This window comes from Mesorhizobium sp. WSM4833 (assembly GCF_055811095.1).
In genome coordinates, this window is record NZ_JBVVQG010000003.1 from 229313 (window position 1) to 280763 (window position 51451).

General features: G+C 63.9%; 50 protein-coding genes, 1 tRNA gene and 1 other RNA gene (1 of these 52 only partly in view). 17 read left to right on the forward strand and 35 right to left on the reverse strand.

What is annotated here, in order from left to right; translation table 11 throughout:
- A protein-coding gene (locus tag AC0L2D_RS07000; RefSeq protein ID WP_013527987.1) for an amino acid ABC transporter permease crosses the window boundary here: on the reverse strand, positions 1-20 show its 5' portion. The gene continues 655 nt to the left of window position 1, outside the view; 20 of the gene's 675 nt are visible here — the first part of the coding sequence; the start codon lies at positions 18-20; the stop codon falls past the left edge of the window.
- A gap of 153 nt (positions 21-173) precedes the next feature.
- Positions 174-971 (reverse strand): ABC transporter substrate-binding protein, encoded by a 798-nt coding sequence (locus tag AC0L2D_RS07005; RefSeq protein ID WP_024503391.1) that lies wholly within the window; start codon positions 969-971, stop codon positions 174-176.
- Between the two features lie 229 nt (positions 972-1200).
- On the opposite strand from AC0L2D_RS07005, the gene AC0L2D_RS07010 reads away from it, so the two are divergent.
- On the forward strand, positions 1201-1404 hold the full coding sequence (locus AC0L2D_RS07010) for a hypothetical protein (protein WP_337122932.1): 204 nt from the start codon (positions 1201-1203) through the stop codon (positions 1402-1404).
- A gap of 71 nt (positions 1405-1475) precedes the next feature.
- Positions 1476-2567 (forward strand): LLM class flavin-dependent oxidoreductase, encoded by a 1092-nt coding sequence (locus tag AC0L2D_RS07015; RefSeq protein ID WP_473540662.1) that lies wholly within the window; start codon positions 1476-1478, stop codon positions 2565-2567.
- Positions 2568-2591: 24 nt separating this feature from the next.
- On the opposite strand, the gene AC0L2D_RS07020 is transcribed toward AC0L2D_RS07015, so the two are convergent.
- From AC0L2D_RS07020 to AC0L2D_RS07080, 13 genes are all read right to left on the reverse strand, one after another.
- Positions 2592-2987: a RidA family protein gene (locus tag AC0L2D_RS07020; protein ID WP_063169943.1), complete on the reverse strand. Its 396-nt coding sequence runs from the start codon at positions 2985-2987 to the stop codon at positions 2592-2594.
- A gap of 77 nt (positions 2988-3064) precedes the next feature.
- Entirely contained in the window at positions 3065-4213 is a 1149-nt protein-coding gene (locus tag AC0L2D_RS07025; RefSeq protein WP_473540663.1) for an acyl-CoA dehydrogenase family protein, read from the reverse strand.
- A 75-nt stretch (positions 4214-4288) separates the two neighbouring features.
- Positions 4289-5101: an enoyl-CoA hydratase family protein gene (locus AC0L2D_RS07030; protein ID WP_473540664.1), complete on the reverse strand. Its 813-nt coding sequence runs from the start codon at positions 5099-5101 to the stop codon at positions 4289-4291.
- The gene (locus AC0L2D_RS07035; protein ID WP_013527979.1) at positions 5098-5568 is read right to left on the reverse strand and encodes a MarR family winged helix-turn-helix transcriptional regulator; all 471 of its coding nucleotides are present in this window, start codon (positions 5566-5568) and stop codon (positions 5098-5100) included. The genes AC0L2D_RS07030 and AC0L2D_RS07035 overlap by 4 nt, the downstream gene beginning before the upstream one ends.
- Positions 5562-6335, reverse strand: coding sequence for an SDR family NAD(P)-dependent oxidoreductase (locus tag AC0L2D_RS07040; RefSeq protein WP_473540665.1), 774 nt, complete (start codon positions 6333-6335; stop codon positions 5562-5564). The genes AC0L2D_RS07035 and AC0L2D_RS07040 overlap by 7 nt, the downstream gene beginning before the upstream one ends.
- Positions 6332-8626, reverse strand: a complete 2295-nt coding sequence (locus AC0L2D_RS07045) for a bifunctional salicylyl-CoA 5-hydroxylase/oxidoreductase (protein ID WP_473540667.1) — start codon at positions 8624-8626, stop codon at positions 6332-6334. Before AC0L2D_RS07045 ends, AC0L2D_RS07040 begins: the two co-directional genes overlap by 4 nt.
- Positions 8627-8765: 139 nt before the next feature.
- On the reverse strand, positions 8766-9365 hold the full coding sequence (locus AC0L2D_RS07050; protein WP_024503399.1) for a VOC family protein: 600 nt from the start codon (positions 9363-9365) through the stop codon (positions 8766-8768).
- A gap of 77 nt (positions 9366-9442) precedes the next feature.
- A complete protein-coding gene (locus AC0L2D_RS07055) occupies positions 9443-10279 on the reverse strand; it encodes an ATP-binding cassette domain-containing protein (protein ID WP_473540668.1) in 837 nt (278 codons plus the stop codon).
- Entirely contained in the window at positions 10272-11150 is an 879-nt protein-coding gene (locus AC0L2D_RS07060) for an ABC transporter ATP-binding protein (RefSeq protein ID WP_473540669.1), read from the reverse strand. The genes AC0L2D_RS07055 and AC0L2D_RS07060 overlap by 8 nt, the downstream gene beginning before the upstream one ends.
- Positions 11147-11995, reverse strand: a complete 849-nt coding sequence (locus AC0L2D_RS07065; RefSeq protein ID WP_013527973.1) for an ABC transporter permease — start codon at positions 11993-11995, stop codon at positions 11147-11149. Before AC0L2D_RS07065 ends, AC0L2D_RS07060 begins: the two co-directional genes overlap by 4 nt.
- On the reverse strand, positions 11988-12995 hold the full coding sequence (locus tag AC0L2D_RS07070; RefSeq protein WP_013527972.1) for an ABC transporter permease: 1008 nt from the start codon (positions 12993-12995) through the stop codon (positions 11988-11990). The genes AC0L2D_RS07065 and AC0L2D_RS07070 overlap by 8 nt, the downstream gene beginning before the upstream one ends.
- 222 nt (positions 12996-13217) lie before the next feature.
- Positions 13218-14747: an ABC transporter substrate-binding protein gene (locus AC0L2D_RS07075; protein ID WP_027161803.1), complete on the reverse strand. Its 1530-nt coding sequence runs from the start codon at positions 14745-14747 to the stop codon at positions 13218-13220.
- A 110-nt stretch (positions 14748-14857) separates the two neighbouring features.
- Complete coding sequence (locus tag AC0L2D_RS07080; RefSeq protein WP_473540670.1) at positions 14858-16432, reverse strand: phytoene desaturase family protein; 1575 nt, start codon at positions 16430-16432, stop codon at positions 14858-14860.
- A gap of 119 nt (positions 16433-16551) precedes the next feature.
- On the opposite strand from AC0L2D_RS07080, the gene AC0L2D_RS07085 reads away from it, so the two are divergent.
- The 5 genes from AC0L2D_RS07085 to AC0L2D_RS07105 all read left to right on the forward strand — a co-directional run bounded on the left by AC0L2D_RS07085 (position 16552) and on the right by AC0L2D_RS07105 (position 23482).
- Positions 16552-17343 (forward strand): cyclase family protein, encoded by a 792-nt coding sequence (locus tag AC0L2D_RS07085; protein ID WP_063169953.1) that lies wholly within the window; start codon positions 16552-16554, stop codon positions 17341-17343.
- Between the two features lie 314 nt (positions 17344-17657).
- Complete coding sequence (locus tag AC0L2D_RS07090) at positions 17658-19229, forward strand: phytoene desaturase family protein (RefSeq protein WP_473540671.1); 1572 nt, start codon at positions 17658-17660, stop codon at positions 19227-19229.
- Positions 19229-19711 carry a MarR family winged helix-turn-helix transcriptional regulator gene (locus AC0L2D_RS07095; RefSeq protein ID WP_013527967.1) on the forward strand — a complete coding sequence of 161 codons (483 nt, stop codon included), beginning with the start codon at positions 19229-19231 and terminating at the stop codon, positions 19709-19711. Before AC0L2D_RS07090 ends, AC0L2D_RS07095 begins: the two co-directional genes overlap by 1 nt.
- Positions 19712-19755: 44 nt before the next feature.
- The gene (locus AC0L2D_RS07100; RefSeq protein WP_013527966.1) at positions 19756-21909 is read left to right on the forward strand and encodes a thiamine pyrophosphate-dependent enzyme; all 2154 of its coding nucleotides are present in this window, start codon (positions 19756-19758) and stop codon (positions 21907-21909) included.
- The gene (locus AC0L2D_RS07105) at positions 21902-23482 is read left to right on the forward strand and encodes an indolepyruvate oxidoreductase subunit beta family protein (RefSeq protein ID WP_473540672.1); all 1581 of its coding nucleotides are present in this window, start codon (positions 21902-21904) and stop codon (positions 23480-23482) included. The genes AC0L2D_RS07100 and AC0L2D_RS07105 overlap by 8 nt, the downstream gene beginning before the upstream one ends.
- 1 nt (position 23483) lies before the next feature.
- On the opposite strand, the gene AC0L2D_RS07110 is transcribed toward AC0L2D_RS07105, so the two are convergent.
- The 8 genes from AC0L2D_RS07110 to AC0L2D_RS07145 form a co-directional block, all read right to left on the reverse strand.
- The gene (locus tag AC0L2D_RS07110; RefSeq protein WP_473540673.1) at positions 23484-25220 is read right to left on the reverse strand and encodes a sulfatase-like hydrolase/transferase; all 1737 of its coding nucleotides are present in this window, start codon (positions 25218-25220) and stop codon (positions 23484-23486) included.
- Positions 25221-25394: 174 nt separating this feature from the next.
- Entirely contained in the window at positions 25395-25673 is a 279-nt protein-coding gene (locus tag AC0L2D_RS07115; RefSeq protein WP_473540786.1) for a GCG_CRPN prefix-to-repeats domain-containing protein, read from the reverse strand.
- Between the two features lie 119 nt (positions 25674-25792).
- The gene (locus tag AC0L2D_RS07120) at positions 25793-26254 is read right to left on the reverse strand and encodes a periplasmic heavy metal sensor (protein WP_473540674.1); all 462 of its coding nucleotides are present in this window, start codon (positions 26252-26254) and stop codon (positions 25793-25795) included.
- On the reverse strand, positions 26251-26703 hold the full coding sequence (locus AC0L2D_RS07125) for a hypothetical protein (protein ID WP_024503411.1): 453 nt from the start codon (positions 26701-26703) through the stop codon (positions 26251-26253). Before AC0L2D_RS07125 ends, AC0L2D_RS07120 begins: the two co-directional genes overlap by 4 nt.
- Before the next feature lie 86 nt (positions 26704-26789).
- Complete coding sequence (locus AC0L2D_RS07130; RefSeq protein WP_337122914.1) at positions 26790-27332, reverse strand: RNA polymerase sigma factor; 543 nt, start codon at positions 27330-27332, stop codon at positions 26790-26792.
- A 45-nt stretch (positions 27333-27377) separates the two neighbouring features.
- A complete protein-coding gene (locus tag AC0L2D_RS07135; protein WP_027161794.1) occupies positions 27378-27809 on the reverse strand; it encodes an EF-hand domain-containing protein in 432 nt (143 codons plus the stop codon).
- A gap of 151 nt (positions 27810-27960) precedes the next feature.
- Positions 27961-28149 carry a YodC family protein gene (locus AC0L2D_RS07140; RefSeq protein WP_013527958.1) on the reverse strand — a complete coding sequence of 63 codons (189 nt, stop codon included), beginning with the start codon at positions 28147-28149 and terminating at the stop codon, positions 27961-27963.
- A gap of 131 nt (positions 28150-28280) precedes the next feature.
- A tRNA-Thr gene (locus AC0L2D_RS07145) sits at positions 28281-28356 on the reverse strand.
- Between the two features lie 331 nt (positions 28357-28687).
- Here AC0L2D_RS07145 and AC0L2D_RS07150 point away from each other — a divergent pair.
- Positions 28688-29827: a hypothetical protein gene (locus tag AC0L2D_RS07150; RefSeq protein WP_063169966.1), complete on the forward strand. Its 1140-nt coding sequence runs from the start codon at positions 28688-28690 to the stop codon at positions 29825-29827.
- A 20-nt stretch (positions 29828-29847) separates the two neighbouring features.
- Here AC0L2D_RS07150 and AC0L2D_RS07155 read toward each other — a convergent pair whose 3' ends face one another.
- Both AC0L2D_RS07155 and AC0L2D_RS07160 read right to left on the reverse strand, forming a co-directional pair.
- Entirely contained in the window at positions 29848-31449 is a 1602-nt protein-coding gene (locus AC0L2D_RS07155) for a cisplatin damage response ATP-dependent DNA ligase (protein WP_337122913.1), read from the reverse strand.
- Between the two features lie 4 nt (positions 31450-31453).
- Positions 31454-32464: a ligase-associated DNA damage response exonuclease gene (locus tag AC0L2D_RS07160; protein ID WP_337122912.1), complete on the reverse strand. Its 1011-nt coding sequence runs from the start codon at positions 32462-32464 to the stop codon at positions 31454-31456.
- A gap of 106 nt (positions 32465-32570) precedes the next feature.
- On the opposite strand from AC0L2D_RS07160, the gene AC0L2D_RS07165 reads away from it, so the two are divergent.
- Both AC0L2D_RS07165 and AC0L2D_RS07170 read left to right on the forward strand, forming a co-directional pair.
- Positions 32571-33500: a class I SAM-dependent DNA methyltransferase gene (locus AC0L2D_RS07165; RefSeq protein ID WP_337122911.1), complete on the forward strand. Its 930-nt coding sequence runs from the start codon at positions 32571-32573 to the stop codon at positions 33498-33500.
- A gap of 286 nt (positions 33501-33786) precedes the next feature.
- Positions 33787-34149 carry a hypothetical protein gene (locus AC0L2D_RS07170; RefSeq protein ID WP_337122910.1) on the forward strand — a complete coding sequence of 121 codons (363 nt, stop codon included), beginning with the start codon at positions 33787-33789 and terminating at the stop codon, positions 34147-34149.
- On the opposite strand, the gene AC0L2D_RS07175 is transcribed toward AC0L2D_RS07170, so the two are convergent.
- From AC0L2D_RS07175 to AC0L2D_RS07205, 7 genes are all read right to left on the reverse strand, one after another.
- A complete protein-coding gene (locus AC0L2D_RS07175; RefSeq protein ID WP_127366681.1) occupies positions 34150-35091 on the reverse strand; it encodes a 2-hydroxyacid dehydrogenase in 942 nt (313 codons plus the stop codon).
- A 29-nt stretch (positions 35092-35120) separates the two neighbouring features.
- Positions 35121-36752, reverse strand: coding sequence for an ABC transporter ATP-binding protein (locus AC0L2D_RS07180; RefSeq protein ID WP_127366680.1), 1632 nt, complete (start codon positions 36750-36752; stop codon positions 35121-35123).
- Entirely contained in the window at positions 36749-37894 is a 1146-nt protein-coding gene (locus tag AC0L2D_RS07185; RefSeq protein ID WP_013527942.1) for an ABC transporter permease, read from the reverse strand. The genes AC0L2D_RS07180 and AC0L2D_RS07185 overlap by 4 nt, the downstream gene beginning before the upstream one ends.
- On the reverse strand, positions 37894-38991 hold the full coding sequence (locus AC0L2D_RS07190; RefSeq protein ID WP_013527941.1) for a microcin C ABC transporter permease YejB: 1098 nt from the start codon (positions 38989-38991) through the stop codon (positions 37894-37896). The genes AC0L2D_RS07185 and AC0L2D_RS07190 overlap by 1 nt, the downstream gene beginning before the upstream one ends.
- Positions 38992-39021: 30 nt before the next feature.
- A complete protein-coding gene (locus tag AC0L2D_RS07195) occupies positions 39022-40890 on the reverse strand; it encodes an extracellular solute-binding protein (protein WP_473540676.1) in 1869 nt (622 codons plus the stop codon).
- Positions 40890-42767, reverse strand: coding sequence for an extracellular solute-binding protein (locus AC0L2D_RS07200; RefSeq protein WP_337122908.1), 1878 nt, complete (start codon positions 42765-42767; stop codon positions 40890-40892). Before AC0L2D_RS07200 ends, AC0L2D_RS07195 begins: the two co-directional genes overlap by 1 nt.
- Positions 42768-42924: 157 nt before the next feature.
- Complete coding sequence (locus AC0L2D_RS07205; protein WP_013527938.1) at positions 42925-43602, reverse strand: c-type cytochrome; 678 nt, start codon at positions 43600-43602, stop codon at positions 42925-42927.
- Positions 43603-43794: 192 nt separating this feature from the next.
- Between AC0L2D_RS07205 and AC0L2D_RS07210 the strand changes: the two genes are divergently transcribed.
- Both AC0L2D_RS07210 and AC0L2D_RS07215 read left to right on the forward strand, forming a co-directional pair.
- The gene (locus AC0L2D_RS07210; RefSeq protein ID WP_027161787.1) at positions 43795-44523 is read left to right on the forward strand and encodes a 3-deoxy-manno-octulosonate cytidylyltransferase; all 729 of its coding nucleotides are present in this window, start codon (positions 43795-43797) and stop codon (positions 44521-44523) included.
- A 9-nt stretch (positions 44524-44532) separates the two neighbouring features.
- Positions 44533-45396 carry a prephenate dehydratase gene (locus AC0L2D_RS07215; protein WP_013527936.1) on the forward strand — a complete coding sequence of 288 codons (864 nt, stop codon included), beginning with the start codon at positions 44533-44535 and terminating at the stop codon, positions 45394-45396.
- Here the strand turns inward: AC0L2D_RS07215 and AC0L2D_RS07220 are convergent.
- Genes AC0L2D_RS07220 through AC0L2D_RS07230 form a run of 3 tightly spaced genes read right to left on the reverse strand, consistent with a single transcriptional unit; the run spans position 45393 to position 47140 of the window.
- Positions 45393-45698 carry a Dabb family protein gene (locus tag AC0L2D_RS07220; RefSeq protein WP_027161785.1) on the reverse strand — a complete coding sequence of 102 codons (306 nt, stop codon included), beginning with the start codon at positions 45696-45698 and terminating at the stop codon, positions 45393-45395. The genes AC0L2D_RS07215 and AC0L2D_RS07220 overlap by 4 nt on opposite strands.
- A 37-nt stretch (positions 45699-45735) precedes the next feature.
- Positions 45736-46680, reverse strand: coding sequence for an NAD(+) diphosphatase (gene nudC / locus AC0L2D_RS07225; protein WP_013527934.1), 945 nt, complete (start codon positions 46678-46680; stop codon positions 45736-45738).
- A 40-nt stretch (positions 46681-46720) separates the two neighbouring features.
- Positions 46721-47140, reverse strand: coding sequence for an HIT domain-containing protein (locus AC0L2D_RS07230; protein ID WP_013527933.1), 420 nt, complete (start codon positions 47138-47140; stop codon positions 46721-46723).
- A 172-nt stretch (positions 47141-47312) separates the two neighbouring features.
- On the opposite strand from AC0L2D_RS07230, the gene ffs reads away from it, so the two are divergent.
- From ffs to AC0L2D_RS07255, 5 genes are all read left to right on the forward strand, one after another.
- Positions 47313-47409, forward strand: an RNA gene (ffs, locus tag AC0L2D_RS07235) — signal recognition particle sRNA small type.
- A 105-nt stretch (positions 47410-47514) separates the two neighbouring features.
- Positions 47515-49332 (forward strand): DNA polymerase III subunit gamma/tau, encoded by a 1818-nt coding sequence (locus AC0L2D_RS07240; protein ID WP_473540677.1) that lies wholly within the window; start codon positions 47515-47517, stop codon positions 49330-49332.
- Positions 49333-49362: 30 nt separating this feature from the next.
- Entirely contained in the window at positions 49363-49686 is a 324-nt protein-coding gene (locus tag AC0L2D_RS07245) for a YbaB/EbfC family nucleoid-associated protein (RefSeq protein ID WP_013527931.1), read from the forward strand.
- A 14-nt stretch (positions 49687-49700) separates the two neighbouring features.
- Entirely contained in the window at positions 49701-50108 is a 408-nt protein-coding gene (locus AC0L2D_RS07250) for a hypothetical protein (protein ID WP_027161783.1), read from the forward strand.
- Between the two features lie 229 nt (positions 50109-50337).
- Positions 50338-51264 carry a cell wall hydrolase gene (locus AC0L2D_RS07255; protein WP_013527929.1) on the forward strand — a complete coding sequence of 309 codons (927 nt, stop codon included), beginning with the start codon at positions 50338-50340 and terminating at the stop codon, positions 51262-51264.
- The last annotated feature ends 187 nt before the right edge of the window (positions 51265-51451 follow it).

Sequence of the window (51451 nt, forward strand, 5' to 3'; positions counted from 1 at the left end):
AAGGTGTCGATCAGCGACATGGGAGCGTTCCCGAACCCCAGAGCAAAGAATGCTCACGTTAAAATCGATTGGCCCCGCCGAGGGCGAGGAGATCTGCGGCAGAAGCCGGCGGCCAGGCGTGAAAGAATCGTGCCGGCCTGGAAAGCCGGCACGATGTTACCGCAGCTTTCAGCTCAGGCCTTCGGCAGCGGCATTTCCTTCATGGTCGAAGAGTCGGCGGGCGCGTCGCTGCCGAACCACTTCTTGTGGATCGCGGCCAGCGTGCCGTCCTTCTTCATCGCGCTCAGCGCATCGTTCAGCTTGCCGAGCAGCGGGTGGTCCTTGGTCATCATCAGGCCGTATTGCTCACCGGTCTTGATGCGCTCCTTGACCACCAGGTCCTTCATCTTGGTGAAGGAATATTCCATGCCCGGAATGTCGCTGACTGCCGCATCGACGCGGCCGGCGCTGAGGTCGAGCAGCAGGTTCTGCTGCGTGTCGTAGCCCTTCACGTCGCTGAAGCCGTCGGCTTCCTGATGCGCCTTGACCCAGGTTTCGCCGGTCGAGCCTGACAGCACGCCGATGATCTTGCCCTTGAGGTCGGCCTCGGCCTTGATCGGGCTGTCGGCCTTGGTAGCGATGCCCATATCGGAATCATAATAGGGCTGCGTGAACGACTGTGACTTCAGCCGCTCCGCCGTGATGGTGATCGACGAGATGGCGACGTCGATGCGCTTCGAGGTGGTGGCGGCAAACAGCGCCTGGAAGCCGAGATCGGCGATGTCGGTGGTCATGCCGATGCGCTTGGCGGCTTCGTTGACGATGTCGACCTCGAAGCCTTCGAAAGTGCCGCTCTCGTTCTTGAATTCGAAGGGCGGGTTGGTCGGGTAGGCGCCGACATTGAGCACATCCGCGGCATAAGCGGTGGCGGGGCCGGCGGCGATGCCGATGGCGGCGGCGAGAAGAAGCAATTTGCGACGCGTGAAGCTCATTTTTGTTCCCTCTGTTGTTGATCGGGCGGGTTGCTCCCGCACGGTTTTTTGCCGCCCCGCTTCACGCAGGGCGTCAATTCATGGCAGCGACCATGCGGTCACGGTTGGCGATGTTGTGTGTTGCAGACCGCGAATCCGCGCGCACGTCATCGAAGGCAGGGCGCGTGTTGGATGATGACTGGGGCAGTATGAACGACAAGAACTGAGACTCCCACCCGGAGCACCCACGATGGCTGGCCGGCACGATGGACTGGTCTGCTCGATGGACTGGCCGGCAAGCCCGTCCGGCACGGCAATCGCCATCGACTCCGGAATGCTTATCCAAAGTGCGGCGCTTTTCAAGGCGAAAGTTTTAAGCTTAAAAAGCTGCGATGTCCGTTGCGTGGTGGACACGGTGCGGCCCGCTGGAACCGATACCCGCGAGCGATGGTGACGCCAAGCTATTTCAGGCTTGAAATATTTCTGCGCGGGCCTAGCGTGCGATCTTCGCCGGGAGGCAGCGACGTGAACAAACCACACCCTTTGCACGGCCCGAACAGACTGAAGCTTGGCGTCTTTTCGACCAATGCCGATGGCGGGCTTGCCATCACCGATGTGCCGGAGCGCTGGGCGGCGAGCTGGCAGGACAATGTGACCGCAGCCCAGATCGCCGACCGCGCCGGGCTGGAGTTCATGCTGCCGATCGCGCGTTGGCGCGGCTTCGGCGGCCGCAACAAGGTGCGCGAATGGTCGTTCGAGACCTTCACCTGGGCGGCGGCACTCGCCATGGCCACCGAGCAGATCGGCCTGTTCATGACCGTGCATGTGCCGCTGGTGCATCCGCTCTATGCCGCCAAGGCGCTGGCGACGGTCGACCATATTAGCCAGGGCCGCGCGGGCTTGAACATCGTCTGCGGCTGGAACCCGAAGGAATTCGGCATGTTCGGCATGCCTTTGGTCGAGAAGGGCTACGATCAGGCGGCCGAATGGATCGAAATCCTGGAAAAGCTTTATGCGTCGGCCGAGCCGCTCGATTACGAAGGCACTTATTACCGCCTCAAGGAGGCTGTCAGCCGGCCGGCCAGTCTGCAGGTTCCGCGCCCCGTGACCATGAACGCCGCCTTCGGCGGGCCGGGCCGCGATTTCGCTGCCGCCCGGTGCGATTATCTGTTCACGACATTTTCGGAAATGAGCGATGCCGGCAAGCATGTCGCCGACATCAGCGAGCGGGCCGATAAGGCAGGCCGCGATGTCGGCGTCTACACCGTGGCGCATGTCGTCTGCCGCCCGACGATGGAAGAGGCGCAGGCCTACTACACGCGCTACGCCGTCGATATGGCCGACCATGACGCCGTCGATGCCCACATGGCCGGCAAGAAGGAATTCTCGCAATCGCACGACCCGCACGCCTATGACCGCTACCGGCAGCGTTTCGCCGGCGGCGCCGGCACCTACCCGCTGATCGGAACGCCGGAAACGATCGCCGCCGACATGGTCGCCATTGCCGGGCACGGCTATCAGGGCATCGCGCTGTCCTTCGTCAACTACACGCAAGAACTGCCCTATTTCTGCGATCACGTGCTGCCGATCTTGAGGCAGGCGGGGCTTCGCGAATAATTTATTCCTGAGGCAGCCAATAATTTATTCCGGAATGACGGCGGTGGCCTGGATTTCGATCTTGGCGCGATCCTCGACCAGCGCCACCACCTGCATGGCGGCCATCGCCGGAAAATGCCGGCCGATGACCTCGCGATAGGCCTCGCCGATACCCCTGAGATTGGCAAGGTATTCGGCCTTGTCGGTGAAGTACCAGGTCATCGAGGTGATGTGCTGCGGCCCCGCGCCGGCTTCCGCCAGCACCGCGACGATGTTCTGAAGCGTTTGCCGCACCTGGCCAACAAAATCGTCGGTTTCGAACTGGCATTGGCCGTTCCAGCCGACCTGTCCGCCAACGAAGACGAGCCGACCGCGCGCCGCGACGCCGTTGGCGTAGCCGACAGGTTTGGCCCAGCCTTCCGGCTGCAAAATCTGGTGCATTTCAGTCTCCCGATTCGTCAAAACTCGGTTCGCAATATCCATTGTCAAGACAGTTTGGTCCGTGGGCGCGACCTGCTTCAGGCCGCGCCCATCACTTGCCGCGCAATCACCACTTTCTGCACGTCGGAGGCGCCCTCATAGATGCGCAGCGCGCGGATCTCGCGATACAGGCTTTCGACGATGTGGCCTTTGCGGACGCCGTCGCCGCCGTGCAGTTGCACGGCCTTGTCGATCACCTCTTGCGCCTTGTCGGTGGCAAACAGCTTGGCCATCGCCGCCTCGCGGGTGACGCGGGCAGCGCCCATGTCCTTGGTCCAGGCGGCACGGTAGACCAGCAGCGCCGCCGCATCGACATCGAGCGCCATGTCGGCGATGTGCCCCTGCACCATTTGCAATTCGGCCATCGGCGCGCCGAACAGTTTGCGCTCGGCCACGCGTTTGATGCTTTCATCCAGTGCGCGGCGGGCAAAGCCGAGTGCCGCCGCACCGACGGTCGAGCGGAACACATCGAGCACCGACATGGCGATGCGGAAGCCGTCGCCTGGCTTGCCGATCTGTGCGGTGGCCGGCAGGCGGACCCGGTCGAAAGACAGCCGCGCCAGCGGATGCGGCGCGATCACTTCGAGCCGTTCGGCGATGCCAAGGCCCTTGGCGTCGCCAGGCACGAGGAAAGCGGAAAGTCCCTTGGCGCCCGGCGCCTCGCCGGTGCGGGCAAAGACGACATAGAGGTCGGCGATGCCGCCATTGGAGATCCAGGTTTTTTCGCCTGTAAGAACGTAGCTATCGCCGTCGCGGGTCGCCGTCATTTCCGTGTTGGCGACATCTGATCCCGAGCGCGGCTCCGACAGGGCGAAGGCTGATATCGCCTTGCCGGCGCGCGTCTTCGAAAGCCATTGCCGCTGCTCCACCGTGCCGAACAGGCTGAGCGCGCCGGTGCCCAGCCCTTGCATGGCGAAGGCAAAGTCGGCCAACCCGTCATGGCGGGCGAGCGTCTCGCGCGTGATGCACAAAGTGCGGACGTCGAGGGGGCCCGGATTGTCGGTGTCGAGCGCCGTCGGCTTCAGCCAGCCGTCTCGGCCGAGCTTGCTGACCAGCTCGCGGCAGGCGGCGTCGACATCATGGTGATCGACTGGGAGGTTGGTCGTGCACCATGCCTCGAGGTGCTCGGCGAGGTGGCGATGGCGGTCTTCGAAGAACGGCCAGGAGAGGAAGGAACGATCAGGCATTGGTGGCCCCGCTATTGAGGCCTTGCGCACTACGGCGCCCCCCTCCCGCCAACGTCTCCACGCAAAGCATCATCCTCAATCCCCCTCGAACACCGGCTTTTCCTTGGCCACGAACGCCTTGTAGGCGCGTTCGAAGTCGCGGGTCTGCATGCAGATCGCTTGCGCCTGCGCTTCCGCCTCGATCGCCTGGTCGAGGCCCATCGACCATTCCTGGTTGAGCTGGGTCTTGGTGATGCCGTGCGCGAAGGTCGGGCCGGAGACGATGCGCGCCGCCATGTCGAGCGCGTCGGCTTCAAGCGCGGCGGCATCGACCAGCCGGTTGTAGAAACCCCAGCGTTCGCCTTCATCAGCCGTCATGGTGCGGCCGGTGTAGAGCAGCTCGGCGGCGCGGCCCTGGCCGATGATGCGCGGCAGGATCGCGCAGGCGCCCATATCGCAGCCGGCGAGGCCGACGCGGGTAAACAGGAACGCGGTCTTGGCTTCCGGCGTGGCGATGCGGATGTCGGAGCTCATCGCAATGATGGCGCCGGCGCCGACCGCGACGCCGTCGACCGCCGCAATGATCGGCTTGCCGCAATTCAGCATCGCCTTGACGAAATCGCCGGTCATGCGGGTGAAGGCCAGGAGCTCCTTCATGTCCATTTTGACCAGCGGGCCGATAATGTCGTGGACATCGCCGCCGGAGCAGAAATTGCCGCCATTGGAAAGGAACACCACGGCGTCGACATCGTCGGCATAGACGAGGTCGCGGAACGTGTCGCGGAGTTCCGCATAGCTGTCGAAGGTCAGCGGGTTCTTGCGCTCCGGCCGATCGAGCCGGACCTTGGCGATCCTGCCCTCGACCTCCCAGAGGAAATGCTTCGGCTTGCGCCCGGCCATTGCGGTCATTCGCGTCCCTCCCAGTTGCTGCGGAACGAGGTCAGCATGCCGGTCAGCCGGCGCGCGTCGTCCTCACTGACCTTGCCCAGCAATTCGCCGATCCAGCCTTCATGCGCCGCGGCGATCGCGGCAAAAGCCTGCGTGCCTTCCTCGGTCAGCCGCACCATCGAGGTGCGGCGGTCGCCATTGCGCCGCGCGCGGGCGACAAGTCCTTCCGAAACCAGCCGGTCGACGATGCCCGTGACATTGCCGTTGGAGACCAGCAGGAAGCGCGACAGGTCGCTCATCAGCATGCCTTCCGGCGCGCGATAAAGCGCTGCCATCACGTCGAAGCGCGGCAGCGTGGTGTTGAAGTCCTTCTTCAGCCGCTCGCGCAGCTCGGCCTCGATCGTGCGCGAGGCGCGCAGCAGCCTGATCCACAGACGCAAGCGGTCCTTGCCGGGTCCCGACGGCGCGGGCAGGGGGCCGGCTACCATGTTTCGCCTCCTGAGATGGAAATCGCCTGTCCGGTGATCGATTGGGCGGCGTCGCCGCACAGCCACAGCACGGCGGCGGCAATTTCATCCGGCTGGATGAAGCGGCCTTGCGGGTTGGTCGAGGCAAGGCTCGATCGCGCTTGTTCGGCCGAGCGGCCGGTCTTTTCGATGATGCGCCGGATGGACTCTTCCAGCATTTCGGTTTCCACAAAGCCTGGGCACACCGCGTTGACGGTGACGCCGGATTTCACTGTTTCGGCGGCAAGCGCCCGCATCAGGCCGATGACGCCATGCTTGGCGGCGACGTAAGACGCGACGTAGGCGTAGCCTTTCAGGCCGGCGGTCGAGGCGATGAAAACAATTCGTCCCGTTTTCCGCGCGGCCATTCCGGCCAGCGCGGGCTTCACCGTCAGGAAGGCACCGGTCAGATTGACGTCGAGCGTCCGCTGCCAGTCGCTGAGCGCGGTTTTGTGCGCCGGCGCGCTGCCGGCCATGCCGGCATTGGCGACGACGATGTCGAACGGGCCGCGCGCGGCTTGCGCCCTCTCGTAGAGCGCCGCCATTGCCGCCTCGTCGGTGACATCGGCGGCGATGCTGAAGATGCGGTCGTTTTCGCCGGCCACCTTGGCGAGCTCTGCTTCCCGGCGGCCGCAGATGGTGACGCCGATGCCGGCAGCAGCCAGCGCCAGCGCGATGGCCCGCCCGACGCCGGAGCCGCCGCCAGTGACCAGCGCATGCTTGCCGGGTATCGTCGCGGCGGCCGTCATACTTTCAGCCCCGCTGCGGCGTCGCGCTCGGCCAGACGGTAGAGCTGGTCGCGTCCGGGCAGATAGGGATCAGGCCATCTGACACCGCCGTCGCCGAGCGTGACGGCGGCATGCAGCGTCCAGTAGGGATCGGCAAGATGCGGCCGCGCCAGCGCGACGAGGTCGGCGCGGCCGGCCATCAGGATCGAATTGACATGGTCCGGCTCGTAGATGTTGCCGACCGCCATCGTCGCCATGCCGACCTCGTTGCGGATGCGGTCGGAAAACGGCGTTTGGAACATGCGGCCATAGACAGGCTTGGCCAGTGCCGAGGTCTGGCCTGCCGAGACATCGCAGATGTCGACGCCGGCCTCATGCAGCAGCCGCGCGATCTCGACCGCGTCGGCCGGCGTCACGCCCTCGATGCCGACCCAGTCATTGGCCGAAATGCGCATCGAGATCGGCTTCTCCGCCGGCCAGGCGGCGCGCACCGCGCGGAAGATTTCGAGGGGATAGCGCATGCGATTGTCCAGCGAACCGCCATATTCATCCGTGCGCCGGTTGGTGACCGGCGTGATGAAGGACGACAAGAGATAGCCATGCGCGGCGTGGATTTCGAGCATGTCGAAGCCGCAACGATCGGCCATCTCGGTGGACGCCACGAATTCGTCGCGCACGCGGTCCATGTCGGCGCGGTTCATCGCCTTCGGAACCTGATTCTGCGGCGACCACGCAACGGCCGAAGCCGCCATCACCGGCCAGTTGCCTGAGACCAACGGCACGTCAGTGCCCTCCCAGCCGAGCCGGGTCGAGCCCTTGGCGCCGGAGTGGCCGATCTGGGCGCAGATCTTGGCCTCGGTCTCGGTGTGGACGAAATCGACCAGCCGCTTCCACGCCACCTCATGCTTGGGCGCGTAGAAGCCGGGACAGCCGGGCGTGATGCGCCCTTCCGGGCTGACGCAGGTCATCTCGATATAGAGGAGGCCGGCGCCGCCCTTGGCGCGCTCGGCGTAGTGGGTGAAATGCCAGTCGGTCGGACAGCCGTCGACAGCCTTGTACTGCGCCATCGGCGAAACGACGACGCGGTTCTGCAGCCTCATGTCGCGCAGCTTGAACGGCGCGAACATCGGCGCGCGGCGCAGGCTGTTGCCGCCGGCGCCCGCCTGGCGCTGGAACCATTCTTCCGCGCTTTCAAGCCATTCGGCATCGCGCAGTCGCAGATTCTCGTGGCTGATACGCTGCGAGCGGGTCAAAAGCGAATAGTTGAACTGCACCGGATCGAGGCCGAGATAGCGCTCGACCTCCTCGAACCATTCCAGCGAATTGCGCGCCGCCGATTGCAGCTTGAGCACCTCGGTGCGGCGGGCATCCTCATATCTGCGGAAGGCGGCATCCAAGTCCGGCTCGGTTTCGACATATTCGGCCAGCGCCACAGCACTTTCCAGTGCCAGCTTGGTGCCGGAGCCGATCGAGAAATGCGCCGATGCCGCCGCATCGCCCATCAGCGCGAGATTCTTGTAAGACCAGCGCTCGCACAGCACGCGCGGGAAATTGATCCAGGCCGAACCGCGGATATGGTTGGCGTTCGTCATCAAGGCGTGGCCGCCGAGATGTTTTTCGAAGATCCGCTCACAAACGGCGATCGATTCCTGCTGCGACATTGCGCCGAAGCCGAATGCGCCCCAGGTCTGTTCGCTGCATTCGACGATGAAGGTCGCCGTGTCGCTGTCGAACTGGTAGGCGTGCGCCCACACCCAGCCATGCTCGGTCTTCTCGAAGATGAAGGTGAAGGCGTCGTCGAATTTCTGGTTGGTGCCGAGCCAGACGAACTTGCATTTGCGGGTGTCGATGTCGGGCTTGAAGATGTCGACGAAACTGTTGCGCGCCCTGGAGTTCAGGCCGTCGGCAGCGACGACCAGATCGTGCGTCTCCATGTAAGGCTTGGGATCGGCGATGTCGGTCTCGAACATCAGCTTGACGCCGAGTTCACGCGCCCGGCGCTGCAGCAGGACCAGCAGCCGCTTGCGGCCGATGCCGCAGAAACCGTGTCCTGACGAGACCGTGCGCACGCCGTCATGGATGACTGCGATGTCGTCCCAGTAGGCAAAGTGCTTCTTGATCCAGACGGCGCTGACCGGATCGTTTTTCGACAGATTGTCGAGCGTTTCGGCCGACAGCACGACGCCCCAGCCGAACGTGTCGTCGGCGCGGTTGCGCTCGAACACCGTCACATCGTGGGCGGCGTCCCTCAGTTTCATCGAAATGGCAAAGTAGAGGCCGGCTGGTCCGCCGCCGAGAACCGCAACCTTCATCTGTGCGATCTCCTCTTCGCTTGCTGGAGTTCAGTATCGCGCCGGCGACAAGATATTTCAAGCTTAAAGTTTTATATCAGAAGATCGTCCTGACATGGCGAAAGCGCGCCTGCGTGTCATCACGCAAGCGCGCTGCCGATCACTTTTCCGGGTTCTTCGGGCTCCACAGCACCGTCTCGGCGCCCTTCTCATAGGCCATGCCATCGGGATAGCTGATCGCTTCCAGTTGCAGCCCCCACGGCGCCTGGAAATAGAGGATGGTCTGGCCGGCGGCCGGCCCTTCCTTGACCGGCAGCGGCCCCATCCGCGTCTTGACGCCCTTGCCTTCGAGATAGGCTTTGGCAGCAGCGACGTCGTCGACATAGAAGGCGATGTGGAAGCCGCCAATGTCGCTGTTCTTCGGCGTCAGGTCCTTCTGGTCGGGCGCGGTGTATTTGAACAGCTCGATGTTCGAGCCGTAGCCACAACGCACCATGGTGACCTCTTCGATCACCGCCTTCGGATCGACGCCCAGAAGATCCTGCATGAAGGTGCCCTTGTCGTCGGCGAACGGGCCGAACGACATCGCCTTCTTGCAGCCGACCACTTCGGTGAAGAAGTCGACCGCCTGCTTCATGTCGGGAACCGTGATGCCGGTGTGGTCGTGGCCGCGCATGCCCGGGATCGAATCCGCCGAGGCCATGCCGGCGCTGCCGAGCATCGCGGCGGCGAGCGTTGCAATTGCGATTGTGGTCTTCATGTCAGTCCTCTCCATTTGGCGGGACTTGGTCTTTGTGGTCGCACGTCCGAGGCCCGCTCGTCGGCGTGCGTATGCATTCATGGCGGCGCCTTGGCGGCGGAAGGAATGTCCAGCCAGCTCGCATCGATCTCGGGCAGCGGAATGGCCGCGATGAGATCGCGCGTGTAGCTTTGTCGCGGCTTGTCGAACAAGGCGTCGGTGGCGCTCGCTTCGACGATCGCGCCTTCGCGCATGACGATCACTTGCCGGCACAGCCGCCGGATGACAGACAGATCGTGGCTGATGAAAGCGACGGTCAGCCCCATCTCCGCGGCAAGCTGCTCCAGCAGGGTCAGGATCTGCGCCTGCGTCGACACGTCGAGCCCGGAGACGATCTCGTCGGCCAGCACGAATTTCGGCGACAGTGCCAGAGCGCGCGCAATGCCGACGCGCTGGCGCTGGCCGCCCGACAGTTCGTGCCGATAGCGGCTGGCGAAACTTTGCGGCAGGCCAACACGCTGCAGCGCCTCGGCGACGCGATTCTTGAGATTGTCGCCAAGACCATTCTGCTTCAAAGGCGCGGCGATAATGCTGGCAATGGTGCGGCGCGGGTTGAGCGACGACATCGGATCTTGAAAAATCATCTGCAGATTGCGCCGCAGCGGCCGCAGCTCCGCTTCCGGCAGATTGGTGATGTCGCGGCCGTCGAAGTTGATGCTGCCGGCGCTTGGCTCCAGCAGGCGCACCAGCGCGCGGCCGAGCGTCGACTTGCCCGAACCGGATTCGCCGACAATGCCGGTCACCGAGCCCCGCGGCAGGTCGAAGTCCAGGCCCTTCAGGATTTCGACCAATGGCGCGCGGCCGATCAGTGGCTTGCGCGTCATGTCGGGCAGCGCGACCTTCAGCCCGCGCACGGAGAACAACGGTTCAACCATGCGGCCGCCTCCAGGCTTGGTCGGCGGCAGCGATCTCCGAAGCAAGTCCGGCCAGCACCGCCTCGTCCACCGGTCTTAGCGAGGCGAAAGGATCGGTGTAGCGTGGCGTCGCCGCGATCAGCGCCCGTGTGTAGGGGTGCTGCGGCGCGGCGAAGAGCGCTGCGGTCTCGGCCTCCTCCACCACCTTGCCGGCATAGAGCACCGAGACCCTCTGGCTGATCTTGGCGACGACGCCGAGATCATGGGTGACGAACAGGATCGCCGTGCCATGCTCGCGCTGCAACGCAGCGATCAGCCGCAGGATCTGCTTCTGCACGGTGACGTCGAGCGCCGTGGTCGGCTCGTCGGCGACGATCAGCCGTGGCTCGGCGGCGAAGGCGGCAGCGATCAGCACGCGCTGGCGCATGCCGCCGGACAGTTCGTGCGGATAGCTTTTGAGCACGCGGTCGGGGTCGCGGATCTGCACCTCGTCCAGCAACTGGCGAATGCGGGTATCGGCCTTCTCGCCACTCCAGCCGAGGATGCGCACCAGCCGGTCGGTCATCTGCGAGCCGATGCGGCGTGACGGGTTGAGAGCGGTCAGCGGGTCCTGCGGGATCAGCGCCGTGCGTGCCCCAATCAGCGTGCGCCGTGCCTTGGGCTGCAATTTGCCGAGGTCTTCGCCCTCAAGCAACATATCGCCTTCGACGATGCGCACGCTCGACGGCAGCACGCCGAGCACCGCCTTGCCGATCATCGTCTTGCCGGCGCCGCTTTCGCCGACCAGCGCGCGGACCTCGCCGGGCTGGACGGAGAGCGACACCGAGCGCAGCACGCGCTGGCTGTTGGGCAGCACGGCGCTCAGATCCCTGATGTCGAGACAGGCGCTCATCGCAGCACCGGATCGAAACGCGTCTTCAGCGCCTCGCCGAACTGGCTGAACGACAGCACGGTGAGGATCAGCGTGATCAGCGGAAATACAAGCACCCACCAGGCCTGGTGGATCGACAGCCGGCCCTCGGCGATGATGCCGCCCCAGGTCGGGTCGTCGGTCGAGATCGACAGATTGACGAAGGACAGGATCGCCTCGACGATGACGGCGATGCCCATTTCCAGCGACAGCAGCGCCACGATTGACGGCACCACATTGGGCAGCACTTCGCGCAGCATGATGCCGATGCGGCCATAGCCGGCGATGCGGGCATTCTCGACATAGTCCATGCGCGACTGGCCCATCGTCTCGGCACGGATCACCCGGCAGAAACGCGTCCAGTCGATGATGGCGATGGCGAGGATGACGGAACTCAAGCCTGTGCCGAGCACCGCAACCAAAAGGATGGCGAACAGCACCGGCGGAAATGCCATCCAGACATCGACGATGCGCGAGATGATGCGGTCGGCCCAGCCGCCGAAATAGCCGGCTATCAGCCCCAGCATCGAGCCGACCAGGCAGGCGGCGATGGCCGCGGCGAAAGCGACGATGAAGGCGATGCGGCCGCCGAAGATCAGCCGGGACAACAGATCGCGGCCGAGGCTGTCGGTGCCGAGCCAATAGCCGGGTTCGGCGCCGGCCATCCAGAACGGCGGCAACCGTTCCAGCATCAAATCCTGCGCCAGCGGATCCTGCGGCGCGACCAGCGGCGCGAAGATTGCCGCCAGAAGCGCCAGCAGCAACCAGCCGCCGGCCAGCCACAGACGCGGCGACACAGCTCGTCTTTGAGCGCGGCCCTCATCCATGGCGCAGCCTTGGATTGAGCAGTGCGTACATCATGTCGACGCTGAGGTTGATCAGCACGAACAACAGCGCGAAGACCAGAACGATGCCCTGGATCAGCGGCAGGTCGCGGTTGATGACGGCGTCGATCGCCATGTTGCCGAGGCCCTCATAGGAAAACAGCCGTTCGACGATGACGGTGCCGCCGATGAGGAAGGTGAACTGCACGCCGACCAGCGTCAGCGTCGGCAGCGCGGCATTCTTCAGCGCTTCGCGCAGGATGACCTGTGTTTCCGAGAATCCCTTGACCCGCGCCAGCACGACGTAGTCGAGGTCGAGCACTTCCTTCAGCGACTGTTTCAGCAGCTGCGAGATGATCGCCGCCAGCGGCAGCGCCAGCGCCACGGCCGGCATCAGCATGTGTTTCAGGAGATCCCAGGTCAGGTCGAGGCGCAGACGAAGCAAGCTCTCGAACAGATAAAACTGGGTGACGAAGGGTAGGTCGAGTTGCGGCGACACCCGGCCGGAAATGTCGAAGATCGGCACCAGCACGCCGAACAGCAGGATCAGCACCAGGCCCCACAGGAAGTCGGGAATGGAAAGCGCCGCGCCGCTGGCGATGTCGATGCCGGCCTCGACCGCCGTGCCGCGTTCGCGCGCGCCGATGATTGCCGTCGTGCCGCCGAGCGCCACCGCCATCACAAGCGCGACGATGGCAAGCTCCAGCGTCGCTGGCAGCCGGTTGAAGACGAGACCCAGCACATCCTGCCTGAGCGAAATCGAGGTGCCGAAATCGCCCCTGGCGACGCCTGACAGCCAGATGAAGAATTGCTGCACGATGGTCTTGTCGAGGCCGTAGAGCGCTCGCAGCCGGGCAATGTCGGCATCCGTAGCACCAGGCGGCAGCATCATGGCGATCGGATCGCCGGGCGCGACGCGGATCACGACAAAGACGACGACGGCCACGCCGAACAGCGTGATCAGCATCGTCAGCAGACGGATCAGGAATCTTTGCAGGAGCATTCTGGCGTAGGCCTAATGCGTTTCGGTGACTGATGGAACGAAGACCCCTCATCCGGCCGCTTCGCGGCCACCTTCTCCCCGAGGGGAGAAGAGGTCGCTGACGGCTGAGCCGGTCTCTTCTCCCCAGCGGGGAGAAGGTGGCCCGAAGGGCCGGATGAGGGGGCCTGCGCAAGTTGGGAGAAGGCATGCCGGCTTTGCGACAGCGCGCCTTTCTCGACTCTCTCAGGCCGGGGTCATCAGGGCCGGCAGCAGCGCGCCCGACACATGCTGAACCACATTGACGCCCTTGGCATGCACGATGGGCTGCGCATACTGCATCAGCGGCAGCACATAGGCCTGCTCGGCGATGTATTTGTCGACAGCCTTCCAGCCGGCGATGCGCTTGGCCTCGTCCTTCTCGCCCCACAGCGGGTTGATCATGTCGATCAAATCCTGGCTGTCCCACACCGAATGCGGGCTCGGGCCGTACATGGCAAAGCCGGTCGAGGTGGTCGGATCGCCGATGGCGTTGCCCCAGTTGTAGAAGGCGGCCGGCGCCAGCTTATCGGCGGCGCGCAGTTCGTAGTGCTTTGCGATCTCGTAGACCTCGATCGTCGCCTCGATGCCGACCTTGCGCCACATGCCGACGATCGCCTGGATCATCTCATAGTCCTTGGGCTTGAAGCCCTTGGTCGTCTGGATGGTGAACTTGACCGGCTTTTCCGGCGAATAGCCGGAGGCAGCCAGCAATTCCTTGGCCTTTTCCGGATTGTGCTCGACCTTGATCGACGCGTCGTAGGATGCGTATTCCGGCGTTTCCAGCGTATCGATCGGCTGTCCGTAGCCGCGCAGCAGGCGATCGACCAGCAGCTTCTTGTCGACGGCCATCACGGCGGCCTGACGGACGTTCTTGTCCAGCATCGCCTCGATGTCGTTGAAGAAGATCATGCCGATGTCGGAAACGTTCTTGCACGAGCCGGCCAGCCCGTCCTTGGCGATCAGCCGGTCATACTCCTCGTAGGGGATTTCGAGCGTCACTTGCGAGGAGCCGGATTCGATCTCGGCGACGCGGCTTGCCGCGTCGGCGACGAACTTGATCGTCACATTCTCGAAGGCCGGCTTGCCGCCCCAGTAGTTCGGGTTTGCCTTGAGCCGCAGGAAAGCGTTGCGCTCGAACTTTTCCACCATGTAGGGGCCGGTGCCGATCGGCGCCTTCTCGAAACCTTCCGCGCCGACCTTCTCGTAATAGGCCTTCGGCATGATGTAGCCGGTCAGGAACGACATCCATTTGAAATAGACCGGGTCGAACTGCACGACGTCGCCGGTGATCTTGTTGCCGTCGATCTTAAAGTTGTTGACGTTCTTCCAGACGAACTGGATCGGGTTGCCGGTCTTTTCGTCGCCTGCCCGCTGCAGCGACCAGACGACGTCCTCGGCCGTGAACGGCGAGCCGTCATGCCAGGTCACGCCTTCGCGCACCGTCATCATGATCTTCGTGCGGTCGTCGTTCCAGCCCCATTCGGTGAGCAGGCCCGGCGCGAAGGACAAATCGGGCTTCTGCGGGATGAACTGGTCGAATACCGACTGGTAAAGCCCCTGGATCGTCGGGTTGACGGCCGAAGGTCCGGTGGTCGGATCCCAGGATGGCAGGTTGACATTGTAGGCGATGGTCAGTTCGCCGGCAGCCGCCCTAGCGATCTGCGGCAGGCCGACGGCGGCCACCCCGAGTGCCGCAGCGCTGTATCCGAGCAATTCCCGTCTGTTGATTGTCATGGTCGTTCCCCTTGTTGGTTTTGTTTCTGCGCGGCGTCTTCAGGTCATTGGTTCAGGCTTCTTGGGCAGCAGCGCCTTGCCCCTCGTAGCCTCAAGGAAATCTCCGGCTCCTACCTCCCGCCAAGCTGTTGTGCGAGCATGAAGCCCGACGCCGCACCTGTGCCGGCGCCCGGCCATGTCGCGGCTCCAGTGAGGTGCAGATGCGCCACCGGCGTGTTCCAGCCGGCATAGTTGCGCGCCGGGCGGAATAAAAAGTTCTGCGCCAGATGATGGCTGCCGCAGACCTGGTCGCCACCGACGAGATTCGGGTTCTCACGCTCGAGGTCGATGGGCGAGAAGACGGCGCGGCCGAGGATCTTGTTGCGCAGGCCGGGCGCATAGGTCTCGATGATGTCGAGGACACGCTCGGCGTAGACCTCCTTGACCTTGTCCCAATGCGCTGGCGCGATCTTGCCGGCGGCATCGCCCAGGATTTCGGCGGGCAGCATGCGCACTTGCACCCACAGCACATGCTTTCCCTGAGGCGCCCGCGACGGGTCGATCGCCGTCGGCTGGCCGACCACCAGCACAGGCTCGTCCGGCAGCATGCCCGCCATGGCCTGCTGATAGGTGCGCGACATGGCGTCGAGCGACGGCGACAGATGCACATAGGCGAACTGCCGAAGCTCCGCTCCGGCACGCCAATCCGGCAAATCGTCCAGCGCCAGGTGGATCATCATCGTGCCTGGCGCATGGCGGAATTTCTGCATCGCCGTGTCGAAGCCGGCGTCGCCCGAACCATTGGGCAGCAGCTTGCCCGTCAGCGCCTTGGGCGCGACGCCGGCAATGACTGCCCTGGTGGCGGTATGCGACTCGCCCGAAGGGAGCCGTACGCCGGTCGCCCTGCCGGCGGAAACCGTGATCTCGGCGACTTCGGCGCCGGTGACGATCTTGCCGCCGGCGGAGGTCACCATGCCAGAGAGGGCACGGATGATGGTATCGGCGCCGCCCTTGCCCAGCACCATGCCGAAACTCTGGTTGGCCATCGATTCCAGATAGGGGAACACGGCACCGCCGGCGATATCCGGGGCGAAGTCGAGATGCATGCCCCAAGTGGCGAGCGTTGCCCTGATATGCGGCGACTCGAAAGTTTCCTCCAGCCAGGCGCGGGGTGAGGACAGCAGCAGCCGGCCCGTATCGAGCGAACCGGCGATGCCCTTCTTGCGCCACAGGTTCCACGCCGTGCCGGCAAGCGCGCGGGCGCTCATCGGCGAACCCAGCAGCCGGAACAGGTGTTCGGCCTCTGCCGGGAAGGCGGCAACCAGCCTGCGCCATGTGGCGGCGTCGGCGGCTGAGAAGGCGGCGATGCGCGCGGCGGTCTTTTCCAGATCGTTGCTGACGCCGAACCAGCGCCCGTCAGGGAATGCGCTGGCAAAACAGTCGGCGACCGGGGCGAACTCCAGCCCCTGCGCTTTCAATTCATTTGCATATTTCCGGTGGAAGGCCGAGCCGGCGAAGAGGCTGAGATTCATCGCGCCGAAATCGTGGCGGAAGCCGGGAAGGGTGAATTCGCGCGTCTGGACGGCGCCGCCGATTGTCGCGCCGCGCTCGAAAACCCCTGTTTTCCAGCCTTTGAGCGCCAAATGCGCGGCGCATGCCAGACTGTTGTGGCCCGCCCCGACAAAGATGGCGTCGAACTCGCTCACGCCCTGTCCCCATTTCCTTTATGCTTAAAGATAATTGCAGATGCATATGTTTTCGTCTAGTAGGATATTAAGGGCCGAGACGAGCCTTGATCATCGCACGAAAGAGGGAACTTCAAACCATGGACACGCAAAAACTCCTCGGCGAAGTCGCCGGCCAGCTTCTTTCAGGCGCCATCAAGGTGGTCGACCTGTCGGCGCCGCTCGGGCCGGACACGCCGTTGATCAAGCTACCGCCGGAACTCGCCGTCGACACGCCGAAGGTCGAGATCCACAACATCTCCCGTTACGACAAGAACGGTCCGTGGTGGGCCTGGAACTGGCTGAAGCTCGGCGAACATTCGGGCACGCATTTCGACGCGCCGCAGCACTGGATCAGCGGCAAGGATTATCCGGACGGCGCCACCGACACCATTCCGGCGCAGAATTTCGTCGGCCCGGTCAATGTCATCGACTGTTCGAAGGAAGCCGCCGCCGACCCCGATTTCCTGCTCACCGTCGACCACATCAAGGCCTGGGAAGCCAAGCACGGTGCGATCAATGCCGGCGAATGGGTGGTGATGCGCACCGACTGGTACAAGCGCAACGGCTCGGAAGCCGAGTTCCTCAATGCCAACGAGACCGGCCCGCACACGCCCGGCCCGACGGCCGAAGCCATCCAGTTCCTGATCAGCAAGGATATCAAGGGCTGGGGCTCGGAGACGATCGGCACCGATGCCGGCAAGGCCGGTGGCATGGAGCCGCCATTCCCGGCGCACACGCTGATGCACAAGGCCAACCGCTACGGTCTCGCCAGCCTCTGCAACCTCGACCAGCTGCCGCCGAAGGGCGCCATCCTGATCGCGGCGCCGCTCAAGATCGAGCACGGCACCGGCAGCCCGATCCGCGCGCTGGCGCTGGTGTCGAAGCAATAAAGCGAGGTGGGTCTTCGGGAGAAGATCATGCGAGAAGGCGAAACCGGGTTGATGGCAGGTAGAGGGTGGCAGGCTTTTAACGCTAGCGCCCTACGGCGCCCCCCTCTGTCCTGCCGGACATCTCCCCCTCAAGGGGGGAGATTGGCCTTCACAATGGTTTTCGCCAATCTGCGACGTTGCAGGATTGAGTGGGGCGCCGAAGCTGCCAATCTCCCCCCGAGAGGGGGAGATGGCCGGCAGGCCAGAGGGGGGCGCCGTAGAGCGCAATTCCACGCGATTGAACTCCACTGCCCGCAAGCAAAGAGCAACCGCCAATGACCGCCCCCGATCACATCATCGTCGGCAGCGGCATCAACGCGCTGGTCTGCGCGGCGATGCTCGGCGGCAAAGGGGCGCGTGTGCTCGTCCTGGAGCGCAACGACCGCATTGGCGGTTGCTTGCGCACCGAGGAGATCACCGCACCCGGCTTCATCCATGATGTGATGGCGACGACCTTCGTGCTGTTCATCACCTCGCCGGCCTTTGCGGCACTGGGCGCCGATCTCGCGCGCCACGGGCTGGAGTTCTGCCACACGGGCACGCCGACGGGCGTGCTGCGGCCGGATGGCAGCCATGCCGTGCTCAGCACCGACCGTGCCGCCAACATCGCCGCCCTCAACGCAATCGCGGCAGGCGACGGTGACCGGCACGCGGATGATGTCGGCGGCATCGAACGCAATGCCGGCCTGCTGTTCGGCTTGCTCGGCGGCAGCCTGTGGTCCTACCCGACAGCGAAGCTGCTTGCCGGTGATGGCTGGCGGCGTGGCCCGCGCGGCCTTGCCGCCTTCCTCGGCGAAGCTCTGGTGCCGGCGCGCGGCTGGCTCGACAACACCTACCGGTCCGAAACCATCCGCGCGCTGTGGGCACCCTGGGTACTGCATGCCGGGCTTGGACCCGAGGACGCCTTCTCCGGCCAGATCGCCAAGGTGATCGCCTTCGCACTTGAGGCGGCCGGAGCACCGATCGTCAAGGGTGGGACAAAAAACCTGCTGGCGGCCTTCGAGGCTTTGATTCGGGAACGCGGCGGCGATATCCGCACCGGCGCCGATGTCGCTTCGATCGTTCAAAACAATGGCCGGGCAACCGGCGTGCGGCTGGCCTCGGGCGAGACAATCAATGCCGACAAGAGCGTCATCTGCTCGGTTACGCCAACGCAGCTCTATGGCAGGCTGCTTGGCACGGATGCACCCAAAGCCGATGTCGAGGCGACGCAAAAGTACCGCTACGGCAAAGGCAATTTCCAGATCCACTACGCCTTGGACAAACCGCCCGCATGGCCGGGCGAAGGCTTGGATAAGGTGGCGTTGCTGCACCTCACGCCCGGCCTGGATGGCGTCTCGAAAGCTTGCAACGAGGCGGCGCGCGGCATGCTGCCGGAGGTGCCGACCATCTGCGTCGGCCAGCCGCACGCGCTCGACCCGTCGCGCTGCCCGGAGGGCAAGGCGATCCTGTGGCTGCAACTGCCAGAGGCGCCTCGCCACATCAAGGGCGACGCGGCCGGCAAGCTGCAGGCGCCGGCAGACGGGCAATGGACCGATGTGCTGCGCGAAGCCTATGCCGACCGCATTGAGGCGATCCTCGCCAGCCATATCGAAGGCTTCAAGGACAGCGTCATCGCGCGCCGCGCCTATTCGCCGGCCGATCTGGAGGCGATGAACATCAACCTGGTCGGCGGTGACCCCTATGGCGGTTCCTCGACCATCGACCAGTCTTTCCTGTGGCGGCCGTTCAAGACCAGCCGCAACCATCAGACCGGCATCAAGGGTCTCTACCATATCGGCGCCTCGACCCACCCGGGTGCGGGTCTCGGCGGCGGTTCCGGCTTTCTCCTGGCGGGGAGGCTGTGATGGAAGAGAAGGTCGCGGAAAAGCGCCAGCGCATTTCGACCCTGGGGCAGATCGGGCTGCAGCAATTCGCGCCCTATCTGATGAACCGCATCATGGGCCGCTACAACGCCACCTTGCGCGACGATTTCCGCAAGCAGGGCCTGACCATCCCGCAGGTCCGCACGCTCGCCGTGCTGTCGGTCACCGACGGTATCACCGTCAACGACCTCTCGGTCTATACGGTCATCGAGCAATCAACCTTGAGCCGGACCCTCGATACGCTGGAGGGCCAGGGTCTGGTGCGACGCGAGCAGGGTGTCACCGACAGCCGAATCCGCCATGTGTTCCTGACCGACGAGGGCCGCGCCGAGTTCACCCGCGCCTGGCCGGCCATGCACGACGCGTTCGAAGCGATGTTCGACGACATCGACGATGCCGAATATTCCGCACTCATCGCTACGCTTTTGAAGATGCTGAAGAACATTCGCAAGCACGACATCTAGACCTACGCGCCGCCAGCGCTGGCGGTAACGGAAGGGAGAAAAGAATGGCCGAACGGTCTTTTGCCAGGGAAGTCGAAAAACTCAGGCTCGGTGCCGGCGAGGAGTTTGCCGGCGAAGGCATTCTCGCCATCACCAAGGCGCTGCTGCAATGCGGCGTCGGCTATGTCGGCGGCTATCAGGGCGCGCCGATCAGCCACCTGATGGACGTGCTGGCCGACGCGCAGGACATTCTGGGCGAGCTCGGCGTGCATTTCGAAGCCAGCGCCTCGGAAGCCACTGCCACCGCCATGCTGGCGGCGTCAGTGCATTATCCCATTCGCGGTGCGGCGACCTTCAAGTCGACGGTCGGCACCAACGTCGCCTCAGACGCGCTCGCCAATCTCGCCTCCGGCGGCGTCACCGGCGGCGCGCTGATCATCGTCGGCGAAGACTATGGCGAGGGCTCCTCGATCATGCAGGAGCGCAGCCATGCCTTCGCCATGAAAAGCCAGGTGTGGCTGCTCGACCCGCGACCGAACCTGCCATCGATCGTCAAGGCGGTGGAGGATGGTTTCGAGCTGTCGGAGATTTCCAACACGCCGGTCATGCTGCAGGTGCGCATCCGGTGCTGCCACGTGCATGGCCATTTCATCGCCAAGGACAACAAGCGGCCGCCGATGACGGTCGCCGATGCCCTCGACGCGCCGCGCCGCGACACCGGCCGCATCGTGCTGCCGCCCGCCTCCTTCCTGCATGAGAAGGAGAAGGTGCAGAAACGCTGGCCGGCGGCGGTCGACTTCATCGCCAAGAACAAGATCAACGAGTTCTTCGGCTCGGACCATGGCTCGGTCGGCATCGTCATGCAGGGCGGCATGTACAATTCGGTCATCCGCGCGCTGCAGCGGCTCGGCCTTGCCGACATTTATGGCGACACCGACGTGCCGCTCTATGTGCTCAATGCCGTCTATCCCTTGATCGATGACGAGTTCCTGTCGTTCTGCGAGGGCAAGCAGTCGGTGCTGGTCGTCGAGGAAGGCCAGCCCAACTACATCGAACAGGCCTTTGCTTCGATGCTGCACAAGGCCGGTCGAGGCACCAGGCTGGTTGGCAAGGAGCATCTGCCGATGGCCGGCGAATATACCGGCCAGGTCATGCTCGACGGCATCGGCGCCTTCCTGCGCGCCGAGGCGCCGCATCTGCTGCCGGGCGAGGTGCGCGCGCCCAACAAGGTCGGCGACGGAGTCGACGCAGCCGACCTGATCAATGTCGTGCCTGGCCGGCCGCCGGGCTTCTGCATCGGCTGCCCGGAACGGCCGATCTTTGCCGCGACAAAACTGGTCGAGCAGGAGCTCGGCAAGCATCACATCGCCTCCGACATCGGCTGCCATCTGTTCTCGATCATGCCGCCTTTCGAGCTCGGCGCCACCACCATGGGCTACGGGCTGGGCCCGGCCTCCGCCTCAGCCTTCAATTCGCCTGATGCCAAGCGGCGTTCCATCTCCTTCGTCGGCGACGGCGGCTTCTGGCACAACGGCCTGACCTCCTCAATTGGCAACGCGGTGTTCAACAAGAACGACGGCGTCATCGTCATCGTCGATAATTTTTACTCGGCCGCCACCGGCGGCCAGGACATCCTCTCATCCCGCGCCGGCAACAAGACCAAGTCGACGAAGCATCCGATCACCGAGGCGGTCAAAGGCATGGGCGTCAAATGGCTGCGCCATGTCGACCGCACCTATGACGTGACCAAGATGCAGGACACGCTGCGCGAGGCGCTGACGACGGAGGAGAAGGGGCCGAAAGTCATCGTCGCCTCGTCCGAATGCATGCTCAACCGCCAGCGCCGCGAAAAGCCGCTGGTCGACAAGGCGATCAAGGGCGGGACCCGTGTCGTGAAACCGAAGTTCGGCGTCGATGAGGACATCTGCACCGGTGACCATGCCTGCATGCGGCTGTCCGGCTGCCCATCGCTGTCGGTCAAGTCGCTCGACGATCCTTTGCGCGACGATCCGGTCGCGCATATCGACCAGAGTTGCGTCGGCTGCGGCAATTGCGGCGAGGTCGCCGATGCGGCGGTGCTCTGCCCGTCCTTCTATCGCGCCGACGTCGTCCACAATCCAAGCCGCTGGGATCGCTTCCTGGAAGCCGCACGCCGCGCCACCATCAGCCTGTTGCAGCGTCGCCGCGAAAGCCGGCGCCTGACTTTCGCCGATGCTTGACGCCGTCCCCCCACTTCGCGCCCACGCCGGCGCTCAGGATGGTGAGCGTGTCATCAAGCTCGCCGTGCTGGCGGTCGGCGGCCAGGGCGGCGGCGTGCTCGCCGACTGGATTACCGATGTCGCCGAGCGCAACGGCTATGTCGCGCAGTCGACCTCGGTCGCCGGCGTCGCCCAGCGTACCGGCGCCACCATCTACTATGTGGAGATGGCCCGCGACACCGGCCGGCTGCCGGTCTTTGCGCTGTCGCCCTCGCAGGGCGATGTCGACATCCTGATCGCGGCGGAGTTGATGGAAGCCGGCCGCGCCATCATTCGCGGCTTCGTCACGCCCGAGCGCACCACGCTGATCGCCTCGTCGCACCGCATTGCCGCCGTGTCGGAAAAGATCGAACCGGGCGATGGCCGGGCTTCGTCGTCGAAGGTGCATGCAACGGCGGAAGCCGCATCGAAGCGCTTCATCGCTTTCGATATGGAGAAGATCGCCGCCGACAATGGCTCGATGATCTCGGCCAGCCTGCTTGGCGCGCTGGCGGGATCCGACGCCCTGCCGTTCACGCGCGAGAGCTACGAACAGGCGATCGGTGCCGGCGGCCGGGGCGTCAAGGCCAGCCTCGCCGCCTTCGGTGCCGCGTTTGACCGTGCGCGCGGCACGGCAGAGCCGGCGCCAAAGCCGGCCGAGCCCGCGATTGTCGAATCTGCCCTGGGCGCCGGACAGGTGAGTGGCCCGCGAAACCTGCTGCAAGGCTGGCAGGCCTTGGCTGCCCGCATCGATCTGTTGCCGGTGGCCGTGCGCGACATGGCGCTTCGAGGCTTGAGAAAGGTCGTCGACTATCAGGACATCGCCTATGGGCGCGACTATCTCGACCGGTTGGACAAGGCCGTCGCGCTGGACGGGCCGATTCAGGGCTATGGCTTGTCCATCGCTGCCGCCAAGCATCTGGCCAACGCGCTGTGCTACGACGACATGATCCGCGTCGCCGATCTCAAGACACGTTCGACGCGCGACAAACGCGTGCGCCGCGAGGTCGGCGTCAAGGATGGCTCGATCCTGCAGGTCACCGAATATTTCCATCCGCGCATCGAGGAGTTCTGCGGCACGCTGCCGGCGGGTCTGGGCAGCTACATCGAGAACCGGCCGAAGCTCGCCGCCTTTCTCGACCGCCGCATCAACCATGGCCGCCGCATCCGCACCGACAGTTTTGCCGGCTTTGCAGCACTCTGGTTCATCGGTGGCCTGCGCCGCTGGCGCCGCAGCCTGCTGCGCCACAAGGTCGAGGTCGCGCATCTCGATGGCTGGTACGCGCTGGCGCTCGACCATGTGCCCCAGGATTACGCACTGGCCGTCGAAATCCTCAATTGCCGCCGGCTGATCAAGGGCTACAGCGACACCCATGTCCGGGCGCAGTCGAAATTCGACCGGGTGCTGTCCGCGCTCGACATGGTCAAGGGCCGCACCGACGCCGCCGACTGGATCCGCCGCCTGCGCGAGATGGCGCTGAAGGACGAGAAGGGCGACATGCTGGACGGTGCGCTGAAGACCGTGGCGACGCTGGGGCCGGATACAATAGGCTGATTTAACGGGCATCCACCGATTGGAGCGGCGCCAGCCCATGCAGCGGCACCGCTTCCGGGAACAGATGCAGCAGGCCTGTATCGACGCGCCGGCGCAGATGCGCATCGACCTCCGCACGATCCTGACAACCATGGAACCTGCCGCCGCAATGGTCGCGCAGGCGCACGAGGTCGGCCATGACAGGCGACATCGGCAGGCCGGCGGCGTCGAGCAGGCTCGCGCTGAGGAAGCCGACGTCGAGCGGCGCCAGGTCAGGCATCGGATGGCGCAAAGGATGGTTGAAGGTGGTGAGCGTGTAGAAAGTGCGATAGGCAAGCGAGCCAGGGGTCGCCAAGGCGTCGTCCCCGGCGATCGCGTCGACGAACGGCTTGGTCGCCGACGACTGGTGATCGCCGAATTCGAGCACCACGGCGCCGCGTTCACCGGCATCCGCTTGCCTCTTGTCGAGGAAATCCTGGAAATCGCCGCGCGCTACCGCCATCCGGCGCAGATACTCATTGGCCTGGAAATCGCCCGAGAAAGGCTCGCCCTCGACCTTCAGCCCGGGCTCCATCCGCCCCTCATAGGGTGAGTGCGGAAACATGGTCTGGATTTCGAGGAACAGCGGCCGGCCGTCTTCCCTATGGTGCCTGGCGATGAATGCCTCGGCCGCCTGGTAATAAAAGTTGTCGCGCAGGTGATAGAAGGGCGCGGCGATGTCCTTGATGTCGAGCACGGTCTCGAAACCGATCGATTTCAGGAATGGCCCTTCATTGACGAACGAAAAGTCCATCGGCGTCATCACGACAGTCCGATATCCGCAGCGCGCCAGCACCTCCGGCAAGGCTCCGGCGACCTTGTCCTGCAGGGTGATGGTCAGATAGGGGCTTCGCCAGCCGAAATCGGTGGCCGACAGGCCGGTCATCAGCGACAGATTGGTGATCCAGGTGCCGCCGCCAAACGTCTCGACCTGCATAGGATGCGGCGTGCCGGCCCCCGGTGCGAATCTCTGCAGGAATCCTGCGCCGTTGCCGACCTGCGGAAAATAGCCGGGATCGGACTGGCTTTCGCTGAGCACGAAAAAGACGTCGGGAAGATCAGCCCGGTCGCCGCAATCGACCGTGTCGGCAAAAGGCGGCTGTGGCGCGACGGCTTGCAGCCGCTTTTCGAAGCCCGATTCTACAACGAGGTTGTGCAAATCCAGCAGCGAGACGAAGAAGGCCGACATGTGCCGCCCCTGCATGTAGTAGAAATAGCGGTCCTTCGAGGCCTCGGCCGGAAAGGTCAGCGGCACCAGAACGACGAGCGCCGCCATCACCAGGACGCGTGCCGACACCGGCCAGCCGATTTTCCGATCGATCCGGAACAGAAGCACCGCCGCCGTAATGCCGAGCCCCAGGGCAATGACGACCGGCGCGATCAGATGGAGGTAGGAGCCGAGCAGGAAGCGGTACACTTCCGGATCCCTCGACACGAAGACCGTGTCGTAGAAGTGTAGCGAAAACCCCTTCATCCTGAACTTGATCGCCGAAACCACGGTGACGAAGGCAATGCCCATCCAGGCGAGATAGACGGAAAAGGCAAGGCGCCCCGAAGCCAGGAACAGAAGCCCGGCAAGGGCTGCCACCAGCGCCAGCGAGAACGGCACCGACAGCCATTCGTGCTCGGCCCGTCCGGCGGCGAAGACGCCTGCAAGGCTGACCACGGCCAGCGTCAGCGGATGGCAGAGCACCCGTCCAAGACCTTGAAGCTGAACCACAGATTTTCCCACGAAGATGCCTGAGCATAGTTTCGGGAAATTCTTCGATTATTTGCGGGCTAAGAACAAATGTATAGTGGATTTAACCTTAACTCGGCTGGTCGGGATTGTCCGGTGCGCGCCAGCGCTCGCGCGGGGCCGCCCCGAAAGGTGCCTGGCCCCGCGGTGCTTCGATCAGTAATGGTGCCAGTGGCGCCAGTGATGATGCGGATGCCAGACGTAGGCCGGACCGTGCCAGTAGTGGTAGCGCGGGCGCACGACGACGACGCCGTTCGGCACGCAGCGGCCCCATCTGTTAGGGTGCCAGCCGATGCCGCAGCCCCAGCGGACATGCTCGACCAGTGCCGGGGTGGCTGGCTTGGCAAGGGACACGATGGGCATTGCGCTGGACGCGGAGGCTGTCACGACAGTTCCACCGATGGCCAGGATAGCGGTTGCTGCATAGTTTTTCAGGCGCTCATAATTGGACTCCGAGTGCTTTCGACGATGAAGATGGCCGTCCTGTATGGTGCACAGGGCAGGCTTGTCCCTTCGCATCGTTAAACGGCGTCTCCGGCCTTTTCCGTCGGTCGTCATGGCGATTTTTTTGGCGTAACGGTGGCGCGGCGTTCCATATGGCGCAGCAACGCCTGTGCCAGCACGCTCCGGTTTTCAGGCGATGTGCTCGCCGCGAAGTCGACAATGGCCTGTTCAAGCCGGCTGCGCACCGTCACATCGGCATTGCGTGCCCGTTCCAGGGCGGCGGACAAGGCGGCCTTGTCCATGACAGGCTGCTGCAACAGGTCCGCTGCCTCCTGCCTCGCCTGCTGGCCATCGAGAATGATCTGACGGGACTGCACGCGAACCTGGCGCAGCGCCTCGCGGAACGCCTTGCGATCCTGGTCGGGAAGCTGTCGGCCAGCCGATTCCAGCGAGACACCCGCGCCCGCTTTGGCATTTCTCAGCCAGACTGCGCCGCCGACGAATGCGCCCGCAAGAAAGACGTTCAGCACCACGGAAGTAATGACCAGACCACGGATCCAGCGCCGGCTCATAGGTTTTCCTCACCGTTCTCGGCATCCGGGCCGGCATCGCCAAACGCCGTTACATCGGTATCCAGCACATAATGGTCCGGCTGGACCTCCGGCGTGACGATGGTCACCAGGGCCAGTCCTGCCACGGCACCGGCCAGACCAATGCCGGCAAGTCCAAGTCCCAGCCACCAGAACCACTGACGCCGGCGCTGGACGATGTGCCGGCCGGCAGCCTGCAGAATGCTGCTGTGTAGTGCCTTGTCCGGGGCGTCGACGCGGTAGCTGTCGAGCAGCGCGTCAAGTGTCCCGGCCTGCCTCAAGATGGCCTCGCCCGCGTCGCTTGCGGCAAAGACCGTGCCGGCCATTCGCTCGGCCTCGGGCCATCGCCGCAAGTCGCCGCCATAGGCCTGCGCCAAGGCGGCAAAGCGCCTGGCATCCATTGCGGGTTCGTTCCTGGACCCTTCAGCCATGTGTCTCCCCCTTGCCCGTCGGCGCCGAGCGCCAGGCGGCACCAGCAAGGCGCAATGGCCGTGCTGCGTTGCTGCTTGCCCGGCGTTTACTCATCGGCGCCATCCTCCGCCAGGATCGCTTGCAGCGACCGCCGGCCGCGCGCGAGCAGGCTTTCCAGGGCATCGACGCTGATCTGCAGTGTCGCTGCCGCCTCGATATTGGACATCTCCTGATAGTAGACCAGAACAATCGCTTCGCGCTGGCGCGGCGCTATGGCTTGCAGCGCCCGTTCGACCCGATGGGCTTCTTCCTCGGAATGAGCATCGGGAAGCGGCGCAGGATCGGCGACGTCCGGCAGGTCGCCGGTCACCCACTCGCGCCTGCGACGCAGCCGGTCGTAGCAAAGGTTGAGCGTCACCCGGTGGATCCAGCTGTCGAAGCGCGCATTGCCGCGCCGCCAGTTCGCGGCATGGCGCCAGATCCGCACGAAGGTTTCCTGCGCGACATCCTCGGCCTCCGCCGCATCGCCGAGCATGCGCACGGCAAGCGCCAGGATACGCGGCAGCTTGCGCGCGACGAGCGTTTGCACGGCTGCCGGCTCGCCGGCGCCGACACGGCGAACCAGCTCCTCGTCCGGATCCGCAGCCATCAGTCGGCGCACTCCCGATCTTCATCGCGCGTCATTGCCTCTTGGTCATTGCTCTTGCTTGGGAGCGGTTTTGTGGCCCGGCAATTCGTCGGCTGTCAGAATGCCATCGGCATTCTTGTCCAGCCGGGCGAAGCGCTTGGCGAAGAAGGCATCGAGTTCGGCGCGATCGATGAAGCCGTCATGGTTGGAATCGATCCGCGCGAAGGATCTGGAGGCGTCGCCCTTGACGTTGCGCTTCGCCTGAAAGGCCTCCCATTCCAGCAGGCTGATCTTGCCGTCGCCATCCGTGTCGGCCGCCATGATCGCCCTTTCGCGCCGCTTCTGGAATTTGGCCAGCGTGATGTCGGACCTGCTCCCCGACGCGCCTGGCGCGGCAAGTGGCGCGCCGGTCTGCGGTGCAGGCGGGGTCGTTGCCTGGGCAAGAGCCGCAACCGTCTGCAAACTCAAGGCAACGACTAATATCGAACGGCTGATCATGTTGTGCGTCTCCAGCTTGGCGCGACGCAGACGGCTTGTGCCGCCATCGCGCTTCAACCGTTAAACGCCGCGACCCGGAAAATCCGTCGGTCGCGCGTGCTGATCCGTTCGTGCGCGGGTGCGCATCCCGTCGATCGGGATGGAAGGAGCTCTAGTCCGACTGGTCGGCCGCAATCAGTTGTTCGGGCTTGAACCCGGCATGCTGCGGGGTCCACACCTCGCCCTCGCGATTGAACCAGTGGCACAGATACATGCCCGAGGCTGCGCCATCGCTGACCGTCATCCTGGGGCCTCCGGATTTCAGCTTGACCACGTCTCCGGTCTTGAAATTGTTGGGCATTTTTTGACCTCCCATGCTGAGGCCATGAGTTTCACACCAAACCGGGGTCTCGACAATGGCAGATCTGCCAGGCCGGCGCCGCAATCCTTTGCACCAGATGCGAAGGGGTAGACGACAAAAAGGAGGAGAAATGGTGCCGCTTGCGTGACTCGAACACGCGACCCCCGCATTACGAATGCGGTGCTCTACCAACTGAGCTAAAGCGGCCCGGGAAGCCAACGCCTCCAAGATGCGGCGGTGATAGACGCAACCGGGCGCGAATTCAAGATGCGACTTGGCAATTCTTGCGACGGCGTCATGGCACTCTCGAAAGCCGGCCGCCGCCTTGTCCGCCAATCAATCGCCAAGGGGATGCGGCGCACGGTGCGTGCGCTCCCCGCGCGTGAAAATCGGTGAAACATGCTGATTTTGTTGCCGGAACAGCGCCGGAATGGACTTTGCATACCTCTGCGAGGCAGAATGCGCCGCTCGCCCGTTGATTGATTGGTCGCCTGCGGCTAACGATCACGGCAAGGTAGGCAAAGACAGAGGGACCCGCTTGGACGCGATCGAAAAAGCGATCCGGAACGCCTTGGAGAAAGGCAATGCCGAGGACCGCGCGTTCCGCGAGAGGGTCTATCGCTCGGCTTTTGCCGCGCTTGATCGCGCGCTCCAGGCCAATCCCGGTGTGACCGTTGAGGTCGCCATCAAGCGCCGCAAGGCAATCCAGGCGAAAATCACCGAAATCGAATCCGAGTTCCTGCCGGCGGTGCCGGATGTCGGCCCGCAGGGCGATGCACCGGCGGTCGAACTCGGAGCGGACTCGGCGCCCGCGGTCGAAACCGGCCGACAGGCATCGTCCCCCGATGTCGTCGTCGACGGCCCCGTGCAATCCGCTGCCGATGCGCCGCGCTCGCGCGTCCTGCCCGTCGTTCCCGACATCATGCCGGACGCCACGCTTCCCGATGCTCCGGCCATCGACATGTCGGTTCCGGCCTCGGCCGGTGCGACCACGGAAGTGGCGCCCGACCGCGATGAACGACGCATAAGAGGGCGTCGCCTGCCGCTGACCGCCATCTTCCTGACCGTGACACTGCTGGCAGCGGTTGGCATCGGCCTGTTCTTCGCCGTGCAGACCGGCGTGTTCAAGACGTCGGCCCAACTCGACACCGCACCACCTGAAGCGCCGCCGACCGTCGAGGACGACGATTTCACACCGGCCGACGGCGGTCCGGCAAAACCCGGCGCCGCCGACCAGTCGCGCGACTGGATCAATGTGTTTTCGCCGGCCGATGCATCGCATGTCAGTGCGCCATCGGACGCCAGGGCCGAGGTGATGAAGGACGATACCGGTTCGTTCCTGCGCATCCGTTCCGGCGCGTCCGGTTCGGCGATCAGCTTCGACGTCGGACAAGGCGTGCTGGAGAAACTGGCCGGCAAACATGCCGTGTTCGACATCATTGCCCGCTCCGAAGAAGGCAAGGAGACGCAGATTTCGGTCGACTGCAATTTCGGCGAACTCGGCGACTGCGGCCGCAAGCGCTATGCGGTCGGCCAGCAGCAGAACGAATATCTGTTCGACGTGCAGTTTCCCGACAAGCATCCGGGCTCGGCCGGCACCATTGCCATCAATTCCGACTTCGACAAGCAGGGCAAGGCCGCCGACATCTACGAAATCCGCGTTTCGATCGAGCCATAGCGAACCCTGCACGCGCGAAATTAGCGGTCGAGCAGCGCCTGCAGCGTTTCGATGCGGTCGGCCTCGTTGGCCGGCTTGTCCCAGCGCAATCGCGAAATGCGGGGAAAGCGCATGGCGACGCCGGATTTGTGCCGGGTCGAGCGGTTCAGTCCTTCGAAGGCGACTTCCAGCACCAGGCCGTTGTCGCGGTCGGCCCGCACCGAGCGCACCGGCCCGAAACGCTCGATCGTGTTGTCGCGGACATATTTGTCGATCTGCTTCAGTTCCTCGTCGGTGAAGCCGAAATAGGCCTTGCCGACCGGTACCAGTTCCTCTTCGCCTTCGGCACCTGTCCAGACACCGAACGTATAGTCGGAATAGAAGCTCGACCGCTTGCCGTGGCCGCGCTGCGCATACATCAGCACCGCGTCCACTGTGTGCGGATCGCGTTTCCACTTGAACCACGGACCTTTCGGCCGGCCGGCGACATAGGCTGAGTCCCAGCGCTTCAGCATGACGCCTTCGATGATCGGATGCGGCGGCGCCCGGCGCAGTTCCTCCAGCGTTTGCCAGTCCGTGAAGTCGACGAATGGCGACAGATCGAAACGGCTCGGGTCGAGTGTCGCGACAAAGCTTTCCAGCCGGCCGCGCCGTTCGCGAAACGACAGCGCGCGCAAATCCTCGCCGCCGACCTGGAGCAGATCGTAGCAGCGCATGAAGGCCGGGTATTGCTGCTGCATCTTCGGTGCCACCGTCTTGCGATTCAGCCGTTGCTGCAGATCGGAGAAGGTTCCCGTCGCCTCCCGGGGATCGCCGACAAGCAGTTCGCCGTCCAGCGTTGCGGAAAAATGCATGGCCTCGGCGAGGTCCGGAAAGGCGCCCGAAACGTCATCGCCGGTGCGCGAATAGAGCCGGCGGATGCCGCCCTCCGCCACCGCCTGGACACGGATGCCGTCCCATTTCCATTCGGCGGCATAATCGGCCGGATCGAGCTTTTCGAGATCGCCGTCGCCGACCGGGTTCGACAGCATCACCGGGCGAAACAATGCCAACGCCGTGTTCCTGGGCTTTTCGGCCTTGCCTTCCAGCCAGGCGAACAGCGCTGTGTAAGGCGGTGACAGCCCGTGCCAGAGCTCCTCGATCTCGGCGACCTCGACCTTGCCGAAATCCGCCAGCGCCTGTTTGGCCAGACGCGCCGACACGCCGATGCGCAGGCCGCCGGTGACCAGCTTGATGATGGCAAAGCGTGCCGAGATGCCGGCGCTGTCGAGCAGCCCTGCCAGCACCTTCGGTCCGTCGGAGCGGCTTGCCGCCTGCAGTTTGGCCACGACCTCGCCAAGCGTCGGCTCGCGGTTCGGGGTGTTTCCGGGCGTTTGCGGCCAGACCAGCGACACCGTTTCGGCGAGATCGCCGACATAGTCGTAGGAATAGCCGAACAGCACCGGATCCATGCGCTCGGTGACGAGCATGCGCAGCATCGCCGGCTTGACCGCGGCGATGTGGAGATCGCCAGTGATGGCAGCCAGCGCCAGGCCGCGATCGGGATCCTCGACGCTGCGGAAATAGTCGGTCAGCAAGGTCAGCTTGCCATTGCGCGACGGCGTTAGCACCAGGCGGTCGAGAAGTTCGGCGAAGCGGTTCATGGCTTCAATCGCCCTCGTCCTCGTAGCCCACCAGGTGCAGTGGCTTTGCCGCGATGCCTTCGAGTTCGCACCAGCGCACCAGCGCCTCCTCGCGGCCATGCGTCACCCAGACCTCTTCGGCTCCGGTCTCCTTGATGGTGGCGGTCAGCTCATCCCAGTCGGCATGGTCCGAGATGATCAGCGGCAGTTCGACGCCGCCCTGCTTGGCGCGCTGGCGGATGCGCATCCAGCCTGACGCAAAGCACGAGATCGGATCGGGAAACCGCCGCGCCCAGCGATCCGCGAAGGCCGAAGGCGGGCCGACGACGATGGCGCCGGCAAAATCATCCTTGCCGCCGCTTTCGACGGTCGCCGGTTCGAGGGTGCCGAGATCGATGCCTTGGCTCTGGTAGTACTCACTGAGTTTGGCCAGCGCGCCATGGATGTAGAGCGGCCTGTCGTAGCCGGCGTCGCGCAACAGCCGCATCACCCGTTGCGCCTTGCCCAGCGCATAGGCGCCGACCAGATGCGAGCGTTCAGGGAACTGCGCGGCCGATTTCAGCAGGCGGGCGATTTCTTCGGTGTCCGGGGGATGGCGAAACACCGGCAGGCCGAACGTCGCTTCGGTGATGAACACATCGCACGGGATCGGCTCGAATGGCGCGCAGGTCGCGTCCCTCTGCCGCTTGTAGTCGCCGGAAGCGACGATGCGCGTGCCCTGATGCTCGACCGCTATCTGCGCCGAGCCCAGCACATGGCCGGCCGGATGGAAGCTGACGCTGACGCCATCGAGGGCAATCGTCTCGCCGAGCCTTGCCGCTTGTGTTGTTCCAGCGAAATCCTCACCGTAGCGCAGCCCCATAATGTCGAGCGTCTGCTGCGTCGCCAGCACCGAGCGGTGGCCGGAACGCGCGTGGTCGGAATGGCCATGCGTGATCAGTGCCCGGTTGACCGGCCGCACCGGGTCGATGAAGAAATCGCCCGGCGGGCAATAGAGGCCCTCGGGCCGGGGGTGAAGCAGAACACTGGTGCGCATGGTCTCCAAGATAGGATATAATTCCGCGGCGGGAAGCCTGTTGTAAGTCACTGCTGACTCCCGCATAGAGCACCGCCGGCTCGATCCGCCGGCAGGACCCGCCGCCATGAAACCGCTTCAGGCCTCGTCAGGCGACTTGAACGCCGATCGCCGCGCCGACTATGCCGAGATGCTGCACGCTGATGGCGATCATGCGGCGGCGGCGGAATTGCTGCTCGGTGCGCTGGAAATAACGCCGCAATGGGCGATGGGCTGGTTTCGCCTCGGCGAGATGCAGCAGGCGGCGGGCGCGGCGGATCTGGCCGCACAGGCGTGGACGATGTCGTTGCAACTCGATCCATCGGATCGTCAAGGCGCTGCACTGAACCTGCAATTGATCGGCAAGGCGCCGGCGGTCGATGCGCTCCCCAGCGCCTTCGTCGAGACCTTGTTCGACCATTATGCCGAGAGCTTCGACGAGTCCCTGGTCGGCAGGCTGGGTTACCGCCTGCCTGGGATGCTCGACCAGGCCATTCGAGCGGCAAGGCCGGGCCGCTTCGCGCTGGCGCTCGATCTCGGCTGCGGCACAGGCCTGATGGGGCAGAGGCTGCGGCCGATCGTCGACCGGCTGGAGGGGTATGACATTTCGGCCAAAATGCTGAGAAAGGCGCGGGCCAAGGGCGTCTACGATTTCCTCGACAAGGCCGATCTGCGGGATTTTTCCTATGCCGGTCCGAAAGCCGATCTGGTGACGGTGGCCGATGTTTTCATCTATGTCGGTGCGCTGGGCGGCGTGGTGAAGACGATTGCCGGCCTGCTGGCCACGGATGGCCTGTTCGCGTTTTCCGTCGAGACGCTGGCTGGCGATGGCGATTTTGCGCTGCTGCCGTCTCGCCGCTATGCGCATGCGCAACGCTATGTGCTCGACGTGCTGGCCGCCAACGGGCTTTCGGTCCTGTCACTGGAACCAACCGCGATCCGGCAGGATCGCGGGGAACACGTCAACGGGTTGGTCGTTGTGGCCAGGGCTCCGAACTCAGCTGAACAAAGGACCTGACGGCAGCCGGTCGGCGGTGTCGGCAGCTTTTCGTCGGGTGCGATAGGAATTTTTTCTTGACACCCTGCCCTCAGCTATGGTACATTTTCGCCCATGGTGGTGATTTGCGCCAGTGACCCGCCGGACAGGCGGGTTTTTCGTTTGATGCTCCGTCAGCCGCGCGCCTGCGGAGGGGCAGCCTCGCCGCCTCGCAAATATTCCTGCTGTGAAAAAGTCCGATTTGCATGCGCGACTGATATTTGGCATCTGCTCGCGTCAGGGCGGGATATCAGGAGGAGCATAGCCGATGCGCTGGAACATGATGATCTTGGCCTCTTGCCTGCTGACCGCCGGCTGTGTCGGTGGCACTTCGATGTCGGAACAGCAGGATGCGAACATCCAGTCGTCCCTGCAATATGACAACGTGCCGTGCGACCAGTTGCTGGCGCAGCGCAATGGCTTGGCGCAGCAATACAACCTGCCGATCAAGGCCAAGCCGACCTTCTCCAATCCGGCGATGGGCTTCGGCCCGTTCACGCCGGACATGCGCTCGAAGGCCAAGCGCGATACCGACAAGGCGAGCGGTGAGATCGATGCCATGAACCGGTCGATCGATCGACGCGACTGCGGCCAGCCAAACAAGCAGAAGAAGCTTGCTCTGCCCGGCTAGCTAGTACCCCGCCTTGCGGTCCACCAGATTGTCGAGCTTTTCGCCGCGTTCGAAGGCGTCCATCTGGCGCAGCATGATCGGCGCCAGATGCACCGGATCGGAGGTCGCCGCCGCATGTGGCGTCACGAACACTTTCGGATGCCCCCACAGCGGACTGGTCTTCGGCAGCGGTTCGACCTCGAACACGTCGAGGCTTGCCTCCTTCAACGTGCCGTCATCCAGCGCCCGCAAAATGTCGGCATCCTTCTGCAGGCGGCCACGCCCGGCATTGATCAGCACCGAGCCGCCGAGGCCGTTGCGTTTCCGCAGCTCCTTCAGCACGCCGTAGTTGATGATGCCCTTGGTCTCCGGCGTCAGCGGCAGAAGCACCACCAGGATGTCGGTTGCCTTGAGGAAGGGGATCAATCCAGCTTCGCCGGAATAGGTCGCGACGCCTTGCATGGCCTTGTCGCTGCGCGACCAGCCATTGACGGCAAAGCCGAGCGAGAGCAGCACCGAGGCCGCGGCGCGGCCGAGACTGCCGAGGCCCATGATGCCGACCGAAATGTCACCGGCAGGCCTCTGCTGCGGCTCATGCCAGATCTTCTTCGACTGCTGCGACCGGTAGAGCAGGCCCTGGCGGTGATGGTCGAGCACCCGCCAGACGACATATTCGGTCATGTACTGGGTGAGGTTGTCGGCAACGATTTTGACGATCGGCACGTCGGGCAAGCCGGGATCGGCGAAGATATGGTCGACGCCGGCGCCGATCGAGAAGATGGCGCGCAGATTGGGCAGCGACGCCAGGATGTTCGGCTTCTGCTTCCACACCACGGCATAGGTGATCGACGGGTCGCTGGCGCCGTCCGGCTCCAGCACCACCTCGCGTTCGGCCGACAGCAGGTCGCGCCAGCGCTGCGGATGAAAGCCGGTGACGGCAAGCAGGATGCGGCCTTTTTCCATTGCGGTCCTTTAGTCCCTCTTTACGCAAGTCACTCGCTGACGATGCCGACCGGTGCCGTCTCGATCTTGAAGGCGGCCGAGATCAGCGCCCGAGTATAGTCGGTTTGCGGATTTTCAAAAATCTGCTGGGAAGGGCCGGCTTCGACGATCCTGCCATTGCGCATGACGATGACGTCGTTGGCGAGCGCGCGGATGACTTTCAAATCATGGCTGATGAAGAGATAGGCGAGGTCGTGCTTGGCCTGCAGGCTGCGCAGCAGGTCGACGACCTGCGCCTGCACGCTCATGTCGAGTGCCGATGTCGGCTCGTCCAGCATGACGAAGCGCGGGTTGAGCACCATGGCGCGTGCGATGGCGACGCGCTGGCGCTGGCCGCCGGAAAACTCGTGCGGGTAGCGGTTGCGTGTCGCCGGATCGAGCCCGACCTCCTTCAGCACGGCGGCCACCTTGTCGTCGCGCTCGTCGGGCGACAGCTTCGGCTCGTGGATCTTGAGGCCTTCCTCGATGATCTCGGCGATCGACATGCGCGGGCTGAGCGAGCCGAACGGATCCTGGAAGACGATCTGCAATTCGCGCCTGAGCGGCCGCATGGCATTGAAGGACAGCTGGTTGATGTCGCGACCGTTGAACTGGATCGTGCCGGTCGACGAGATCATGCGCGCCAGCGCCAAGCCGAGCGTCGTCTTGCCGGAGCCGGATTCGCCGACCACGCCGAGCGTCTGGCCGGCGCGCACGGTGACATCGATGCCGTCCACTGCCTTCACATTGTCGACGGTGCGGCGGAAGAAGCCCTGCTTGATCGGGAACCAGACCTTTATGTCCTTGCCGGTCATGACCGGCTTGGCGTCGGCATTGGCGGCCGGCGGCTTGCCCTTCGGCTCGGCCGCCAGCAGATGCCTTGTGTAGGCATGCTGCGGATTGGCGAAGATCTCCTTGGTCGGGCCGGTCTCGACGATCTTGCCCTTGGTCATCACGCAGACGCGGTCGGCAATCTTGCGCACGATGCCGAGATCATGGGTGATGAACAGCATCGACATGCCCTTGCGGCTCTTCAAGCCGGCCAGCAGTTCGAGGATCTGCGCCTGAACGGTGACGTCGAGCGCCGTCGTCGGCTCGTCGGCGATCAGAAGTTCGGGCTCGTTGGCCAGCGCCATGGCGATCATCACGCGCTGGCGCTGGCCCCCGGACAACTGGTGTGGATAGGCATCGAGGCGCTTGTGCGGATCGCGGATGCCAACCTCGTTGAGCAGGGCCAGCGTGCGCTCCTTGGCGGGGCGGTCGGCCATGCCTTGGTGCAGCTTCAGGATCTCGACGATTTGATGCTCGATCGTGTGCAGCGGATTGAGCGAGGTCATCGGCTCCTGGAAGATCATGGTGATTTTGTTGCCGCGCACCTGCCGCAACTGCTTCTCGCCCATCGCCAGCAGGTCGTTGCCCTGGAACACGATCTTTCCCGAGGGGTGGCTGGCGCTTGGATAGGGCAAAAGCTTCAGCACCGAAAGCGCCGAGACCGATTTGCCGGAGCCGGATTCGCCGACCAGCGCCACCGTCTCGCCCTTGGCGATGTCGAACGAGATGTGGTCGACAGCCGTCGACTGGCCGCCGCCCTGGCTGAAGGCGACGCTGAGGTCCTGTACGCTGAGCAAGGGGGCTTCGCTCATCGGAACGTCTTGCGCGGATCGAAGGCGTCGCGCGTCGCCTCGCCGACGAAGACCAGCAGCGACAGCATCAGCGAGATGACGACGAAGCCGGAAATGCCGAGCCACGGCGCATTGAGGTTGCGCTGCGCCTGCTTGAGCAATTCGCCGAGCGAGGCGGAGCCGGGCGGCAGGCCAAAGCCGAGGTAGTCGAGCGAGGTCAGCGTCGAGATCGAGCCCGAGAGCAGGAAGGGCATGAAGGTCAATGTCGCCACCATGGCATTGGGCAGCAGGTGCCGGAACATGATGGTGCGGTTGGGCACGCCGAGCGCCCGGGCCGCGTTGACATATTCGAAATTGCGGGCGCGCAGGAACTCGGCCCGCACCACGCCGACCAGCGCCACCCAGGAAAACAGCAGCATCAGGCCGAGCAGGATGAAGAAGCCCGGCGGCAGGATGGCGGCGACGATGAGCAGGAGATAGAGCACCGGGATGGCGGACCAGATCTCGATGAAACGCTGGAACAAGAGATCCGTCCAGCCGCCGAAATAGCCTTGCACGGCGCCGGCCGCGACGCCGATCAAGGCGGAGCCGGCGGTCAGGATCAGGCCGAACAGCACCGAAATGCGGAAGCCGTAGATGACGCGCGCCAGCACGTCGCGCGCCTGGTCGTCGGTGCCGAGCCAATTCCAGTTGCCGACGATGCAGGCGGGGTCGGCAGCACCCTGCGGATACTGGTTGCAGCGTGTCTTGGCGTCATACTGCCACGACGGCCTGGCCGGTGCTGCTTCGGGAATAGCGTTGTTGACGGTCTGATAGGAGTAGCGCACCGGCGGCCAGATCATCCAGCCATTGGCGTTGATCTCGTCCTGGATGACCGGGTCGCGATAATCGGTGACGGCATAGAAGCCGCCGAATTTTTCCTCGGGGTAGGCGACCAGCACCGGAAACAGGATTTCGCCCTTGTAGGAAGCGATGATCGGCTTGTCGTTGGCGATGAACTCGGAAAACAGCGACAGCACGAACAGGACGAGGAAAATCCACAGCGACCAGTAGCCGCGGCGGTTGGCTTTGAAGTTCTGCAGGCGGCGCTTGTTGAGCGGCGACAGAAACGGCCGCTTGATCCGCGCGGGTGCCGCGTCGACGGGGACTGTAGCCTCCGACATCAGACGTCTCTCCGCTCGAAATCGATGCGCGGATCGACCCAGGTGTAGAGCAGGTCGGACAAGAGCCCGACGAACAGCCCGAGCAGCGAGAAGATGTAGAGATTGGCGAACACCACCGGATAGTCGCGCTCGACCACCGACCGGAAGCCGAGCAGGCCGAGGCCATCGAGGGAGAAGATGTTCTCGATCAGCAGCGAGCCGGTGAAGAAGGCCGAGATGAAGGCGCCGGGAAAACCGGCGATGACGATCAGCATGGCGTTGCGGAAGACGTGGCCGTAGAGCACCTGCCGTTCCGACAGGCCCTTGGCCCGCGCCGTCACCACATACTGTTTGCGGATTTCTTCGAGGAACGAGTTCTTGGTCAGCAGCGTCGTGGTGGCGAAGGCCGACAGCACCAGCGCGGTCAGCGGCAATGTCATGTGCCAGAAATAGTCGACGATCTTTCCCCACCACGACAATTGATCCCAATTGTCCGAGGTGAGGCCGCGCAACGGAAACCAGTCCCAGAAAGACCCGCCGGCAAACAGCACCATCAGCATGATGCCGAACAGGAAGCCCGGAATGGCATAGCCGACAATGACGACGCCGCTGGTCCAGACGTCGAAGGGAGTGCCGTCCTTGACCGCCTTGCGGATGCCGAGCGGGATCGAGATCAAATAGGACAACAGCGTGATCCACAGCCCGATCGAGATCGACACCGGCATTTTTTCCAGGATCAGGTCGAGCACCGAAATGTCGCGGAAATAGCTGTCGCCGAAATCGAAGCGGGCATAGTTCCACAGCATCATGCCGAAGCGCTCGAGCGGCGGCTTGTCGAAGCCGAACTGCTTTTCCAGCTTCTTGATGAATTCCGGATCGAGCCCCTGCGCACCGCGATATTTCGAGCTGACGTCACCGGCGGCATCGAAATTGCCGCCGGCACCCGCGTCGCCGCCACCACCGCCGAGGCGGTCGCTGCCGCCCTGATTGGTCAGCCGGGCGATGACCTGTTCGACCGGACCGCCGGGGGCGAACTGGATGACGGCGAAGGATATCGCCATGATGCCGAACAGCGTCGGGATCATCAACAGGATGCGGCGCAGGATATAGGCGCCCATCAGGCCTTCTGCCCTCGTTGAGCGAACATCTCAGCCTTTGCCAATTCTTGCCGCCTTGCCCTTATCGAACCACCACAGCGTCTCGACCGGAAAGCCGAAATCAGGCTTCTGTTCGACAAAGCCGAACATGTCCCAATAGGCGACGCGGTGATTCGCCAGATAGTATGTTGGAATCCAGTCCAGCCGCGCGCGCAAGACCCGGTCGAGCGCTCTGAGCGCCGTGACGAGTTCTATACGGTCTTTCGCCTTGGCTGCTGCCGCGATCAGGGCGTCGATGGCCTTGCTTTCGGTGCCCGGATAGTTGCGTTGCCCCGGGATTTTCGCCATGCGGGAATCATAGAGCATCTGCAGGCTGTCGTCAGTCGGCGTCGCCCCGATCGACCAATGCAGCAAGGCAAGATCGAAGTCGTAATTGCTGTGCCGCTGCTCATACTGCGCCGAATCGATTTGCCGGATCGATGCGTCGATCCCGATCGCCTTCATATTCTCCGACCACGGGGTGTAGATACGAACGATGCCATCGTCCTCCGCCAGCATTTCGACCCGCAGCCGCTCACCCTTGTCATTGACGACGAAACTTCCGTCGCGCTTCCAGCCGGCTTGCGCAAGCAGTCTCGAAGCCTCGCCCAGCAGCTTGCGGTCATGGCCCGAACCGTCGGACAGGGGCTGTGTTACCGCTTCACCGAAAACCTCTGCCGGCAACTCGGCCCGGAATGGCTCCAGCAGGGCCAATTCGTCAGGCGAGGGCAGGCCTTCGGCCTTGTAATCCGATCGTTCGAAGTTCGATTGAGAACGCTCGTAGGAGCCGTAAAACAAGGCCCGCTTCATCCATTCGAAATCGAAACATCTGGCGATCGCCCGCCGCACCCTCTCATCGCGGAATTGCGGACGACGCTGGTTCAGCGCGACGCTCTGCATGTCAGGCGTCTTCTCGCCGGGAAATTCCCGTTTGAGGACCTTGCCGTCCTTCAGCGCCGGAAAGTCGTATCCGGTCGCCCATACCCGTGAGGTGAATTCCTCGCGAAAATGCGTGTCGCCTTTCTTGAAGGCCTCGAAAGCCGCCTGCCGGTCAAGATAGAAGTCGATGCGGATGCGGTCGAAATTGTAGAGGCCGCGGTTCACCGGGAGATCGCGGCCCCAATAATCGGCGACGCGGTCATATTCGACCGTCTGTCCGGCCGCCACGCGTCCAATCTTGTAGGGTCCCGAGCCAAGCGGCGGCGTCATGGTCGAAGCATCGAAATCATTGGCCGTGTAAAAGGCCTTGGAGACGATAGGCATCCCCACGATCGCAAGGACGTTTTGCGCCGACTGCTTGCCGTTGAGGGTGAGATCGACGGTGGTGGGATCGACCGCAACCACGTCGGTCATGTACCGCAACGCCTGGGAAAGGTTCGGATGGCCCTTGTCCTTATAGAGCTTCAGCGCAAAGACAACGTCTTGCGCGGTCAGCGGCGAGCCGTCGTGGAAACGCGCTTGCGGTCGCAGCACGAAGCGGAAACCGTTGCGGTCTGGCGACAGGGTAACGGTTTCGGCAAGCAGGCCATAGACTGCATCCGGCTCATCGAGCGCGCTTGTCATCAGCGAATCGAAACAGAGTTCGGCGCGCGGCGGCGCCTCCCCCTTCAACACCAGGAAATTCAACGTGTTGAAGGTCAGGAAGCTCTGATTGAGGGTTGCGTTCGGCGGCGCGAAATTCATCTGGCCGCCCTTGGGCGCGTCCGGATTTACGTAGTCGAAATGCGCGAAATCGGGCTTGTATTTGAGGTCGCCGAAGGCCGACAGGCCATGCAGCTTGATGCCGGTCGCAATGTCGGCGAAGGCCCGGCCGGGCAACAGGGCAGCGGCTGCCGCGGCACTGCCCAGGGCGAGAAAGTCGCGGCGGGGCAGGGCCGCCATCAATTGCCGCCCTTGTATTTGGCCGCCAGCGCCTTCTCCTTGTCCGGGTCGATCCACCAGGAATCGATGTCGGCACCGACATAGGCGGGCTGCTTGTCGGGGAATTTGAACTTGTCCCAATAGGCCAGCCACACCGCCGACCGGTGATATTGCGGCAAGACATAGAAGTTCCACAGCAGGATGCGGTCGAGCGCATGGGTGGCGGCGACGAGATCGTCGCGATCGGTGGCGAAGATGATGCGATCGACCAGCGCGTCGATGGTCGGATCCTTGATGCCCATCAGATTGCGCGAACCGGGCGAATCGGCAGCTTTCGAGCTCCAGAAGTCGCGTTGCTCGTTGCCCGGCGATTCCGACTGCTGGAGGATGCCTGTGACGACATCGAAATCAAAATTGTTGACGCGGTTGATGTACTGCGTCTGGTCGATGATGCGCAAAGTGGCATCGACACCGATCTTGCGCAGATTGGCGATGTAGGGACTGGCGATCACCTGGTCAGTGTCGTTCCAGCCGAGGATCTCGAACTTGAACGGCGCGCCGGTCTTGGCATTGACCATCTTGCCGCCCTTGATCACCCAGCCCGCCTTGGCGAAGAGATCGACTGCCTGTTTCAGGTACTTCCGTTCCGCCTGCGGCGAATCATAGACCGGCAGCTTGAATTCCTGGGTGAAAAGTTCGGGCGGCAGCTTGTCGCGGTATTTTTCCAGGATCTCCAGTTCCTTGCCTTGCGGCAGGCCGCTCGACGCCAGTTCTGTGCCCTGGAAATAGCTCGATGTACGGGTGTTGAAGCCGAAGAACAGGGTGCGGTTCATGCTCTCGAAATCGAATGGGATGGTCAGCGCCTCACGCACCAGCCGGTCCTGGAACAGCGGCCGCCGCTGGTTGAGGACGAAACCCTGCATCGGTTGCGGCGCCTGGGTCTGGAAATCCTTCTTGATGACATCGCCGGCCTGGAATGCCGGGAAATTGTAAGCCGTCGCCCACTTACGCGAACTGTATTCGCGGTTGATGTCTTCCAGTCCGCCTTTGGTGAAGGCGAGCCAGGCAGCATTGTCGTCGAGGATATAGGTGTAGCGTCGGGTGTCGAAGTTCTCGCGGCCGATCTTCACCGGCAGCTTGGCCGCCCAGTAGTCCGGCACACGCTGCCAGATGATCTCCGAGCCCGGCTTGAAGCTGGCGATCTTGTAGGCCGCCGAACCGAGCGGGATTTCCAGGGTCGGCTTGGTCACGTCGCGTTTCTTGCCGTTGGCATCGGTGCCTTCCCACCAATGTTTCGGCAGCACTGCGAGGTCGCCGATGATCTTGGGCAGTTCGCGATTGCCCTTCTGGTTGAAATGGAACTCCACCTCGCGCTCCGAAATCGCCACCGCATCGGTGACATTCTCGAAATAGCGGCTGTATTGCGGGCTGTTGGCCTTGAGCACCTGGAACGACCAGATCACGTCATCGACGGTGATCGGCTGGCCGTCATGCCATTTGGCGCGCGGATCGAGCCGGTAAGTCGCGGAGGAATAGTCATCAGGATATTTGTAGGCATCGGCGATCAGCGGATGGCTGGTGCTGCCTTCATCGGTCGCCTGCTCCATCAGCGTGTCGTAGAGCAGGCCGCCGCCGAACCCGACCAGGCCGGCGGCCGGTGATCCCTGGACGACATAGGGATTGAAACTGTCGAATGTGCCTGGCACCACCGAGTTCAGCGTGCCGCCCTTGGGCGCGTTCGGATTGACGTAATCGTAGTGCTGGAAATTGGCGCCGTATTTGGACTCGCCGATCAGCGATGAGGTGGTGCGCCATTCGTCGGCGCGGGCAGCCTGCAATCCCGCCGCCAGAAGGGCTGCCGCCAGCAACGACTTGAGAAGCGTTCGGCCAACCGTCATGCACTATCCTCTTCGCGATGCCCGTTCATGGGCAATCTAGATGATTTGGCGCTCGTGAAAACCGTCATGCGCGGCTTTGTCGCCGCCTATGCGGTTTTCCCAATAAAAAAGCCGGGCTGAACCCGGCTTTTTCAAGGTCGTTGAGATGATATAGAAATTATTGGGCAGGCGCCGGTGCCGGTGCGGCCGGAGCCGGGGCGGCGGGAGCGGCCGGCGCGGCACCCTCAGCCGGCTTTGCCGGAGCGGCTGCATCGGCAGGCTTGGCGCCTGCATCGGCGGCAGCCCCCGGTGCCGGCAGCGGCTTGGGATTGTCGGACAGCGTGCGCAGATAGGCGATGACGTTGGCGCGGTCCTCGTCCTTGGGCAGGCCGGCGAAGCCCATGGCGGTGCCCTTCACGAACTTCTTCGGCGAGGTGATGAAGTGGTTGATGTTGTCGTAGGTCCACTTCTCGGTGCCGCCCTTGGAGAATTCCTTCATGCCGGCCGAATAGGCAAAGCCTTCATGCTCGGCGACCGGGCGGTCAACGAGGTCCCACAGGTCCGGGCCGACCTTGTTGGGGCCGCCCTTTTCGCCGGAATGGCAGGCCTGGCACTTCTTGAAGACGGCAGCACCCTGCTCGACATTGGCGGTCGCCAGCAGATCGGCGATCGGCTTGGCCGCGGCGGCAGGCGCGGCCGGACCGCCTTCGGCGGGCTCGGCGGCCTCGATGGCGAAACCAGGCTTTTCCGGCGCCGGCGACGCAAACAGCGCATCGGACACAATGCCGACCGAGAAGACGACGAAAACGGTTCCGAGCAATCCGGCGAGCAGTTTGTTGACTTCGTTGGAATCCATACGCCCCTTGCTCCCTTTTCCGGCGGACAGAACCGTCCACTCCGTCCGTCGGTATCGTGACCGTCCTGCCAGGGCGGTCAAATCGGGCGGAAACTAGGTCTTTTGCTGCGGCGTTGCAACACCTATAAGGGCGCTTCCAGTGAGACCTTTTGCCACTTTCCCTGTCCTCTTTCGAGACGCCTTGCACCCGAAATGTCCACGCTGATCCTGATCCCGGCCCGCATGGCTTCGACCCGCCTGCCGGGCAAGCCGCTGGCCGACATCGCCGGCGCCCCGATGATCGTCCATGTCGCCCGCCGCGCCGCCGAAGCCGGCCTTGGCCGGGTGGTGGTGGCGACCGACACGCAAAGCGTGGCGCAAGCCGTGCGCGCGCACGGTTTCGAGGCCGTGATGACGCGCATGGATCATGAATCCGGCTCCGACCGCATCCACGAGGCGCTGGTCGCGCTCGACCCCGGGCGCAAGGTCGAAACCATCGTCAATGTGCAGGGCGACCTGCCGACCATCGATCCCCGGATCATCGCCGCGTCGCTCAGGCCTTTCGAGGACAGTGCGGTGGATATCGCCACGCTCGGCGTCGAGATCGTCCGCGATGAGGAAAAGACCAATCCCAATGTCGTCAAGATCGTCGGCTCGCCGCTTTCCGGCAGCAGGCTGAGGGCGCTCTATTTCACCCGTGCCACGGCGCCTTGGGGCGAGGGGCCGCTCTACCATCATGTCGGCCTCTACGCCTATCGCCGCGAAGCACTCGAGCGTTTCGTCGCGCTGAAGCCGTCGCCGCTCGAACGGCGCGAGCGGCTGGAACAGTTGCGGGCGCTGGAAGCCGGCATGCGCATCGACGCCGAGATCGTCCAGTCGCTGCCGCTCGGCGTCGACACGCCTGAAGACCTCGAACGCGCCAGAACAATCCTTTCAACCTGAGATATCGGCATGCCTGAAAAGACCAACAGAATATCCTTCCAGGGCGAGCCGGGCGCCAATTCCGACACCGCCAGCCGCAACATGTTTCCTTCGATGGAGCCGTTGCCCTGCCCGACCTTCGAGGATGCCTTCAACGCGGTCGAGACCAACAAGGCCGACCTCGCCATGATCCCGATCGAGAACACCATTGCCGGGCGCGTCGCCGATATCCATCATCTCCTGCCGGAATCGAAGCTGCACATCGTCGGCGAATATTTCCTGCCGATCCATTTCCAGCTGATGGTGCTGCCAGGCGTCAAGCGCGACGAGATCAAGACGGTGCACAGCCACATCCATGCGCTTGGCCAGTGCCGCAAATACGTTCGCAAGAACGGTTGGAAGGCGATCGTCGCCGGCGACACGGCCGGCGCCGCCAAAATGGTCTCCGAGGTCAAGGACCGCAGCATGGCGGCGCTGTCGCCGGCCCTGGCCGCGACCCTCTACGGGCTCGATATCATCGAGCAAAACGTCGAGGACACCGACTCGAACGTCACCCGCTTTGTCGTCCTGACCAAGAACAAGCAATGGGCCGAGCGCCCGTCGCCCGACGTCAAGATGATGACGACCTTCATCTTCCGCGTCCGCAACGTGCCGGCCGCGCTCTACAAGGCCATGGGCGGGTTTGCCACCAACGGCATCAACATGACCAAGCTGGAGAGCTACCAGCTGGGCGCTTTCACGGCGACGCTGTTTTACGCCGACATCGAGGGCCATCCCGACGATCCGCTGGTCAAGCTGGCGCTGGACGAGCTTCGTTTCTTCTCGCGCGAAGTGCGCATTCTCGGCGTCTATCCGGCCAGCGAGTCGCGTGAACAGTGGAAGGTTGCGGACTAGATCACCGCGCCCAGCGGCACATAGTCAATCTCCATGAAGGTCTCGACCTCCGGCACCCAGCGGTCGCGCACGAAGGCGACATGGTCTGGATGGTCGTTGTACCTGGTGTAGGCGGCCTGGTCGGCGAACTCCATCGAGAAGCCGAAACGATAGTCGTTCTTGGGGCTGATCTGCCGCAATTGCTCGAAATGCGTGACGCCCCTGATCGCGGTGAGGATCCTCTTGGCGTCGACCAGGAACCGCTTTTCCTCCAGCGAATGCGGCGGATGCTTCAGCGTGAAAACGACGGTGTGACGGATCATGTCCTGCTCCTGCAATGTCTTTAGGTGTTCGCTGCCATCATTCTGAATCGACCCAGGCGCGGATGAGGTGATGCGCAATGGCGCCTTTCGGCGGCGTGATCAGATTGTCCTGGTGCGTCCTTTCCAGCATCCGGCGCACCTCGTCGCGAAAAAACCAGCGGCAGTCCTCAAGCTCGTTGAGGTCGGCCTGGATATCGTCATTGAGCGGCTCGCCGAAGCAGCCGATCATCAGCGAATAGGGAAACGGCCAGGGCTGGCTGGCGTGGTAGACGACGCGGCCAAGCCGGATGCCGGCCTCCTCCAGCGTCTCGCGGCGCACCGCCGCCTCGATCGTCTCGCCCGGCTCGATGAAGCCGGCGAGGGCCGAATACATGCCCGGCGCGAAATGACGGCCGCGCCCGAGCAGGCACTTCTCCCGCGTCGCCGTCAGCATGATCGCCACCGGGTCGGTGCGCGGAAAATGTTCGGTGCCGCAATTCGGGCAATGCCGCTTGTAGCCGCCGGCCCGCATCTGCGATTCCGTGCCGCATTTGCTGCAGAAGCGATGGCTGGCATGCCAGGCGAGCAAAGCCGCCCCTTGCGCCATCGCGCCGGCCGCCGCCTCGTCGATCAGCCCTTGCATGTAGACCGAGCGGTAGTCGATGGCCTTGACTGTTTCCGGAAGCTGTTCGGGTTCGACGCCCGCGGGCACGGCCAGCACCGGTCCTCGTTCGGAAAAACCGAGCAGGATGCCTTGCGCCAGGGAAACCTTGAAGGGCTCGCTCTCGGTCGCACCGAACCAGGGATCGAGAGCGCCGCCATCGCCGAGCTTCAGATAGAGCCGGCCGCCATGCATCAGAAGCAGCCGCGTCGCCGGATCGGCCAGCGCCTTGTCGACCGAATCGTCGGCGCGGTTCTCGGACTGCCGGTCGATCGTGTTGCCGGCGAAGCCGACGAACTGGCTCGGCTCGCGCAAAGGCGCGTCAAACAGGCGGAAGCTCATGGGACTCTGGAATATGTTGAGGGATGGACACGGGGAACGCTTATAGCGCCGCCTTGATCGTTTCGGCAAACCGTCGCAAGTCGGAACGCTGATAGGGCTCTCGCAGGCCATGTCCCCACACAGGACCTGGCCAGCCGGGATCGCCTTCAGAACGCGCGATGACATGGATGTGCAACTGGCGCACGATGTTGCCGAGCGCGCCGGTGTTGATCTTGGTGCAGCCGGTCGCTTTCTTCAGCGCCTGCGCCACCATATTGGTCTCGAAGGTCAGCATCGCCTGGTCAAGCGGCGTCATGTCGTGGATTTCCTCCGCGCCCGGCCGCTGCGGCACCAGCAGCAGCCATGGCCAGCGGCGGTCGTTCATCACCCGCAGCTCGCACAGCCCAAGCCACATCAACTGCTCGCTGTCCGCCTCCAGCCGTGCGTCCAGCGTGAATCCGGCCTTCAGGCCCGGCAGCATCGGCGTTTCCCTTGCTTTTCTTGTTTTCCTCAAACGCAGGAACGCTAGAGCGGCGGCAGGGGGGCTGCAAGCGAATCATTGCGCCCCTCACGCTTTGGTGCGCCAATTCCATATTTTTGCGATTTCTGCGGCGCACTTGCATTTCGTCGCGCAATTGCCGATATGGAAAGCGGGAGGTTGGTGGTGGACGATCCACTCGCCAACCGGGTCAGGTCCGGAAGGAAGCAGCCCTAACGAGCCCGGAACGGGTCATTGTTCCAGCCTCCCACCTCATCGGCCCCTCTCGCGACATTGACGACGCATTGCAGCGCGGGCGAGACTATGCGCAGGAATCGGCCGCCTTCGGGCGCGGCCATTTGGAGCTTTACGGGCGTATGAGCGAAGCCGGAAATTCGGGACCAAAGAGCCTGGAGATAGGCAAGGCCGCCGCCTATCGCGTGCTGGCACGCAAGTACCGTCCTTCGAACTTCTCCGAGCTGGTCGGCCAGGAGCCGATGGTGCGCACCCTCACCAACGCCTTTGCCACCGGCCGTATCGCCCAGGCCTGGATGCTGACCGGCGTGCGCGGCGTCGGCAAGACCACGACGGCGCGCATCCTCGCGCGCGCCCTGAACTATAAAACCGCTGATATCGACCAGCCGTCGGTCGACCTTGCCGTCCTCGGCGAACATTGCCAGGCGATCATGGAAGGCCGCCATGTCGACGTCATCGAGATGGACGCCGCCTCGCACACCGGCATCGACGACATCAGGGACATCATCGAGCGCGTGCGCTATGCGCCGGTCTCGGCCCGCTACAAGGTCTATATCATCGACGAAGTGCACATGCTGTCGACGCAGGCCTTCAACGGCCTTCTGAAGACGCTGGAAGAGCCGCCGCCGCACGTCAAATTCATCTTCGCCACCACCGAGATCCGCAAGGTCCCGATCACCGTCCTGTCGCGCTGCCAGCGCTTCGACTTGAGGCGCATCGACGCCGGCGCGCTGGTCGCGCATCTCGCCTCGATCTCGGCCAAGGAGGGCATTTCGGTCGACGACGACGCGCTGGCGATGATCGCGCGCGCCGCCGAGGGCTCGGCCCGTGATTCGCTCTCCATCCTCGACCAGGCGATTGCCCATGGTGCCGGCTCTGTCGGCGCCGATGCGGTTCGCGCGATGCTGGGGCTCGCCGACCGCGCCCGCATCGTCGACCTGTTCGAACATGTGATGAAAGGCGATGTGGCGGCAGCCCTTGGCGAATTCCGTGCGCAGTACGATACCGGCGCCGATCCGGCCGCCGTGCTGACCGACCTTGCCGAATTCAACCACCTCGTCACCCGGCTGCGTTTCGTGCCGACGGCCATCGAGGATGCCTCGCTATCCGAGGACGAGCGGCAGCGCGGCGCCGATTTCGCCAGGACGCTGTCGGTCAGGGTGCTGTCGCGGACATGGCAGATGCTGCTCAAGGGCATTCCAGAGGTGCAGTCCTCCAACCGGCCCGTCAGCGCCGCCGAAATGGTGCTGATCCGGCTGGCGCATGCCGCCGACCTGCCGACGCTGGACGAGGCGTTGAGATCGCTTGAAGGCGCAGCGCCGGCGCAGAATGGCGCGCTGCGCCCAAATGGGGCGCCTGCAGGGGGAGGCAACGGCAACGGCGCCAGCGCGGTGGCGCAGACGCGCATGCCGTCTGGCCCGGGCGGCGCGCAGACCATGCGGCTGGTCGAAGCCTCGCCTGCGCCCGTTGCCTACGTCGCTCCGCCGGAGCCGGTCACGGAGGCGCAATCGGCGCCGCTGAAATCGCTGGCCGACATCATTGCCCTGGCAGACGCGCAGCGCGACATCGCCTTCAAGGTGCTGGTCAAAAGCTGCATCCGGTTTGTACGCATCGAGCCCGGCCGCATCGACGTTGGCCTGACCAGCGATGCGCCCAAGATGCTGCTCAACGACCTGACGACGAAATTGCGCGCCTGGACCGGTCGCAGCTGGCTTGTCTCGCTGTCGAAGGAAGAGGGCGGCCAGACGCTCGCCGAAATGGAATCGGCCAAACGCGAGACGGCTTTTCTCGATGCCAAGAGCGACCCGACAGTGGCCGCCATCCTGGCGCGCTTTCCCGGTGCCAAGATCATCGATGTGCGCATTCCGGACGCGCCGGAAGCCGAAACGGCAGAGGCCGAAGTGCCGGTCGAGCCGCCGGCTGACGACGATGAACCCTGATCCAGCCACGAATCCGCAAAGGACCCGACCATGAAAGATCTTCTCGGCCTGATGGGCAAGGCGAAGGAAATGCAGGCCAAGTTCCAGGCCATGCAGGACGAGATCGCCACGCTGGAAGCGTCCGGCCAGGCCGGCGGCGGCCTGGTCAATGTGACGCTGACCGGAAAATTCGAGATGAAGTCGTTGAAGATCGATCCGTCTCTGTTCAAGGAAGACGATGTCGAGATCCTGGAAGACCTGGTGCTGGCCGCTCACAACGACGCCAAGACCAAGGTCGAGCAAATCATGCAGGAAAAGACCAAGGCGCTGACCGCGGGCCTGCCGATCCCGCCGGGAATGAAACTGCCCTTCTAGCCTTCGGTGCGGCCATGGCCGAAGAGCCGTCCGAAAGACTGATCGAGCAGCGTATCCGCAACAGGATCTACGAGATCCTGGAAATCCTGGCCGATTGTGACGACGGCGTCGATCTCGTCGGCATCAAGGGTTATTTCTATCTGTTCGAGGATTTCCTCCATCGCCCATCGATCGAAGCCGGCACATCGGCGCTTTCGAAGGACGAGCGCGCGATCGTGCTGGAGATCGCCGAATTCCTCGAGGCGGCAAGCGAGACAAATCCGGACTTCACCAAGGCTGAGTTCATAGACAGCGGCTGGCCGGGAAAGATCGCGCCGACGGCCAGGGAGGCGCGGACGCTGTTCCTCCGGCGCGGCCTGTTTTCGGAGAAGGTCGAGGAGCTTGAGCCTGGCCAGCCGGCCGCGATAGCGGCCGGGCGGTAGATCGCTTCAGGAAAAACCGCGTGGTGCTTTCCCTTGGGGCAATTGCGGCGAAACAAAGAGAGAGCGGTCATCGCTTTTGTGAAATGACGGCTCGATCTATCTGGAAAGCCACGAAATTGTGCCAATTTGGCAACAGTGCGTTGTTAATAACGTTTTGGCCATCATTTTGCCCGAAAGTGTCTCATTCTTGCCGCAGCCTGGGGGCGGGCACGAAGTGAGAGGGTTACTGTTGATTTCCACGCGATGGAAGACGCCGCTGTTGCTCGGCGCCGTCATTTCACCCCTGTTTTTGGCTGCCTGCAGCCAGACCACTTCACACGGCATGTCCGTCGCCAGCCTGACCGACGCCATCACGCCGGGTTTCCTGAGTTCAGGGGCCTACAGCCACACGCCGAAGGACAAGGAATGCCTGGAACGGGCGATGTTCTTCGAGTCCAACCGCTCGAGCCGCGACGGCATGATCGCGGTCGGCACGGTGGTAATGAACCGGCTGCGCTCCGGCAACCATGGCAGCACCATCTGCCAAGTGGTGGGCGAGCCCGGGCAGTTCGCGCCTGGTGTCATGACAAGGCCGATGAATTCACGCGCAATGCCCGATGTCGAGGAAGCCGCCGACGCGGTGCTGAAGGGCGAGCGCAAGTCCAAGCTGAAGAACACCATGTTCTTCCACACAGCCGGCCTCCGCTTCCCCTACAAGAACATGCACTACACCATGGTTGCCGGCGGCAATGCCTTCTACGAGAAGCGCGGCCGCAACTGGCAGCCGCTGCCGGATGAGCCGCAGGTCGCTATTGCCTCGGCGGCGCCCGACAAGTCAGCCGCGCCGGTGACGATGGTCGCCTCCGCCGAGCCGGTGCGTCCAGCCAGGACGGCAACCGTTCGATCCGCTCCCGCCCAGCAGACCTATGTGACCGCCGCCGCCGCGCCGGCCGCGAAATCCGCGCGTGTCTCGCAAGAGCCGACGGTGGTGGCGATGCAGGAGCCGATGGAAGAGCCGGATGCCGCGCGTTTTGGCGGAAGCTTGAACACAAGGGTCATCTCGTCGGTTCAAGACGCGCCGCAAGAGGCGTCGATGGGGTTCCAGTCGACGCCTGAGAACACAGACGCCATTGGCGCGATGATTGTCAGCCAGGGCCGGCCGCTCGAGACCAACTGATCTGCGCCCCGCGGGTCCGCCAAGGCCCAATATGGCGGTCATGCGGATGCAGATGTTCCAAAGCGCTCTGAAAAATCCTGGAGCGGGGGGGGGGGGGGGGGGGGGGGGGGGGGGGGGGGCGGGGGGGGGGGGGTGGGGGGGGGGGGGGGGGGGGGGGGGGGGGGGGGGGGGGGGGGGGCGGGCGGGG

Excerpts from the sequence above, each read along its gene's own strand:
- AC0L2D_RS07005 (WP_024503391.1), bottom strand. The coding sequence starts at position 971 with ATGAGCTTCACGCGTCGCAAATTGCTTCTTCTCGCCGCCGCCATCGGC.
- AC0L2D_RS07010 (WP_337122932.1), top strand. The coding sequence starts at position 1,201 with ATGGCTGGCCGGCACGATGGACTGGTCTGCTCGATGGACTGGCCGGCA.
- AC0L2D_RS07020 (WP_063169943.1), bottom strand. The coding sequence starts at position 2,987 with ATGCACCAGATTTTGCAGCCGGAAGGCTGGGCCAAACCTGTCGGCTAC.
- AC0L2D_RS07025 (WP_473540663.1), bottom strand. The coding sequence starts at position 4,213 with ATGCCTGATCGTTCCTTCCTCTCCTGGCCGTTCTTCGAAGACCGCCAT.
- AC0L2D_RS07030 (WP_473540664.1), bottom strand. The coding sequence starts at position 5,101 with ATGACCGCAATGGCCGGGCGCAAGCCGAAGCATTTCCTCTGGGAGGTC.
- AC0L2D_RS07035 (WP_013527979.1), bottom strand. The coding sequence starts at position 5,568 with ATGGTAGCCGGCCCCCTGCCCGCGCCGTCGGGACCCGGCAAGGACCGC.
- AC0L2D_RS07040 (WP_473540665.1), bottom strand. The coding sequence starts at position 6,335 with ATGACGGCCGCCGCGACGATACCCGGCAAGCATGCGCTGGTCACTGGC.
- AC0L2D_RS07045 (WP_473540667.1), bottom strand. The coding sequence starts at position 8,626 with ATGAAGGTTGCGGTTCTCGGCGGCGGACCAGCCGGCCTCTACTTTGCC.
- AC0L2D_RS07050 (WP_024503399.1), bottom strand. The coding sequence starts at position 9,365 with ATGAAGACCACAATCGCAATTGCAACGCTCGCCGCCGCGATGCTCGGC.
- AC0L2D_RS07055 (WP_473540668.1), bottom strand. The coding sequence starts at position 10,279 with ATGGTTGAACCGTTGTTCTCCGTGCGCGGGCTGAAGGTCGCGCTGCCC.
- AC0L2D_RS07060 (WP_473540669.1), bottom strand. The coding sequence starts at position 11,150 with ATGAGCGCCTGTCTCGACATCAGGGATCTGAGCGCCGTGCTGCCCAAC.
- AC0L2D_RS07065 (WP_013527973.1), bottom strand. The coding sequence starts at position 11,995 with ATGGATGAGGGCCGCGCTCAAAGACGAGCTGTGTCGCCGCGTCTGTGG.
- AC0L2D_RS07070 (WP_013527972.1), bottom strand. The coding sequence starts at position 12,995 with ATGCTCCTGCAAAGATTCCTGATCCGTCTGCTGACGATGCTGATCACG.
- AC0L2D_RS07075 (WP_027161803.1), bottom strand. The coding sequence starts at position 14,747 with ATGACAATCAACAGACGGGAATTGCTCGGATACAGCGCTGCGGCACTC.
- AC0L2D_RS07085 (WP_063169953.1), top strand. The coding sequence starts at position 16,552 with ATGGACACGCAAAAACTCCTCGGCGAAGTCGCCGGCCAGCTTCTTTCA.
- AC0L2D_RS07090 (WP_473540671.1), top strand. The coding sequence starts at position 17,658 with ATGACCGCCCCCGATCACATCATCGTCGGCAGCGGCATCAACGCGCTG.
- AC0L2D_RS07095 (WP_013527967.1), top strand. The coding sequence starts at position 19,229 with ATGGAAGAGAAGGTCGCGGAAAAGCGCCAGCGCATTTCGACCCTGGGG.
- AC0L2D_RS07100 (WP_013527966.1), top strand. The coding sequence starts at position 19,756 with ATGGCCGAACGGTCTTTTGCCAGGGAAGTCGAAAAACTCAGGCTCGGT.
- AC0L2D_RS07105 (WP_473540672.1), top strand. The coding sequence starts at position 21,902 with ATGCTTGACGCCGTCCCCCCACTTCGCGCCCACGCCGGCGCTCAGGAT.
- AC0L2D_RS07120 (WP_473540674.1), bottom strand. The coding sequence starts at position 26,254 with ATGAGCCGGCGCTGGATCCGTGGTCTGGTCATTACTTCCGTGGTGCTG.
- AC0L2D_RS07125 (WP_024503411.1), bottom strand. The coding sequence starts at position 26,703 with ATGGCTGAAGGGTCCAGGAACGAACCCGCAATGGATGCCAGGCGCTTT.
- AC0L2D_RS07130 (WP_337122914.1), bottom strand. The coding sequence starts at position 27,332 with ATGGCTGCGGATCCGGACGAGGAGCTGGTTCGCCGTGTCGGCGCCGGC.
- AC0L2D_RS07135 (WP_027161794.1), bottom strand. The coding sequence starts at position 27,809 with ATGATCAGCCGTTCGATATTAGTCGTTGCCTTGAGTTTGCAGACGGTT.
- AC0L2D_RS07140 (WP_013527958.1), bottom strand. The coding sequence starts at position 28,149 with ATGCCCAACAATTTCAAGACCGGAGACGTGGTCAAGCTGAAATCCGGA.
- AC0L2D_RS07155 (WP_337122913.1), bottom strand. The coding sequence starts at position 31,449 with ATGAACCGCTTCGCCGAACTTCTCGACCGCCTGGTGCTAACGCCGTCG.
- AC0L2D_RS07160 (WP_337122912.1), bottom strand. The coding sequence starts at position 32,464 with ATGCGCACCAGTGTTCTGCTTCACCCCCGGCCCGAGGGCCTCTATTGC.
- AC0L2D_RS07165 (WP_337122911.1), top strand. The coding sequence starts at position 32,571 with ATGAAACCGCTTCAGGCCTCGTCAGGCGACTTGAACGCCGATCGCCGC.
- AC0L2D_RS07170 (WP_337122910.1), top strand. The coding sequence starts at position 33,787 with ATGCGCTGGAACATGATGATCTTGGCCTCTTGCCTGCTGACCGCCGGC.
- AC0L2D_RS07175 (WP_127366681.1), bottom strand. The coding sequence starts at position 35,091 with ATGGAAAAAGGCCGCATCCTGCTTGCCGTCACCGGCTTTCATCCGCAG.
- AC0L2D_RS07180 (WP_127366680.1), bottom strand. The coding sequence starts at position 36,752 with ATGAGCGAAGCCCCCTTGCTCAGCGTACAGGACCTCAGCGTCGCCTTC.
- AC0L2D_RS07185 (WP_013527942.1), bottom strand. The coding sequence starts at position 37,894 with ATGTCGGAGGCTACAGTCCCCGTCGACGCGGCACCCGCGCGGATCAAG.
- AC0L2D_RS07190 (WP_013527941.1), bottom strand. The coding sequence starts at position 38,991 with ATGGGCGCCTATATCCTGCGCCGCATCCTGTTGATGATCCCGACGCTG.
- AC0L2D_RS07195 (WP_473540676.1), bottom strand. The coding sequence starts at position 40,890 with ATGGCGGCCCTGCCCCGCCGCGACTTTCTCGCCCTGGGCAGTGCCGCG.
- AC0L2D_RS07200 (WP_337122908.1), bottom strand. The coding sequence starts at position 42,767 with ATGACGGTTGGCCGAACGCTTCTCAAGTCGTTGCTGGCGGCAGCCCTT.
- AC0L2D_RS07205 (WP_013527938.1), bottom strand. The coding sequence starts at position 43,602 with ATGGATTCCAACGAAGTCAACAAACTGCTCGCCGGATTGCTCGGAACC.
- AC0L2D_RS07210 (WP_027161787.1), top strand. The coding sequence starts at position 43,795 with ATGTCCACGCTGATCCTGATCCCGGCCCGCATGGCTTCGACCCGCCTG.
- AC0L2D_RS07215 (WP_013527936.1), top strand. The coding sequence starts at position 44,533 with ATGCCTGAAAAGACCAACAGAATATCCTTCCAGGGCGAGCCGGGCGCC.
- AC0L2D_RS07220 (WP_027161785.1), bottom strand. The coding sequence starts at position 45,698 with ATGATCCGTCACACCGTCGTTTTCACGCTGAAGCATCCGCCGCATTCG.
- nudC (WP_013527934.1), bottom strand. The coding sequence starts at position 46,680 with ATGAGCTTCCGCCTGTTTGACGCGCCTTTGCGCGAGCCGAGCCAGTTC.
- AC0L2D_RS07230 (WP_013527933.1), bottom strand. The coding sequence starts at position 47,140 with ATGCTGCCGGGCCTGAAGGCCGGATTCACGCTGGACGCACGGCTGGAG.
- AC0L2D_RS07240 (WP_473540677.1), top strand. The coding sequence starts at position 47,515 with ATGAGCGAAGCCGGAAATTCGGGACCAAAGAGCCTGGAGATAGGCAAG.
- AC0L2D_RS07245 (WP_013527931.1), top strand. The coding sequence starts at position 49,363 with ATGAAAGATCTTCTCGGCCTGATGGGCAAGGCGAAGGAAATGCAGGCC.
- AC0L2D_RS07250 (WP_027161783.1), top strand. The coding sequence starts at position 49,701 with ATGGCCGAAGAGCCGTCCGAAAGACTGATCGAGCAGCGTATCCGCAAC.